This is a genomic window from Lactococcus sp. NH2-7C, from assembly GCF_029953655.1.
Classification (GTDB): Bacteria; Bacillota; Bacilli; order Lactobacillales; family Streptococcaceae; genus Lactococcus; species Lactococcus lactis.
On sequence record NZ_CP124538.1, the window covers coordinates 2,473,841 to 2,531,511 of the forward strand.

55 protein-coding genes (2 of these 55 running past the window's edge) are annotated in these 57,671 nt (G+C 34.0%); 54 read left to right on the forward strand and 1 reads right to left on the reverse strand.

Annotated features, from left to right (window positions below; all coding sequences use genetic code 11):
• The 40 genes from QJV49_RS12335 to QJV49_RS12530 all read left to right on the forward strand — a co-directional run.
• Nucleotides 1-432, forward strand: the 3' portion of a protein-coding gene (locus tag QJV49_RS12335) for a hypothetical protein (RefSeq protein WP_225512209.1). It extends 660 nt beyond the left edge of the window; the window shows 432 of its 1,092 coding nt (coding positions 661-1,092); the start codon falls outside the window, past its left edge; the stop codon is at nt 430-432.
• 53 nt (nt 433-485) lie between these two features.
• Entirely contained in the window at nt 486-1,133 is a 648-nt protein-coding gene (locus tag QJV49_RS12340) for an HAD family hydrolase (protein ID WP_003131420.1), read from the forward strand.
• Nucleotides 1,134-1,286: 153 nt separating this feature from the next.
• Complete coding sequence (gene gyrB / locus QJV49_RS12345) at nt 1,287-3,242, forward strand: DNA topoisomerase (ATP-hydrolyzing) subunit B (RefSeq protein WP_225512208.1); 1,956 nt, start codon at nt 1,287-1,289, stop codon at nt 3,240-3,242.
• Nucleotides 3,243-3,354: 112 nt separating this feature from the next.
• Entirely contained in the window at nt 3,355-3,543 is a 189-nt protein-coding gene (locus QJV49_RS12350) for a hypothetical protein (RefSeq protein WP_225512207.1), read from the forward strand.
• 210 nt (nt 3,544-3,753) lie between these two features.
• Nucleotides 3,754-4,491, forward strand: coding sequence for a class I SAM-dependent methyltransferase (locus tag QJV49_RS12355; RefSeq protein WP_225512206.1), 738 nt, complete (start codon nt 3,754-3,756; stop codon nt 4,489-4,491).
• A 161-nt stretch (nt 4,492-4,652) separates the two neighbouring features.
• Nucleotides 4,653-5,306: a DUF4767 domain-containing protein gene (locus QJV49_RS12360; RefSeq protein WP_225512205.1), complete on the forward strand. Its 654-nt coding sequence runs from the start codon at nt 4,653-4,655 to the stop codon at nt 5,304-5,306.
• A 147-nt stretch (nt 5,307-5,453) separates the two neighbouring features.
• Nucleotides 5,454-5,918, forward strand: a complete 465-nt coding sequence (locus QJV49_RS12365) for a MarR family winged helix-turn-helix transcriptional regulator (protein WP_012897558.1) — start codon at nt 5,454-5,456, stop codon at nt 5,916-5,918.
• On the forward strand, nt 5,911-7,455 hold the full coding sequence (locus QJV49_RS12370) for an MDR family MFS transporter (protein ID WP_225512204.1): 1,545 nt from the start codon (nt 5,911-5,913) through the stop codon (nt 7,453-7,455). Before QJV49_RS12365 ends, QJV49_RS12370 begins: the two co-directional genes overlap by 8 nt.
• Nucleotides 7,455-8,174 carry a DUF4811 domain-containing protein gene (locus tag QJV49_RS12375; RefSeq protein ID WP_225512203.1) on the forward strand — a complete coding sequence of 240 codons (720 nt, stop codon included), beginning with the start codon at nt 7,455-7,457 and terminating at the stop codon, nt 8,172-8,174. The genes QJV49_RS12370 and QJV49_RS12375 overlap by 1 nt, the downstream gene beginning before the upstream one ends.
• A 329-nt stretch (nt 8,175-8,503) precedes the next feature.
• Nucleotides 8,504-9,415 (forward strand): phosphodiester glycosidase family protein, encoded by a 912-nt coding sequence (locus tag QJV49_RS12380; protein ID WP_225512202.1) that lies wholly within the window; start codon nt 8,504-8,506, stop codon nt 9,413-9,415.
• A 55-nt stretch (nt 9,416-9,470) separates the two neighbouring features.
• A complete protein-coding gene (locus QJV49_RS12385; protein WP_225512201.1) occupies nt 9,471-10,910 on the forward strand; it encodes an ATP-binding cassette domain-containing protein in 1,440 nt (479 codons plus the stop codon).
• Between the two features lie 8 nt (nt 10,911-10,918).
• Nucleotides 10,919-11,701 carry an ABC transporter permease gene (locus QJV49_RS12390; RefSeq protein WP_225512200.1) on the forward strand — a complete coding sequence of 261 codons (783 nt, stop codon included), beginning with the start codon at nt 10,919-10,921 and terminating at the stop codon, nt 11,699-11,701.
• Nucleotides 11,702-11,735: 34 nt separating this feature from the next.
• Nucleotides 11,736-13,217, forward strand: coding sequence for a glycosyltransferase family A protein (locus tag QJV49_RS12395; protein WP_225512199.1), 1,482 nt, complete (start codon nt 11,736-11,738; stop codon nt 13,215-13,217).
• A 22-nt stretch (nt 13,218-13,239) separates the two neighbouring features.
• The gene (locus QJV49_RS12400; RefSeq protein WP_225512198.1) at nt 13,240-15,441 is read left to right on the forward strand and encodes a glycosyltransferase family 2 protein; all 2,202 of its coding nucleotides are present in this window, start codon (nt 13,240-13,242) and stop codon (nt 15,439-15,441) included.
• Nucleotides 15,425-16,435 carry a hypothetical protein gene (locus tag QJV49_RS12405; protein ID WP_225512197.1) on the forward strand — a complete coding sequence of 337 codons (1,011 nt, stop codon included), beginning with the start codon at nt 15,425-15,427 and terminating at the stop codon, nt 16,433-16,435. The genes QJV49_RS12400 and QJV49_RS12405 overlap by 17 nt, the downstream gene beginning before the upstream one ends.
• Nucleotides 16,432-17,769, forward strand: coding sequence for an XcbB/CpsF family capsular polysaccharide biosynthesis protein (locus QJV49_RS12410; RefSeq protein ID WP_225512196.1), 1,338 nt, complete (start codon nt 16,432-16,434; stop codon nt 17,767-17,769). Before QJV49_RS12405 ends, QJV49_RS12410 begins: the two co-directional genes overlap by 4 nt.
• Nucleotides 17,770-17,800: 31 nt before the next feature.
• Nucleotides 17,801-20,488, forward strand: coding sequence for a CDP-glycerol glycerophosphotransferase family protein (locus QJV49_RS12415; protein WP_225512195.1), 2,688 nt, complete (start codon nt 17,801-17,803; stop codon nt 20,486-20,488).
• A 22-nt stretch (nt 20,489-20,510) separates the two neighbouring features.
• A complete protein-coding gene (locus QJV49_RS12420; protein ID WP_225512194.1) occupies nt 20,511-21,761 on the forward strand; it encodes a DUF563 domain-containing protein in 1,251 nt (416 codons plus the stop codon).
• Between the two features lie 23 nt (nt 21,762-21,784).
• The gene (locus tag QJV49_RS12425; RefSeq protein ID WP_225512193.1) at nt 21,785-22,897 is read left to right on the forward strand and encodes a DUF6270 domain-containing protein; all 1,113 of its coding nucleotides are present in this window, start codon (nt 21,785-21,787) and stop codon (nt 22,895-22,897) included.
• Nucleotides 22,898-22,919: 22 nt separating this feature from the next.
• Nucleotides 22,920-23,372, forward strand: a complete 453-nt coding sequence (gene tagD, locus QJV49_RS12430; protein ID WP_225512192.1) for a glycerol-3-phosphate cytidylyltransferase — start codon at nt 22,920-22,922, stop codon at nt 23,370-23,372.
• A 100-nt stretch (nt 23,373-23,472) separates the two neighbouring features.
• Nucleotides 23,473-23,814 carry a hypothetical protein gene (locus QJV49_RS12435; protein ID WP_225512191.1) on the forward strand — a complete coding sequence of 114 codons (342 nt, stop codon included), beginning with the start codon at nt 23,473-23,475 and terminating at the stop codon, nt 23,812-23,814.
• 17 nt (nt 23,815-23,831) lie between these two features.
• Nucleotides 23,832-25,019: a CDP-glycerol glycerophosphotransferase family protein gene (locus QJV49_RS12440; RefSeq protein ID WP_225512190.1), complete on the forward strand. Its 1,188-nt coding sequence runs from the start codon at nt 23,832-23,834 to the stop codon at nt 25,017-25,019.
• Nucleotides 25,009-26,127 (forward strand): CDP-glycerol glycerophosphotransferase family protein, encoded by a 1,119-nt coding sequence (locus QJV49_RS12445; RefSeq protein ID WP_225512189.1) that lies wholly within the window; start codon nt 25,009-25,011, stop codon nt 26,125-26,127. The genes QJV49_RS12440 and QJV49_RS12445 overlap by 11 nt, the downstream gene beginning before the upstream one ends.
• Before the next feature lie 21 nt (nt 26,128-26,148).
• On the forward strand, nt 26,149-27,066 hold the full coding sequence (locus QJV49_RS12450) for an LCP family protein (RefSeq protein ID WP_225512188.1): 918 nt from the start codon (nt 26,149-26,151) through the stop codon (nt 27,064-27,066).
• Between the two features lie 187 nt (nt 27,067-27,253).
• Nucleotides 27,254-28,489, forward strand: a complete 1,236-nt coding sequence (locus QJV49_RS12455; RefSeq protein WP_225512187.1) for a phosphopentomutase — start codon at nt 27,254-27,256, stop codon at nt 28,487-28,489.
• Between the two features lie 58 nt (nt 28,490-28,547).
• Complete coding sequence (locus QJV49_RS12460) at nt 28,548-28,817, forward strand: zinc ribbon domain-containing protein (RefSeq protein ID WP_225512186.1); 270 nt, start codon at nt 28,548-28,550, stop codon at nt 28,815-28,817.
• Nucleotides 28,818-28,887: 70 nt separating this feature from the next.
• Nucleotides 28,888-29,592, forward strand: coding sequence for a purine-nucleoside phosphorylase (gene deoD / locus QJV49_RS12465; protein WP_004255010.1), 705 nt, complete (start codon nt 28,888-28,890; stop codon nt 29,590-29,592).
• Between the two features lie 131 nt (nt 29,593-29,723).
• Nucleotides 29,724-30,170 (forward strand): ASCH domain-containing protein, encoded by a 447-nt coding sequence (locus tag QJV49_RS12470; RefSeq protein WP_225512185.1) that lies wholly within the window; start codon nt 29,724-29,726, stop codon nt 30,168-30,170.
• 83 nt (nt 30,171-30,253) lie between these two features.
• Nucleotides 30,254-30,580 (forward strand): heavy metal-binding domain-containing protein, encoded by a 327-nt coding sequence (locus QJV49_RS12475; RefSeq protein ID WP_010905638.1) that lies wholly within the window; start codon nt 30,254-30,256, stop codon nt 30,578-30,580.
• A 154-nt stretch (nt 30,581-30,734) separates the two neighbouring features.
• Nucleotides 30,735-32,402, forward strand: a complete 1,668-nt coding sequence (locus QJV49_RS12480) for a formate--tetrahydrofolate ligase (protein WP_225512184.1) — start codon at nt 30,735-30,737, stop codon at nt 32,400-32,402.
• A 126-nt stretch (nt 32,403-32,528) separates the two neighbouring features.
• Nucleotides 32,529-33,104: a C40 family peptidase gene (locus QJV49_RS12485; RefSeq protein ID WP_241892500.1), complete on the forward strand. Its 576-nt coding sequence runs from the start codon at nt 32,529-32,531 to the stop codon at nt 33,102-33,104.
• A 137-nt stretch (nt 33,105-33,241) separates the two neighbouring features.
• A complete protein-coding gene (locus QJV49_RS12490) occupies nt 33,242-34,087 on the forward strand; it encodes an amino acid ABC transporter substrate-binding protein (protein WP_225512182.1) in 846 nt (281 codons plus the stop codon).
• A 268-nt stretch (nt 34,088-34,355) separates the two neighbouring features.
• Nucleotides 34,356-35,243 carry an amino acid ABC transporter permease gene (locus QJV49_RS12495; RefSeq protein ID WP_225512181.1) on the forward strand — a complete coding sequence of 296 codons (888 nt, stop codon included), beginning with the start codon at nt 34,356-34,358 and terminating at the stop codon, nt 35,241-35,243.
• A gap of 11 nt (nt 35,244-35,254) precedes the next feature.
• Nucleotides 35,255-36,007: an amino acid ABC transporter ATP-binding protein gene (locus tag QJV49_RS12500; RefSeq protein WP_225512180.1), complete on the forward strand. Its 753-nt coding sequence runs from the start codon at nt 35,255-35,257 to the stop codon at nt 36,005-36,007.
• A gap of 1 nt (nt 36,008) precedes the next feature.
• Complete coding sequence (locus QJV49_RS12505) at nt 36,009-36,236, forward strand: DUF4059 family protein (RefSeq protein ID WP_004255037.1); 228 nt, start codon at nt 36,009-36,011, stop codon at nt 36,234-36,236.
• A gap of 191 nt (nt 36,237-36,427) precedes the next feature.
• Nucleotides 36,428-37,354, forward strand: a complete 927-nt coding sequence (gene trxB / locus QJV49_RS12510; RefSeq protein ID WP_225512179.1) for a thioredoxin-disulfide reductase — start codon at nt 36,428-36,430, stop codon at nt 37,352-37,354.
• Nucleotides 37,355-37,496: 142 nt separating this feature from the next.
• Nucleotides 37,497-37,745: a preprotein translocase subunit SecG gene (gene secG / locus QJV49_RS12515; protein ID WP_003130913.1), complete on the forward strand. Its 249-nt coding sequence runs from the start codon at nt 37,497-37,499 to the stop codon at nt 37,743-37,745.
• A gap of 249 nt (nt 37,746-37,994) precedes the next feature.
• The gene (rnr, locus tag QJV49_RS12520; protein ID WP_225512178.1) at nt 37,995-40,448 is read left to right on the forward strand and encodes a ribonuclease R; all 2,454 of its coding nucleotides are present in this window, start codon (nt 37,995-37,997) and stop codon (nt 40,446-40,448) included.
• An 18-nt stretch (nt 40,449-40,466) separates the two neighbouring features.
• On the forward strand, nt 40,467-41,054 hold the full coding sequence (locus tag QJV49_RS12525) for an isochorismatase family protein (protein WP_225512261.1): 588 nt from the start codon (nt 40,467-40,469) through the stop codon (nt 41,052-41,054).
• An 80-nt stretch (nt 41,055-41,134) separates the two neighbouring features.
• Entirely contained in the window at nt 41,135-42,193 is a 1,059-nt protein-coding gene (locus QJV49_RS12530; RefSeq protein ID WP_225512260.1) for an endonuclease/exonuclease/phosphatase family protein, read from the forward strand.
• Nucleotides 42,194-42,218: 25 nt separating this feature from the next.
• Here QJV49_RS12530 and QJV49_RS12535 read toward each other — a convergent pair whose 3' ends face one another.
• Nucleotides 42,219-43,160 (reverse strand): UbiA family prenyltransferase, encoded by a 942-nt coding sequence (locus QJV49_RS12535; protein WP_225512177.1) that lies wholly within the window; start codon nt 43,158-43,160, stop codon nt 42,219-42,221.
• A gap of 153 nt (nt 43,161-43,313) precedes the next feature.
• On the opposite strand from QJV49_RS12535, the gene QJV49_RS12540 reads away from it, so the two are divergent.
• The 14 genes from QJV49_RS12540 to QJV49_RS12605 all read left to right on the forward strand — a co-directional run.
• Nucleotides 43,314-43,577 carry an ACT domain-containing protein gene (locus QJV49_RS12540; RefSeq protein WP_038601352.1) on the forward strand — a complete coding sequence of 88 codons (264 nt, stop codon included), beginning with the start codon at nt 43,314-43,316 and terminating at the stop codon, nt 43,575-43,577.
• Between the two features lie 117 nt (nt 43,578-43,694).
• Nucleotides 43,695-45,032, forward strand: coding sequence for a PFL family protein (locus QJV49_RS12545; protein ID WP_225512176.1), 1,338 nt, complete (start codon nt 43,695-43,697; stop codon nt 45,030-45,032).
• A gap of 99 nt (nt 45,033-45,131) precedes the next feature.
• The gene (locus QJV49_RS12550; RefSeq protein ID WP_225512175.1) at nt 45,132-45,611 is read left to right on the forward strand and encodes a phage tail protein; all 480 of its coding nucleotides are present in this window, start codon (nt 45,132-45,134) and stop codon (nt 45,609-45,611) included.
• Between the two features lie 65 nt (nt 45,612-45,676).
• Complete coding sequence (locus tag QJV49_RS12555; RefSeq protein WP_225512174.1) at nt 45,677-46,372, forward strand: histidine phosphatase family protein; 696 nt, start codon at nt 45,677-45,679, stop codon at nt 46,370-46,372.
• Nucleotides 46,369-47,115 carry a M15 family metallopeptidase gene (locus tag QJV49_RS12560; RefSeq protein WP_225512173.1) on the forward strand — a complete coding sequence of 249 codons (747 nt, stop codon included), beginning with the start codon at nt 46,369-46,371 and terminating at the stop codon, nt 47,113-47,115. The genes QJV49_RS12555 and QJV49_RS12560 overlap by 4 nt, the downstream gene beginning before the upstream one ends.
• Nucleotides 47,116-47,128: 13 nt before the next feature.
• Nucleotides 47,129-47,533, forward strand: a complete 405-nt coding sequence (locus QJV49_RS12565) for a hypothetical protein (protein ID WP_225512172.1) — start codon at nt 47,129-47,131, stop codon at nt 47,531-47,533.
• Nucleotides 47,534-47,754: 221 nt separating this feature from the next.
• Nucleotides 47,755-48,798: a heat-inducible transcriptional repressor HrcA gene (gene hrcA / locus QJV49_RS12570; RefSeq protein ID WP_015426234.1), complete on the forward strand. Its 1,044-nt coding sequence runs from the start codon at nt 47,755-47,757 to the stop codon at nt 48,796-48,798.
• A gap of 29 nt (nt 48,799-48,827) precedes the next feature.
• Nucleotides 48,828-49,367 carry a nucleotide exchange factor GrpE gene (gene grpE / locus QJV49_RS12575; RefSeq protein ID WP_225512171.1) on the forward strand — a complete coding sequence of 180 codons (540 nt, stop codon included), beginning with the start codon at nt 48,828-48,830 and terminating at the stop codon, nt 49,365-49,367.
• Nucleotides 49,368-49,438: 71 nt separating this feature from the next.
• Nucleotides 49,439-51,262, forward strand: coding sequence for a molecular chaperone DnaK (gene dnaK, locus QJV49_RS12580; protein ID WP_225512170.1), 1,824 nt, complete (start codon nt 49,439-49,441; stop codon nt 51,260-51,262).
• A gap of 211 nt (nt 51,263-51,473) precedes the next feature.
• A complete protein-coding gene (locus QJV49_RS12585) occupies nt 51,474-53,237 on the forward strand; it encodes an oleate hydratase (RefSeq protein ID WP_225512169.1) in 1,764 nt (587 codons plus the stop codon).
• Nucleotides 53,238-53,303: 66 nt separating this feature from the next.
• The gene (locus QJV49_RS12590; RefSeq protein WP_225512168.1) at nt 53,304-54,443 is read left to right on the forward strand and encodes a M20 peptidase aminoacylase family protein; all 1,140 of its coding nucleotides are present in this window, start codon (nt 53,304-53,306) and stop codon (nt 54,441-54,443) included.
• A 120-nt stretch (nt 54,444-54,563) separates the two neighbouring features.
• Nucleotides 54,564-55,265, forward strand: coding sequence for a DeoR/GlpR family DNA-binding transcription regulator (locus QJV49_RS12595; protein ID WP_010905655.1), 702 nt, complete (start codon nt 54,564-54,566; stop codon nt 55,263-55,265).
• Nucleotides 55,266-55,347: 82 nt separating this feature from the next.
• The gene (gene pfkB, locus QJV49_RS12600) at nt 55,348-56,265 is read left to right on the forward strand and encodes a 1-phosphofructokinase (RefSeq protein ID WP_225512167.1); all 918 of its coding nucleotides are present in this window, start codon (nt 55,348-55,350) and stop codon (nt 56,263-56,265) included.
• Nucleotides 56,265-57,671: the 5' portion of a fructose-specific PTS transporter subunit EIIC gene (locus QJV49_RS12605; protein WP_225512166.1), read on the forward strand. It continues 498 nt past the right edge of the window; only the first 1,407 of its 1,905 coding nucleotides appear in the window; the start codon lies at nt 56,265-56,267; the stop codon falls past the right edge of the window. Before pfkB ends, QJV49_RS12605 begins: the two co-directional genes overlap by 1 nt.

Genomic DNA, 57,671 nt, shown 5'->3' on the forward strand with positions numbered 1-57,671 from the left:
AAAATTAAAGAAACTTACAGTTTAGTGGATAATGAAATTTATTACGTTGTAGATTCAAAAACGAATAAGGTAGAATTTGCATTTGAAACATATGGGACCAAAAACCGCCAAAAAGCAATTGTTGTGACTGATAGAGTAATGCATGAATCTAGTATTTACTCAGAAGGTGATTTTAAGGATATCGAGAAAGGATATTATGACAATCAATTATTAGCTGGACAGAGCTGTGCAATTGTAGATGCAAAGAATCCAACATGGTGGAAACAAACCTTTGATTTCAGTAGATATGTTAAAAAAAATCAACTTCAAAAAATTACATTAACGAGTATAAAAAAACCACTTTTAAAGAATTATTTAACAGCACAGATGGAACTAACTCAGAATCAATTTAAAGGTAAAAAATTTCCAGTTAAAATTTTGAAAGCAAACTAAAAATATCCATTTCTGACAAAATGTTAGCTACTAAAGTGTGTTATAATATTAACATGGACTACGAAAATTATATCTGGGATTTAGGCGGAACTTTATTGGACAATTATGAAAGTTCTAGTCATGCATTTGCTGCAACGCTTTGGTCAATGGCAGAGCGTGTTGTTTTGCGCACTGATGTATATGATGCGCTAAAAGTTTCAACAGCTTACGCTGTTGAAAAATATGCCAGTGATTTGCCAGGCTTTTTGGAAGAATACAAAAAGCTAGAAGCAGAGGAATTAGAAAAACCAATTCTCTTTTCCGGTGCTAAAAAAGTACTGACAGACCTATCAGTAAAAGGAAATAAGAATTTTATGATTTCACATCGCAATCATCAAGTTCTGACAATTCTGTCAGCAGCTGAAATTGATTCATATTTTACAGAGGTTGTCACGTCTGATAATGGCTTCAAACGAAAACCAGCACCAGAATCAATTAACTATTTGTTAAATAAATATAAACTTAATCCAAAGAAGACAGTGATGATTGGCGATCGTCCTTTAGATATTGAAGCAGGAAATGCTGCTGGGATATCAACAATTTATTTTGATAGCTCAACAGATTCAACTCTGTCAGGACAAGCGATTAACACTGTAAGTGATGGTTCGCTTAATAGCAAGCCAACTCACATTATTCATCAGCTGACAGAGATTATTTTGTAATCTTAAAAAAATGAATTAATGATAAGCAGATTTTTAGTCAAAATTGCTTATTTTTTTTTACAAGTTTGAGTGACAAAATACCATGCACTAGAGCTAAAATCGCTGATTTATGGTATAATAATAGTAAGTTTTTCATAGAAATGAGAGTTAACTTTGAACGAAGAAAATAAAAATTTAGAAATGCTTGCAGACGAATATGACGCCAGTCAAATTCAAGTACTTGAAGGTCTTGAAGCTGTACGTATGCGTCCAGGGATGTATATTGGTTCAACCTCAAAAGAAGGTTTGCACCATTTAGTCTGGGAAATTGTTGACAATTCAATTGATGAAGCACTTGCAGGATTTGCAAGCCATATTGAGGTTTTTATTGAGCCTGATAATTCAATTACTGTTGTTGATGATGGACGTGGAATTCCGGTTGATATTCAAGAAAAAACGGGTCGCCCAGCCGTGGAAACAGTCTTTACAGTGTTGCATGCTGGAGGTAAATTTGGCGGAGGCGGCTATAAAGTTTCTGGTGGATTGCACGGTGTTGGTTCATCTGTTGTTAATGCTTTATCAACAGTACTAGATGTTACTGTTCATAAAGATGGCCAAAAATATTATCAAGAATATCATCGTGGTCTCGTTGGAGATGATTTAAAAATTATTGGTGAAACTGACCGTAGAGGGACAACTGTTCACTTTGTACCAGACCCAGAAATTTTTACAGAAACTGTTGAATTTGATTTTGATAAGCTTGCAACACGTGTTCGTGAGTTAGCCTTTTTGAATCGCGGTCTTCGTATTTCCTTAACAGATAAACGTGAAGGAAATGAAAAAAATGAAGTTCATTTCCATTACGAAGGTGGAATTCAGTCTTATGTTGAATATTTAAATGAAAATAAGACAGTCATTTTTGAACCAGCAATTTTTACTGAAGGTGAAATGGATGGAATTGCTGTTGAAGTAGCAATGCAATATACTGATACTTATCATTCAGTAGTGATGTCCTTTGCTAACAACATCAACACTCACGAAGGTGGAACACATGAGCAAGGTTTTAGAACAGCGCTTACTCGTGTTATTAATAATTACGCAAAACAAAATAAAATTCTTAAAGAAAACGAAGATAATTTAACTGGGGATGATGTCCGCGAAGGATTGACAGCAGTTATTTCGGTTAAGCATCCTAATCCACAATTTGAAGGGCAAACCAAAACAAAACTTGGGAACTCAGAAGTAACAGGAATTGTTAACAAACTTTTTGCGGAAGCTTTGACAACATTTATGTTAGAAAATCCACAAGTTGCTCGTAAAATCGTTGAAAAAGGGATTTTGGCAAGTAAAGCAAGGATTGCAGCAAAACGTGCGCGTGAAGTGACACGTAAAAAATCAGGGCTTGAAATTTCCAACCTTCCCGGTAAATTAGCTGACTGTTCATCAAATAATCCAGAACAAACAGAATTATTCATCGTCGAAGGAGATTCCGCTGGTGGTTCAGCTAAATCAGGACGTAATCGTGAATTCCAAGCAATTTTACCTATTCGTGGTAAGATTTTGAATGTGGAAAAAGCAACGATGGATAAAATTTTGGCCAATGAAGAAATTCGTTCTCTATTCACTGCAATGGGAACTGGTTTTGGAGCAGATTATGATTTGTCAAAAGCACGTTATCACAAACTTGTTATCATGACCGATGCCGATGTCGATGGAGCACATATCCGAACACTTTTATTAACACTTTTCTACCGTTATATGCGTCCGGTTGTTGAAGCAGGCTATGTTTACATTGCTCAACCACCAATTTATGGTATTAAAGTTGGGTCTGAAACAAAAGAATATATTCAACCGGGTGAAAATCAAGAAAAGGATTTACAAGAAGCTTTAGCACGTTGGGCGCAAGGAAGAACAAAACCTACAGTTCAACGATATAAAGGTCTGGGAGAAATGGATGATCATCAACTTTGGGATACAACGATGGATCCTGAGCATCGTTTGATGGCACGTGTATCTGTTGAAGATGCTGCGGAAGCTGACAAAATATTTGATATGCTCATGGGAGACAGAGTAGAGCCTCGTCGTGAATTTATTGAAGACAACGCTCAATATTCAACAATTGATGCTTGATGGCAAATAAATTAAAAAACTCAGATGTCTGAGTTTTTTTGTTTTAATGAGCGGAATGTTAGCGCTTTTTTAAAAAGTGTAATATAATAAAAACAAGAAGGAGGTAGAGATTATGCCTGAAATAAATCCCAAATTAAGCAATGAGCAAATGAAGGAACTTGAAGATGAAGCACTCCGAAATGCAACAGTTGGTACGCAAACAGGAATTCAAGAAACCTTCGAGAAGACTACCAGTAAAGCTGATGAGCTATTTAGTGAAGCTTCAAAGGCACTTAAAGAAGTTGAAGATAAAGAAAAGTAGATTTTCTATTTTTCTTTATTATTATTTATTCCTTCAAACCGAATGACATTTTAAATGACTTATGATAGAATGTGACTATAAAATACATAGAAGATGGCTACCTTAGTTGTGAAAGAAGATTTATGAATAAAGGAATTATTGCTCAAAAAATTGTAGCTTCCATGTAAATATTTATAAAATGACAAACTATATTTACATGGAGAATAAAAAATGAAACAAAATAAATATGATAATGAACGCTTTTTCAAAAATTACGCATCAATGCCAAGATCCAAAGAAGGATTGAAGGCCGCTGGTGAATGGTCTGAATTAGAAAAACTACTCCCAAATTTTCAGGATAAAAAAGTTTTGGATTTAGGTTGTGGATATGGATGGCACTGTAAATATGCAGTTAATCACGGGGCTCAAGAGGTAATTGGAATTGACCTTTCACACAAGATGCTTGAAGTTGCTCTTGATGTTAATAATGATAAAAAAATTACCTATCAACAGTCCGCAATAGAGGATATTAACTTTGCAGCAGATACTTTTGATGTTGTGTTTAGTTCATTGGCTTTTCACTTTATTTCGAATTTTGAAGAGCTAGTTTGCAAAATTTTAAAGTGTCTTAAAAAGAATGGTAAATTTATTTTCTCTGTTGAACATCCTCTCTATACCTCATCAGGTGCACAAGATTGGTGTTATGATGCAGAAGGTAAAATTCTCCATTTTCCAGTTGATAATTATTATTATGAAGGAAAACGTGAAGTCAGTTTCTTAGGTGAGCCAATTATTAAGTATCATCGGACATTGACAAGTTATATAAATTCTTTGTTAAGTTCAGGTTTTGAACTTACTAATATAATTGAACCCAAGCCTCCTATAGAAATGAGAGAGCTTGAAGAAATGAAAAATGAGATGAGACGTCCAATGATGTTGCTTATTTCTGCTAGAAATAAAAAAGAATAACTATCAAACTACTAGAATAACAGTTCCTATTTAAATAAATTAAGAGCTGTTATTTTTATTTTATAAATAATATATAACATGAACTAAAAAGAAGTTCATTTGAGTATATTAGTAGTTTTTTCATTACTTTTGGAGTAAAATGATAGCTAGGAGAAGAAGGAATGAAAAAAGTATATATTGTTGCTATTTTTTTAGTAACAACAATTGGAATGTCGGCCTGTAATTCAAAACAAAGTAATCAGATAGTAAAAGAAAGTTCCAAAAATAGCCAAAGCTCAAAAAGCTCTTTACCAATTCAGAGCGCTTCGAGTACTCCCCAGTCATCAAGTATTATTAAAGAGTCTTCTTTATCAATAGGAAAATCAATCTCCCCCTCAACATCTATGCAAATAAGAAAGTGGAACCCAGAAAAAAATCAACGTCTTTCAGAGTTTATGTCAGCGTGGGGGATAGAAATGGGACAATCTTACAGTCAGTATAATCCTAATCACAATCTTAATTTGTATGGTCTCTCTATTCCTTGGTCAGTTATAGATAATAATTCAACTTGGAAAGCAGCGATAGATAATCAGCCTATTGAATTAAAATGGTCAGAAACTGGCGAAGATACAGGGGGATATCAATTAGTTGATGTCTATTCAGATGTGAATGAGAAAAACTCTGGCGTAAACCATGTTTATCTTTTTGTTATTAAAGCAGGAAATCCTATTGTCTTATATACCGCACAAAATCAAGGGAATGCAAATAATTATTTGTACCTAAAAGAAACAAAAAATAATGAATTAAAAACTGCCTTCGCGCGAATTGTTGAATGATTTTAAAATAAAAAAGCCTATTTCAGAATAGGTTTTTTTCATTTTTTAAAAATTTAAAAGCTAAAATTTTTATTCTTGACAAAAGATAGTGAACGGAATATAATAGTTAACGTCATTAGTAAATATCACCGTTAGGGAGGAGTGAAAATGGATTACAACAAGGCAGCGGAGGTTTTCCTCACAACTGTTATTAAAAGAGGAAAAGCAGAGATGATGCATCGCTTTAATACCTACTCCCAAGGGGAACATTTGGTATTAGGCTATCTTTACAAGGAAGCTGGTAAGCAAATTGTTCCAAGTAAGATTGCAAAATTCACGCATACAAGTACTGCAAGAATTGCGACAATCTTGAATAATCTTGAGAGTAAAAATTTAGTTACCCGTGAGATTTCAAGAACAGACCGTCGAAAAATTTTAGTAGCCATTACTGATAAAGGACGTCATGTTGCAGAAGAGATTCGAGTAGAAGCTTGCTCAAATTTAGCACGCGTTTTTGAAGAAATGGGTGAAGAACGAACAGAAAGTTTCATTGAAAATTTCAAATTATTTTTAGAAATTGGAATGAAGCTAGCTAAAGAAGACAAAGAAAAAGAGGAGGAAAAAAATGCCTGATACATACGAAAAAGATTACCATTTAGATATACATGGTAAACATTACAGCCGAATCGGAATGCTTATATTGATTCTGGTTGGTACATTTGGAGCCATGTTGATGCAAACATCACTTGGGACAGCAATTCCAACATTGATGAATGATTTCAACATCTCCATGTCAACAGCACAACAAGCAACAACATGGTTTTTATTAGCCAATGGGATTATGGTTCCTATTTCAGCATATTTAGCAACAAAATTCCCTACACGTTGGCTTTACGTAACAGCATACGCAATTTTATTTATCGGAATGTTTGTTGCTTACTCGGCTCCAACATCAAGCTGGTGGGTTTTCCTAGCAGGTCGGATTCTGCAAGCTATTGCAGTTGGGATTACAATGCCTTTGATGCAAGTTGCCCTTGTTAACATGTTTCCAGCTAAACAAATGGGGGCAATCATGGGGATTGCCGGAGTTGTTCTTGTCCTTGCGCCAGCCTTAGGTCCAACATTTGCAGGTTGGTTAATTACTCATAAATTTAACCTTATCTTTTGGACATTTGCAGCAAGTTGGAGAACAATTTTCCTTATTCCAATGATTGTTGTCGGAGTTGTTTTCCTTATTTCAATCTTTGCTATGCGTGATGTTATTCCGAACCGTCCAATGAAATTAGACTTCTTGTCAGTTTTACTTTCAGTTGTTGGTTTTGGTGCTTTCCTTTGGGGATTCACTAATGTTGCAACTGACGGATGGGGCAAATTTAATACCGTTATCGCCCCAATTGTTGGAGGGTTGATTATTATCTTCCTCTTTGGTTTACGTCAACTTAAAATGGACGATCCATTCCTTGATATTCGCGTCTTTAAAATTAGACAGTTTACTTTGGTAACTCTTGCACTTGCTTTAAGTACAATGGCAATGATGGGTGTTGAAATGATGCTTCCTCTTTACCTTCAAGATGTTCATGGACTTTCTGCCTTTAATTCAGGTTTGGTTCTCTTACCTGGGTCATTAATGATGGCTGTTGTTGCCCCACTTGCTGGTGGAGTTTATGACCGAATTGGTTCAAAACGTCTTGCGGTGATTGGTTTCCTCGTTTTAGCACTGGGAACTATACCATTTATGTTCTTTACAGCTACGACTCCTGACCACTTTGTTACTCTTCTTTATGGATTACGTATGGTTGGTGTTGGTATGGTAATGATGCCATTAACAACTAGTGCCATGAATGCAGTTCCAGTTAATGAAGTCGCTCAAGCAACAGCTTCAAACAATACAGCGCGTCAAGTCGCGTCATCAGTTGTTGTTGCCCTCCTTTCTTCAGTCGCTCAAAATGTAATTACTAACAATATGCCTGCTTCATCATTAAAATCAACAAATCCATTGCAATTTGCAAATAAAGCAATCGAAGCAATGTTACAAGGTTACCATGCTTCATTCGCAATTGGTCTCGTCTTTGCCATTATTGGTATCGGAGTTGCCCTCTTCTTGAAGAGTGGTCGAATGATTGCTGGTGTCCCTGTTGAAGAACAAGACTTGAAAGGAGAAAATAAATAATGCTAATTATATTATTATTGGTAGTGTTTATGATTGGAACTTTCTTTGGTTTCATGTTTATAAAAAACACAATCGCTCATTGGTTAGTTGGTGGAATTTCCTTTCTCTTATTAGCTGGCTCTGTGGCCATGCTAACTATGCATATCAGAGATAATTGGGGAATGAAAGAAGTAACAACTTCAACTACTCACCAAATTTATACTGCTGGAGATAAATCAGCTCCTTATGGAATGATGATTAAAGCAGAAATCGGGAAAAACACTGATAATTATGTCTTTGTTTACCGAAATAATGAAAAATCGGAAAAAGCCGACACTAATTTTAAACCTGATGAAAAACACATTGCAGAAGCTGTTAAAAAATCAGCTACTTATAAATTAGTGGATGATACAAAAGCAACAGTGACAACTAAAACAACAAGACGTGTTTGGTCATCTGACTTTTATAAATTACTATTTAGTGTAGGTGGTGAACAAAATGAATTAGTTAAACAAAATTCAGTTGTTTCAGTACCTAAAGATACATGGTTAGTTTTGACTCAAGATCAAGTTAAAAAATTGAGTCAAGAAGCTCCAGCAATGCAAAAACAAATGGAAGCTCAACTTAAAGCTGACCCACAAAAAGCAGCTCAACTTGCTACTCTTCAAAAATCAAATCCAACAGAATATGCTAAGATGCAAGTAAAACAAATTAAGCAACTTCTTGGAATTAGTGAATAAATAATAAAAAGACTTCAAAATTGTTTGAGGTCTTTTTATTACATTGGGATTAAGTAAATATAAATAACACAAATAAAGTTACTTTGCGTTATTTTTCTTGACAATAAACGAAACTAATAATATAATTTACAAATAAATGCAACTTAAAATCCATATGTAGTAAAAAAACCTTAAAAAAATAACGAATAATAAAATTATCGCTTGTAAGGTGATGCGTTTTTACATAATATTTTAAATTTTTCTACATATCTTAAATTCAGGGTGATATACTATGAAGGGTTTAGTTCAGCTTTTGGATTAATTTTATTTTGAAGAAGAAAGAGGTAGACATGATTAGGAAAAGTGTAGCAAAGAAAATAGTGATTGTGTCGTTAATCATTGTTTTTCTTATAGCACTTATTGGTTTCGGAAAATATTTTTATGATAAGGCAACTGATATTTCGTCTGTTAATATGAACACAACAGGACAGTTAGTTAAAAGAACAAGCGAACCTAATGGTTATTCATCTCAGCAATCAACAACAAAAAGCTCAAAAGAAATCTCTCAACCAGTAGCTCCAGTGGAAAATACTGGAAATGCCAGCTGGCTTCAGGTAGTTTCTCAAGGAACTGGTGAAAAATTTACGAATTTTTCGAGTGGAAACTTTAAAATTTATAAAGCGCATAGTCCACAAATTTTGAAGACTGCGACTTCGGCTGACAGCCCTGTGTTGAGCATGTCAGAAATTATCAGTAAATATCCAAATAGTCTAATTATGAATGCCTCAGGGTTTAACATGACTACTGGAAAAATTACTGGTTTTCAAATTAATAATGGAAAATTATTTAAAGATTGGAATTCAGATAAAAGAGCTACAAATGCCTTTGTTTTTAATAAAAATGGTTCGTCAGAAATTTATAATTCAACCGCTCCAGCAAGTGAAATTTTGAAAAAGGGTGCCGAAATGAGTTTTAGCTTTGGTTCAATTTTGATAAAGTACGGAAAAAGTTTACCGAGTGACGGGACAGTTAATTGGGAAATTCATTCTTTTATTGGAAACGATAAAGATAATAATATTTATCTCATTATTTCAGATACAAGTACAGGCTATCAGTCAATCATGGAAAAATTTCAAGAACTCCATTTAGAAAATGTCCAAGTAATGGATGGAGGAGGTTCTAGTCAAATGTCCTTAAAAGGACAAATTATCTATCCTAGTCAGGATAATCGTTCAGTTAACGATTATATTGTCTTGAGATAAAAAAGGGGCTAGTTAAATCAGAAACTAGATAATGTAGATGGAGAATTCAGGGGAAATGATAAATAATGATCGTAATAAACTTAAGGTTAAAGCGACTAACTTAACTAAAAGATTTGAAATGCTTGAGACAACAGGAAATAAAATGAAAACTTTATTTGGCTTGAATCGGGATAAAGGACAAGAATTTTGGGCCTTAAGAAATGTTAGTTTTGAAGTTCATGATGGAGAAACAATAGGAATCATTGGACTAAATGGATCTGGTAAATCTACTATTTCAACTTTGATTAGTGGAACAATGACCCCTACAACAGGTTCAATAAGTGTTAATGGAAATGTAAGTATTATTGCTTTAGGGACAGGACTTATCCCTAACCTTACAGGAAGGGAAAACATCCATGTGGTTGGTCTCATGATGGGAATGACTAAGAAAGAGATAGCAGAGAAAATTGATGATATTATCAACTTTTCAGAACTTGGGCCATTTATTGACCAACCATTAAAAACTTATTCTTCAGGGATGAAAGCTAAATTGAGTTTTTCGATTGCTGCTTATCAAGATCCAGATATTCTTATTATCGATGAGGTACTTTCTGTCGGAGATGGAACCTTTGGACAAAAATCAGCAGATAAAATGTTTGAGTTTCGACAACAAGGTAAAACAATATTACTTATTTCACATGACATGTTAGCAATTGAAAAATGGTGTGATAAAGTATTATGGCTACATTATGGAGAAGTTAAAGGATATGGACCTACAGCTGAAATATTACCTCAATATATTAATTTTGTTCAATGGTTTATTCGCCTACCAGCTGAGCAACAAGATGAATATAAAGAAAGAGTCAGGGGTGAACAATTAACTTATTCTACAGAGATTTTAAAAGAGGAACTTGCTGATGAATATAATAAGAATTCAAAGACTTACTCACGAAGAGGTCTGGAGGAACAGTTAGACTTTGTAAAAAATAATAAATTATCAATAGCTTCGAAATTATTTCTTGTTTTACTTGCTTTTATTTGTTTTATTGGTATAGCATTTTACACAAGTAGTGCTACTAGTATTAAAGCATTAGCTGACCCACGTGGTTTTTTTACTCAGAATCTTTTTAAAACCAGTCCCTCTTTTTCAGATAAACTTAATAATGAAATAATCAGTATGAGCATAAGTGCAAAGAAAAGAGAAGAGAAGAAAACTGCTCAAAATATTCATAAATCAACGACAACTGAATCTTCTAAATTGACAAGTGCTGAAAGTAAAGTAAAAAAAGATTCACTTCCCTCAACTGCACAGCAAAAGAGTACAGAACAAATTTCTTCAAGTTCAGAAACTCAAACTTACACCGTTCAAGCAGGCGATACTCTGGGAGAAATCGCAGAAACACATAATACAACAGTTGTGCAAATTCAAGAAAAGAATCCTGGTATAGAGCTTAGCCTAATTAGTCCCGGACAAGTCATCAACCTCCCTGAAAATAAAAGTACAGAAAGTCAATAAGAGAACAGATGAAAGATTTATACCAGTATTTAAAAGAACAGATGAGTAATATGTCGTTAATCTATAATGTATCTAGGTATCAGACAAAAAGTACTCAGTTAGGGAAGTTTTTAGGAGCAACTTGGCAATATCTTGATCCTATTGTACAATTGTGCATCTATTATTTTGTGTTTATTATTATGTTTAAGAGAAAAATTTCTGGTGGGATTCCACCAGCCCCTTGGATGTTTGTTGGTCTAGGAAATTGGTTTTTTTATAGTATTTCTATCCAATCTGGTGCTGCATCAGTCCAATCGCAACTTTCTTTATTTACCCAAGTCAAATTTCCAATCAGTGTTTTACCAACCATAGAGATGTTTAAAAGATTTAATATCCTAATTTGGATGACTTTACTAGGGATTCTCCTTGCAATAAAGCACGGATATTACCCGAGTCTTGAGTATCTTCAATTATTTTATTATTTTTTAGCGCTTTGTTTACTTGTAATGGCTTTAGCTTTATTATTTTCTACAATTGTAGTTGTATTTAGGGATTTTTTACATATTATCAATTATATTTTTAGATTCTTACTTTACGTTTCGGGGGCAGCTCTTGACTTAACTTTAATGGAAGCACTGCCTTTACCTCTTAGACAAGGATTACGATTGGACCCTTTTATCTATGTAATGGAAGGCTTTCGAGATGCCATTTTCAATCGTGGCTGGTTTTGGGAAAAACCATGCTTTAGTCTTTTGGTGCTTTACTTTAGGAGTATTAATTGTTGCAGCACATTTACATATGAAACTTCGTAATCAGTTTATGGATTATGTCTGAAAGAGCAGAATAATGGATAAAAATAAATTACAAAAAGAATTTGAAACCTATAATTATTTAGACAATCAAAAATGGAAAGAAGAAATTCCCAGCTACAAAGTTTTAAAATCTGACACTATATTTAAAGAGGTTAAAGTTTCAGTTGTCATCGCGAATTATAATAATGAACCTTATCTAGAAAAGATGATGAACGCGTTAGTAAATCAGACAATTGGAATTGAAGAACTTCAGATTATTTTTGTAGATGATTGTTCGACGGATAAGTCTAAGGAAGTTATAGAAGTGTATCTGACTAAGTATCCTAATATTGAATTTTACCAATTTGACACAAATACAGGCGGAGCTCATACCCCAAGAAATTTAGGGATTTTAAAGGCACGTGGAAAATATTTGGTTATTTTAGATGCTGATGATTGGTATGAATTGGATGCCTTAAAATCAATGTCAGATTTATTGGATGAGTCTCAAGATAAGATGGTAGTTGGGGGAATTGTTCAGGTTAATGATTATCATGTTTCGGAGAAAAGTATTGCTTATTATGTAGAAGGTAAACAGATCAATCGAGATATTCAGGATTTACCCTACGAATTTTATGAATTTCTAGGACCACAAGGAATTATGGTACTTACAAGTTTAGTAGTAGAAAATCAACTTCATTTCGTCAATCAGCGGGTAGCTGATGATGTCTTGTTTTTCTATCAATGCTTGAGAATATCAAATAAAATTTCACAACTTCCCCAAAAAACAACTTATCTTAATCGAATTTCTGAAAACGATAGTCTAAGTAAAACTATCAATAAAGATTTTATGATTTCATGGTTAAGAGCTTTAGCATTTGTTAAACAAAAATTTCCTAATGATCTTTCAAAAGAGAGATTTTTAGCTCGTCGCTTAGATTGGCTAGTTCTTGATTTTGCATTACGAAGAAATATAGGTTATAAATTTGGGATTGAAAGGTTGAAAGATTTCAAAAATTCTCTAGATAAATATTTGGGAGACCTAACATTTAAGCCTCAAAAGTATTTTAAGGAGGAAGCACGGAAAATCGCTTGGTCTGATTTGCGACAAAGACATTTTTTACATCTTTATTTGTTTGTAAATTGGCATTCACATCGGGAAAGTTTAAAAATAAAGAAAAAAATAAATAATCTTTATTATTTTGTATTTCCTGGAAATCTATTACCTAAAGTACCCATAAATGTAAGAGCTTCTGCTTATAAAATGTATATTGAAAACAATTTTAGTGTTTTTGAGATAGAAGTTTTGACTAATGAAGAAATCAATAACTTTGAATTTCATGCGGTGAATGACCCATTTAAATCTATAAAAGCACAAGAAGTCATAAAAAAGGATAATAAATTCATTGTAAAATTTGCTAAAAAAGAACTAGAAAACTTATCAGAAAATTATGGATTACACGTTATTTCAAATATCTATCATGATCATATTGTTGAAATTTCTAAAGTAACTAATGAAAAGACTAATGTCATTTAATTATTCAGAGAAAGGAGAAAAAGTGGAAGAAAAATTAAAGGAAGAGTTTAAAATTTATAACTTTGATTTAAATGATTATTCATGGAAAGAAAAATTACCTAGTGTCACTGTGGAAAAATCTGAGAGAATTGGGAATCGGCCTAAAATATCAGTTATTATAGCCAACTATAATAATTCTCCATATCTTGAAAGAATGATGAACTCATTAGTTAATCAATCTATAGGGATTGAAAATTTACAAATTCTTTTTGTAGATGATCGATCAACAGATGATTCAGTTGATAAAGTTCGACCATTCATGAAAAAATATCCAAATATTGAGCTGTATATTCTTGATGAAAATACAGGAGGGGCTCATGGTCCACGTAATGTAGGTCTACTTTATGCAAAAGGTGAGTATCTGGTTATTTTAGACGCAGATGATTGGTTTGATCAAAAGGGACTTCAAATTTTTTATCAATCTTTAGAGAAATCTGGAGATGATATGGTATTTGGAGGAGTTGTACGTAGCAAAAACGGGCAGTTAGAATTAATGACAAGGGCTTATAATGCTCAAAAAAGTGAAAATTTGCCAATTTCTGAACTGCCTTATGATTTTTATAACTGGCTTGGACCTCAAGGAAACATGATTCGACATTCTTTGATTAAAGAGCATAACTTACATTTTATTGACCAACGTGTAGCAGATGATGTAAATTTTTTCTATCAAGCTCTCCTCTTTTCCAAAAAAATATCTCAAGTTCCAGAAATTACGACATATGTTAATCGAGATGACGATAATTTGTCGCTCAGTAGGAACATTAATGAAAATTTTTTAATTTCATGGCTTCGCACCCTATCTTATTTGATAGAAACATATAACGATGTCGAGGATATTCAACGATTTATTACGAGACGTTTAGAGTGGATATTAGTTGATTTTACACTTCGTTGGGATACCAATTTTGGACTTAATGTGAACTCTATTCAAAAATTACGAAAATTAATTGATTTTTATTTATCAGATTTAGATTTTGATCCCAATCTATATTTTTGTTTAGATGTTTATCGTTATATTTGGGAATATTTAAAAACAAAGAATGATGAGAAACTTTTAAGATTTGTGGGTTGGCACACGCTTCCTTCAATTGATAAATCTCTTAAAAAAGTTGGTAATTTATACTATTTTATTTCTGAGGAGAAGGACTTACCATGGATCAATCAGCCACTTGTAAAAGGTAGAGAAATAATTACTGATGAAACAGGAATATATTTGAGATTTGATTATTATGTTCCTGAATCTATAAATTATGTTGAATTACGAAATGACGACAATCTTAATCAGGTTTTCCGCAAAAAAGTGATCCATCTATCAGGGGTAACTTATGAATTGCAGATTACACCTGAAGAATTTAAAGGCTTGTCAGCTGGAATACACAGACTTTATATAATATTGAAAAGCCAAATTGAATATTTAGTGGCAATCGATAAATTACAAGCATACTGTACTGACGGGGCTTTGCTGTCAGAGAAGCTTGGCGTTGTCAATTTATACAAGCCATTTTCTAATCATCAGTTCGTATTAGCTTTTAAAGCTCTGCCAGAAAAGTATCTGGGACAGTTTATTCAAATTCAATCAGTTTTAAATACTGAAGGAGTCTATGAATATAGCTTACCAGATGGAGAGATCATTTCGGAAGAAAATTATCAAAATTCAATAATTTTATTTCCCGAAACTCCAAAAATATCAATGAAAGAATTTGCTCTTAAAGCAGGAATTTATAAGCTTAAAAAAGCAATGCTTTTTTATAACACTAAAAATGAACGTCAGCAATTTCTCAAAAAAGGGTGTCTTATTACAGTAACTCACATTTGGTTTACCGATGAAAGAAAAATGATTCTGACCACATCTGCAGGTCAACTTATTTTTGATAAAGAAGCATTGATTTTTGTTGAAGAACCTGTCGAGATTATTGCATTAAAAAATATCTATTCCTATATTGAAGCTGTATTTGAAAAACGAAATAAGAAAAAACATTATCTAAAAGGGACTAAGATAATGGTAAAATCTCTTGTTTTTAATAAAAACTTTAGAGTGAGATTTTTGACCAATGATGGTACTTATATTACAGAGAATCCAGAATTTGTGGCTTTCTCAGAGAATATGGGTGATATAGAAATTAAAAAAATGACGATATTACAAGCGATTCGTCAAAGAAGGAGGAGTCATGAAAAAAATTTTTGATATTTTATATGTTAAAGAATTCAAAATATCTGAATCAAAACTCCAAATTGAATTAGAAAATATTGTGAAAATAGATGACTTGTTTTGGTCAAAAAATTCACTGACTCCTTCTTTTAAGATTGCAGAAAATAGCTTTGAAATTTCAGGGAAAGTAATCACAATTTTTATCAATGATAATGAAATAGAACCATTTATTCGTTATTATCTAATTGCAAAAATAGAGGGGGTTGTATGGCGTTTTTATCAAAGAAATTATGAGGAACATCCAAGGGCACTTCGCTATTATGATTTAGGTATCGGTTCACAGGGGGATCTACATAAAGTGATTTATATTAATGATTTTGGAAATATCGGTTTTAAAATAGTTCCACAAATTATTTTGGATACTTTTGATAGAAGACTTCCAATTAATGTTGAACTTACTGACATCAGTACTGGGTTTTCAAGTCTAACTATTAAAGTGAGTCTTGAGTGGCCAAATGAGTCATGGAAGACAGAGGGAAAAATCATTCCTTTTATTACTGAGCTCAATTCATCAACAGATAATAAAATTTATGCCGTTGAATCTGTTTCTAAAATTAAGGAAAAAGAAGGTGAAATTAATGCTAAATTTAGTGAATTGTCAAACCTTAGAAAAGATAAGGATTATGCTTTTGGCATTGAGATAGGGCTAAAAAATAATCGATACAGTTTATTAACGACTCGAGTAAGCAAAAAACTATTTTATGATTTCTATCCTTTTTTTAGAGGCATTAATCTTATACCAGACGATAATATCGAATTTAAAATTACAAAAAATACGGCAATCACAATATGCCGAAAAATATCATTTGTTCAAGCAGGAACTTCACCAAGTTTTGCTAATGAATTCGAGAGTGTAAAGTTTTTGAGCAGAGTTGAAAGGGAATACCTTGATGAGGCTTATAAAACATTAGAGAATGAATGGATTAAACAGGCGGCATATCATAATTTTTTAGGAAGAGGAAATAAATGACTGAATACTTTGAAGTGGATGCTAAAAAAGATTTGAAGTCAATGGATACTTTTTTGGAGGATTGGGAATATTATGAGTTCCTAAAAAATTTAGCTTTAAATAATAAGTCAATTGTTGGTTACCGTGATCATAAATATACGATTCAAAAAAATACTGAAATTAATCTGGGAATGGAGAAGTACAAAAATATTCATTATAACATTGAAATTCCCATAGAAAATGAACAATATCTTTCCAATAAATTGATTGTATTTTTTATGCCTGCAGATCGAATGATTTCAACGCAAGCTAAACTTCGGATGTTTAGTAATTCACCGTGGAAATCATTAGCAAGCTCTATTGCTAAAAACACTTATATTTTAAGAATTGCGGATAGCAACTTAATTTCAGGATCTTATTACCAAAATACGATTAATTTTCCAAATTATGAAACTAGCATTCAAGAACTGATTCAAAATACTGCTTATAAATATAATATTTCATCTAGAAATATAGTGATGTATGGAAATTCAAGAGGTGGTACAGGGGCTCTTTACCACGGTTTGTTAGGTAACTATAAAGTAGTCGCAATTGATCCAGTTATCGATCGAAGAGCATGGGTAGAGGTAAAAGATGTTCAACATATGTTTGATCTTGTTGATTATAATTTCGCTCCGAAAATTAATAGGCTTTTAGAAGAAACAATTTTAGGTCCCGAAAAAATAAAAATTCTCTGTTCAGATACTGCGTTTATTACTTACCCATTTGTGAAACAATTAAATCTTTCAAAAATAAATCTCTTAAATTTGAACTTAAATATCCCTCATGTGGTGGACCCATTTACAAGTCATGCAGCACTTATTGGGAAGACTGTACCTTTACAACTTTCTTTAATTAATCAATTCCTTTATGAAGAAGATATAAATATCGAAAAAAGTCTTATTTTATTGAATGTTGATGATTGGGATGTTCTGTTACCTTGGACTTCGCCGTATTTCACAATACATTTTAAAGATTATGGAATAGAAGTTATTAGGAATTTAAAGATGGCAGATAATGATAACATTTGGTTGAATTTCATGATTAAGTCAAGAATGATTATCGATAAAAAATATACTATCGAAATAATAACTGATGAATCTACATTATCATTAGAAAATGGATTATTTATTCATTCAGAAAATAAATTTAAACATATTGATTTAAAAAGAAAAGATAATAATGGGGAAGTTGTATGGAAGACCGAATTTACTGCAGACTTTTCTTTTGAATTTTTAGGGTTAAACGCGGAAGCAGTTGCTAGAAATAATTCAATAGTTATACGGTCTATTAAAATATTTTGTGAAGATAAATAATTTTAAGGTTATAAATGATAGAAGGAAAACAATGAATAAAAAATTAGTCAATTGCATTATTCCAGTTTACAATGTTGGACGATATTTAGTGGATGCTGTTGATAGCATTACTCACCAAACGATTGGTTTTGACAATATCAATTTAGTGATTATAAATGATGGAAGCACAGATAACTCGCAAGAAGTGATAGAGAGTTTACGATTTTTGTATCCAAGCATCGTTGTTATTAATCAAGAAAATCAGGGAGTATCTGCTGCACGAAATGCGGGTCTAGATTTTTGTTTTGAAAATTTTTCAGCACCTTATACTTGTTTCATTGATGGAGATGATAAATATGATTCAAACCACTTGGAAACTTTAATCAATTTCTTTAAACAGTATGGAAAAATGGATGAAGAATCCGAAATACTGGATAAACAAGTTATTCCTGATGCGGTATTTATTCCAATTCGTACATTTGAAAAACAAGAAGGACTTCACTATTCTTACAGAGCTGTGGATAGAGGGAAAAGTGGGATTCTTGATATGAGCAAGTCTTTTGCCTTCTTTTCACACGTTAATTCTGGATTATTTGTCTCTCAAGCTTTGGAAGTGGATCGCTTTAATGAGGAAATGACAATCTCTGAAGATGCTGATTTTATTTTGAAAATCATTAATAAAAAACACATTGTAGGCTGGTATAATGAAAATCTTTATTACTATCTTCGTAAAAGATTAGATGAATCAAGTACTATTGATAATGCAGAGAATAATTTTGATTTTTATAATCGAATTTCTTACTATAAGCAAGAATTTGAAGAATTTGTGCAGAAATTAGGGCAAGTTCCTAGAGAAAATCAAGTCAGTCGCTTATATGATTTACACTGGTTTAAATCAAATGAACCAAGTAATAATCAAAATAATTTTGATTTAAATGAAGCCTTAGAAAATGTTAAATATATTTTGCAACATATTGATGATGATTTGCTTGAACAAAAATATATTCCTTATTGGTATCAAATTTATTTTAAGTCTTTAAAATATGGGCAGATACATTTGAGAAATGTTGTTAATGAGATAGAACCACGTTTTCAGATTGCTAATGAAGTGATTGAAAATCTTGATGGGAATGCGCAAATTAATTGGATAAATCAAAGAGAAAAGCAACTTAAAATTAGAGGATTTTATGTTCGACCGACGATGGATGAAGTGAAATTAGTTGCTAAATATAGAGGAGAATTCATTGAAGGAGCTCTCAATAAATCTAAACATGATGACTTGAAATATTATTTAGGGCGGGAAATATTTCCAGCTGTTGTTTTTGAATTTAATATTAATTTGGCTGGGATGCTTAATCAGGAGCTTCAAAGTATTGAGTTTTATTTTAAATATCAAGATAAGTATGCTGCTGCTCATTTAGTACATGGTTGGAACTCAAGGTTTTATTGGAAGAATGATTTCTTTATTGGAGAAGAAGCTATCATTAAAAAATCATGGTCTAGTCACGCGCTTGTAGTTGAAAAATTGACCAAATATAGTTTGAACAGTACCGTCCTTAGTCGAAAGAAAAACTATAAAGATGATTTTTTATTTGAACGTTATGTTGATTATTTTGAAAGTTATCGAAGCAAAAGAATTTGGCTTTTTATAGATCGTCCAACAACAATCGGGGATAATGCAGAAGCTTTATTTAGATATTGCGCAAATAGAGAAGATGGTATTGAAAAATTTATGATTATTCCTGATGAAACTTATTATCAAAGCTTTGAAGGAGTAAGTCCTAATATCGTCATTTATGGTTCGTTTGAATATAAATTTTTACTAATGTTTGCTGAAAAAGTGATTTCATCAACAACTTTTTGGGAATGGGTAAATATTGACACTAATATTCCTAAATATGAATTTAAATTAATTGTTCAGGCGCTTTCAAATGCTCAAGAAGTTTTTTTGCAACATGGAATTATCAGAAAAACTTCATTTTCAGATTGGTATTTAAATAACTCAAGTAAAAACTTTAACTTTATGGTCACTTCTACAGAAAAAGAGTATGAATTGATGCGCTCGGATGACACTGGATTTAAGCAAGAACAAGTTCGGCTGACAGGATTACCAAGATTTGACCTGTTGAAGAATAACGCAGAAAATATAATAACTTTTTTACCTACTTGGCGAATTCAATATTCTAAGGATGACGGGTCTTATGATAAGTACTTTAAGGAGTCTGATTTCTTTAGGTCAATCAATGAATTTTTAAATGATGAAAAGTTACTTGAATTACTTCGAAAAAATAATTTTCGCTTTATTTTTAAAGCTCATCCAAAGTTCTTTGTGCAAATAGAAGATTTTGATGTTCCAGAAGAAATAGAAATTGTAAGTACAGAGCTTTCTTATAATGAAATTTATGAAAAATCAGCAATTCTAATTACTGATTATTCCTCAGCTGTTGTGGATTTTGCATATTTGAAAAAACCTATTATTTACTATCATTCTATAATAGAGGAAGATGAGGAAGATCCAGAATATTTCTCATATGAAAAAGATGGTTTTGGTGAGGTTTGTGTCACTATGGAATCGGTTATTAATAAAGTTCAAAATTATATTGATAATAATTGTCTAATGGAAGAAAAATATATCAAAAGAGTTGATAATTTCTTTAAATATACAGATAAAAAAAATTCCGAGCGAGTGTATGAGGAAATTATGAGTCTTCCCATACCTAATAAGAATAAGATTATCTAAAACTTCGAAATAAGGAGATAAGATGAGTTATAAATTAACAAGCTGTAAGGTTTTTGCTGACAATTATGAAAGTTGGGCGGGAAGAAGTACTCATGATTGGTTTATCCAAGATGAAACAAAAGTTCAAGTTCTATCGAATGGTATAATTTTACCGGTGAAGTCAGATTCTAATTTTTCTGCTTGGTCAGGCGGGGTAATGGATAATTCAGGTAATTTTATTGCCGGGCACATTAGAACTAGACGCAAATCTGATGAAACAGGTCAAGTGGATAAGAGTTACCACATATCAGATGAATTAAAAGTCATAGAAGAAAGAGTGGTCTACTGCGGAGTGGCTCATCCACATTTTGGACATTTTCTTACAGAGTCGCTTGGAAGATTGTGGTGGTTTTTAGAAAATCCTGATTCCAGTACTAAATATGCTTTTATTGCTCCAAATGATGAAATTAAATATCTTGATTTTTTAATTATGTTAGGTTTGAAAAAAGAACAAATCATTTTAATTAAGGAACCAACGAGTTTTAGTGAAGTTATAATCCCAGAACAATCGACGATTGCTTATGATGGTTTCAAAGATAAGGCGATGAAAATTTATGATGCAATCCGTGATAGTGTTGAACCAAAGACTTTTGACAAGGTCTATTTAACAAGGACAGCGCTACCTAAGAATTTTTCTGATGGAATCACGGTAAATGAGGATTATTTTGAAGCTTTTTATCGTTCTCAAGGCTATGAAATCATCTCACCAGAAAAGTATTCAATTAGAGAGCAAGTGGCAATTATGGCGGGAGCAAAAGAAGTTGCTTGTGTCTATGGTACAGCTGGGCATCTTATTTTATTTAGCCATGATCATGTTAAAATCACAGTATTGAATCGTTTCTCAGAAGGTTTTGCTATTCAATTCTGGATGAATCAGGCTAGACGAGCAAACTCTGTTTGGGTGGATGTATCTATGAATTTTCTTCCCCATACTCACTTTCTTTCTTGTTATTTGTTGCTTCCAACGGTGCAATGGGAAGAATATCTGAAAGATGACGGTGTTAAACTTCCTTGGGATAGTTTACTTAATTTGAAAGAGTCGGTCTTTGAATATATCGAGGAATGGACAAGGTTAGTTGCCTTATTTGCAAAAAAGCATCCCAAATTCTTAGAAACAAGGTATAGCTCATTTACTTTTTCAAATTTTGTAGAGGTATTTTCTAAACTCATAAGAGAGCCGATAAATAGTGAAACTAAAAAATCATTGGAAAATATATTTAAGAAAAATAAATGAATTGAGTTAGAGAGGGGTAGAGCATGAAAAACCGAGTGGCGATTATTGGGTCAGACTTATCAAAAGAACTTTTTGATAAAAGTAAATCTAATTTTGAAGTTGTACTTTATCGAAAAAATATTTCACTTATTTCACTTATGGCAAAAGCAGTTGATTACAATTTTAATCAATTAGACAAGGGAATAAGTTTCGAAAAAGCTGAACAAATATTGAATGAATTGGACAAGGAAACTTTAAGCAGTCTAATTGTTGCGCAGCCAGACCTTTTATTATTAGATTTTTATAGTGATGTTTTTCATGGAGTAGTGGAGACGCAAGATCAAAGCTTCTTGACAAATTCCTTTGAAAATATGGCAGAAGTTTATTCTTTTTCTAATATTAAAGTAAAAAGGGTTTTGAATTCCAATCATTCGGTTCAAGAATTTATCAATTATTCTTCTCTTTGGTGTAAGGCTTTTAACCTCTTTATTGAATTTGTGAAAAAATATTTACCAAATACAGTCATTTTGATTAATACGGTTGAATTTTTCAAAGAATTAGGTTTTAAGAGTAATATGAGCCAAGTATGGGAGAGGTTTAATGAATATGCGCAAAAAAAAGGAATCCCAATAATCAATCATAATTCAACAGAAATTTCTCAATACCTAAGGAAAGAGGAAGCTGAGATTTCGGAAGCTTCTCTCAAGTATAATCTAATCAGAAACGCAAGTTTTAGTGAGGGAAAGAAGTATTGGCGTGATGACTCTAATGAATATTTTGCAGAAAATGGCATATTAGAAATCGAAAGAACAAGTATGGAGGGATTTACTATCCTTCATAGTTCTCCCCTTCAGATTTCAAATAGTGATCAAAGAGCTCAGAAATTAGAAATTTCGATGGAAGTTTGGGTTGAAAATTTATTTAGTCTTCATTTGAATGATGCCTTTTTCTATGTTTGGACTTATGATAATAAGGTGAGTAGAGAGATTCAAGAAGTTAAGATTTATTCTTCAAAGTTAGAAAATCTTAGTTCAGGGAAGTGGAAGCATATAAAAATTGAATTAAATTGTAAAGGAAGATATTTAGAGTTAGGCCCACACATGGTTGGAGCGGGACATTTTCGATATCGAAATTTGTCATTAACACTGAAAAAGTAAATTTAAAAAAAGAGAACTTTAAATGGATAAAGAAAAAGTAGTTTTAGTTGCTGGAACGTTTGATATCCTACATGAGAGTCATGTTGATATGCTAAGAAATGCTAAAAATCTTGGAAGTAAGTTAATTGTGATGTTGTCAACGGATGAATTTAATGCTGACAAGGGAAAGAAAGCTTTTCAAGACTATGATACGAGAAAATATGTTTTAGAATCCATTCGTTATGTGGATTTGGTTGTACCAGAGCAGTCTTGGAATGATAAAAGTCTTTATATTGATATGTTCGATGTTGATATTTTTGCTATGGGAGATGATTGGAAAGGAAAATTTGATTTTCTTAAAGAAGAATTCCCTAATTTAAAAATTATGTATTTTCCACGTGGGAAAGTTTCCTCTTCAAATATTAAGCGGGAGATTGGTAAACTTTATTCAAGCGATGATATAAGCTTCTCAAAAGAAAAGGAAAGTGAACATTAGTATAAACTTAATGAATGATATAACTCTCATTTTTTCTAAGCTTGGTTTTTTATTCAGCCCGCTAAATCTACTTAAAATATTCCAGAAATTTGAAAAAATAATGAAAAAACCAAAACTTGATTATGCTAAATCAAAAAATAGTGTAGATTTATTTCTGAAAATAGATGATGATATTTTTAAATTTGATAAGAATAAATTTATTAAATTTACAGCTTTACCGAAAGAAGCAAATCTAGTCATAATTTCAAAAACTGCTTATCTTAATTGTCTTAAACTACTTGGTAGTTCAATGGATACTGAACTTAATCAATTTTTGAAAATAGTCAGTAAAGAGAAAGATTTAAAGAAATTCCCAAAAATGATTGAAGAAATCTCAGGGTCATTCTCAACAAATCTATCTATGAAAGAATTAATTGTAATTATTCGAAAGCAAATGATGTGAAAAGGAAAGGAGGAGAAATGGTTAGTTTAGTATTGAAAGTTAGATTAATATTATTTAGAATGACACTTTCTGTTTTACTTTTTCTTTTAGCTAAAATTGTAAAAGGCGATGATAAGCTAATTATTTTTTCATCCTTTAATGGAAAAGCTTATTCGGATAATCCACGCTATCTTTTCGAATATTTGGTAGAGGATGAAGCTTTTGCTGATTTTCAATTTATTTGGGCTTTTAAGAGTAAACAAAAAATTGAAGGAGTTAGAGTTGTTAAGTTTAATTCTTTCGCTTATTATTATTATCTTTCAAAAGCAAAATATTGGGTCTTTAATTCCAAAATGGCTCCTTATTATTATAAAAGGAGAGAACAAATTTATTTACAAACTTGGCACGGAACGCCATTAAAGCGTTTGGGACACGATCTTTTTGATAATGGTAAGACTTATTATCGGAGTCATTTATCCCATCAACAAATGCTTAAAAGTTATGATGATGATTCTCGACATTGGGATTATTTAATTTCGCCAAGTGAATTTTCTAGTCATGCTTTTGCGAGTGCTTTTAAGATAAAGCAAGAACAAATATTAGAAATGGGTTATCCTCGAGTGGATTATTTGGTAAATTTTAATCCTGAAGAAATTTTAAAATTAAAAAAGGCTTATAGTTTACCATTGGATAAGAAAATTATTTTATATGCGCCAACTTGGCGAGATAATTCTTTTGATGTGAAGGGATATAAATTCGAATTAATTGTTGATTTTCATAAATGGAAGAAAATTTTAGGTCAGAATACAATAATATTATTTAAACCTCATTACTTAATTTCTAATGTTTATCAGGTTCCGAATGATTTGACTGATTTTGTTTATTTGATGGAGGCAAATTCGGATATTAATGATGCTTATTTGATGAGTGATAGTTTAATTACTGATTATTCTTCTGTGTTTTTTGATTATGCCAATTTAAATCGACCAATCTATTTTTATATGTATGATTTTGAATACTATGAGCAAAAGTTAAGAGGATTTTATTTAAATATTCCAAATGACTTACCTAATGATGTCATTACAAAAGAAGATGATTTATTAGTGAAAATTAATAATGAAGATTTTGATTATGAACGTTTGAGAAAGTTTAATCAAAAATTTAACTTATGGAATGACGGGAAAGCTTGTTCTAAAGTTGTTAAGAGGATTTTTAATGAAAACTAAATCAATTATTTTAACAATTATTCTCAGTATTTTTTATCCCTTTTCCTTGATTCCTGGGGTTAGGAGGAAACGAATTACTTTCATTTCGTTAGAACACGATAATTTATCAAAGGATTTTAAGTTGATTTATAATCGGTTGGCTGGGAAAAAGAAATATGAATTACGAACAGTTCTATTTAAATTTGATTCTTCTTTCTGGGGAAACATCAAGTATGGCTATACTTGTATTCGTCAATTATTTTTAATTCAAAGTTCACATTTAGTGATTATTGACTACAATAATTTTGTAGTTTCCAAATTTCCGCATCGTCATAGGGTTAAGGTCTTGCAACTTTGGCATGCAACAGGGGCTTTGAAAAAATTTGGGAATGATGTGGAGCGAGATTATAAGGTTAAAAATTATGATTATACAATAGTCAATTCAAATTTTTTAAAACCAATTTTTGCGCGTGCTTTTAATCTTTCGGAGTCGCAGGTCATGGTGACTGGAATTCCTAATAATGATAAAATTTTTGATCCAATTTTTGTAGAGAAAACGAAACAAAGACTTTTAGAAAAATATCCAATTCTAAAAAATAAAAAGGTTATAACTTATGCTCCAACTTTTAGAGGAAGAATTAGTACGCATTTTCGAGAAGCTTTGATTGATTTGGAAAAAGTTCATCAAAAGCTCGGGGAAGATTACTTAATTATTTATAAAAGTCATCCATTGATTTCAGATTCAAAATATGAAAATAATGAACGAGTTTTATTTATTCAGGATGAGTTGATTTCATCACTGTTTTGCGTTACAGATATTTTGGTGACGGATTACTCGGCGATTGCAATTGATTGGATGGTTTTTGATAAGCCAATTATTGCTTATAGCCCTGATTTGATTAATTATTCGCATAAACCTGGTTTTACTTTTGACTATGAAGAGGAGTTTCCGAGCTCTGTTACTAAAAATGAACAAGAGTTGGTTGAGGCAATCAAATTTGTCAGTAAAAATGAAGAAAGTGATCATCCGAAACGAAAAAAATTTACTGACAAAATGTATAAGTTTAATGACGGAAAATCAACTGAACGAGTCTTAGATTTGATTGAATCGATTATGAGAAGCTTTTAGTGATTGGATAAGGAGAAAAAGATGACAAAATCAGAAACGTCTTATGATGAACCATTTAAAAGAGGGCATAAAAAGAAAAAAAGAAAAATTTTCCGAATTTTCCTCATTGCGCTTTTTGTATTGATAGTACTTTTAGGGGCAGTTGGTGGTAAAGTTTATTTTGATTTAAAGTCAGCGATAAATAAAGCTTATATTAGTCCACCAACCGAAATGACGAGTGTTTCACTAAAAAGAAAAGATTCCTTTACCACAGTTGTCCTTGGAGTAAGTGAAATCAATGGAAAAGAAGTTTTGGTCTCGGCGGATATGGCAGCAACTAACCCTCGCTTGCAACAAACAACAGTTATCAATATTTCAACAAGCGCATTACTTCCCAATCATCAATCTTTAGAGACTCTTTATAATTCTGGTGGTTCAGCAGGAGTCATTCAAGAAATCGAAGAGATTTTTCAGGTCAAAACGAATAAGTTTGTGAAAATCGATTTTGACCAAATTGGTAAAATGGTTGAGGCAATCGGGGGCATTTCACTTCAAAATCCAGCTGCTTTTAACGCTCAAGATTACAATTTTCCTCAAGGGACAATTACTTTAAATAATTCAACAGAGGTAAAGGCTTATCTTACTTTACTAAATGAGTCAGATAGTAAAAAACTCCTTGCAAGACAACAAGAACTTGTGATGGCGACAATGACGAAACTTAAAAATCCGCAAGTTATTATCGGACATTTTTCTCAAATTTTGGCTACTTTTCCTAAAGTTTTTAGAATGAGTTTTAGTTTTGGAAATTTCAAAGCTTTATTAGTAAATTATCATGGGGCTACAAGGATTAGTAAAATCAATATCCATAGTGACAAAGTGGAGGGACAGTCAGGAGTGACGACAATTTCACAAGCTAATCTTGATTTGGCGAAAATACAATTTCAAGAAAGTTTAAAATAAAAGAATAAAAAATCATTAGATAAAATTTCTAATGATTTTTTTAGGACAATTATTTCTCATAAAAAGCAGATTTTAGAAAGAAAATTGTATTTTTTTAACAGCTTTGACTGCCCTTTTTGGAAGAGTTTATGTATAATAGAATTAGTTAGTTTTGCTATTGATATAGCAGCAGAAATGGAGAGATATAATGCCTAAAAAATTTGGTCGTATTCATCTTGTTGTAATGGACTCTGTCGGAATTGGTGCTGCACCAGATGCTGACAAATTCTTTAATCATGACGTTGAAACGCATGAAGCAATTAATGATGTGAACTCAGACACGATTGGTCATATTTCAGAAATTCGTGGGCTTGATGTGCCAAACCTTCAAAAATTGGGTTGGGGAAATATCCCGCGTGAAAGTCCGCTCAAAACGGTTCCAAAAGCTGATAAACCAGCAGCATATGTCACTAAACTAGAAGAAATTTCAAAAGGTAAGGATACAATGACTGGTCACTGGGAAATTATGGGCTTGAATATTCAAACGCCATTCCCAACTTATCCAGAAGGTTACCCAGAGGATTTACTTGAAAAAATTGAAGAATTTTCTGGCCGTAAAATCATTCGTGAAGCAAATAAACCTTATTCTGGTACAGCAGTTATCGAAGATTTTGGCCCTCGCCAATTGGAAACCGGTGAGTTGATTATTTATACTTCAGCAGACCCTGTTTTGCAAATTGCGGCACATGAAGATGTCATTTCTCGTGAAGAACTTTATAAAATTTGTGAATATGTTCGTTCAATTACCCTTGAAGGATCTGGAATCATGATTGGCCGAATCATCGCTCGTCCTTATGTTGGAGAAGCTGGAAACTTTGAACGGACTGATGGACGTCGTGACTACGCTTTGTCACCATTTGCTGAAACAGTTTTGGAAAAACTTTATAAGGCTGGAATTGATACTTATTCAGTTGGGAAAATTTCAGATATTTTCAACACAGTAGGTGTGAAATATGATATGGGGCATAATCATAACGATATGGACGGGGTTGACCGTCTGCTTAAAGCCATGACTAAAGCTGAGTTTACCGAAGGATTTTCTTTCACAAACTTAGTTGACTTCGATGCTAAATATGGACATCGTCGCGATGTTGAAGGTTACGGAAAAGCAATTGAAGACTTTGATGGTCGTTTGCCAGAAATCATTGATGCAATGAAAGAAGATGATTTGTTGATGATTACTGCTGACCACGGAAATGACCCTTCATACGTAGGGACTGACCATACTCGTGAATATATTCCGCTCGTGATTTTCTCTAAATCATTGAAAGAACCTAAAGTTTTGCCAGTAGGACATTTTGCTGATATTTCAGCAACTGTTGCTGAAAACTTCTCTGTTAAGAAGGCTCAAACTGGAGAATCATTCTTGGATGCTTTGGTTTAATAGGGAAAATTTCTGTCAGTAAATTTTACTGACAGACTTTAGAAAGAAATATTTATTTATGGCTAAGAAAGCATTTTGTCAATCTTGTGGAATGCCAATTGCTGATGATTCTTATAAGGGAACTGAAGCAAATGGGGAATTTTCAACAGACTATTGTATCTATTGCTATATGCAAGGACGTTTTGTCCAACCTGAACTTACTTTTGATGAAATGGTTGAAATTGGGCGAAAAGGTTTAGATAATAATCCAATGCCCAAAATGCAAAAATGGCTTTTCAAAAAGCTTTATCCAATGCAACTCAAAGGTTTGAAACGCTGGAAAAATTAAGTTCTTAACTTACTGATAGAAACTCTGTCAGTAAATTTGATAATTATATTAAAAGAAAAGGAAATTAAAAATGCCAACACCACATATCGAAGCTCAAAAAGGCGAAATCGCAGATAAAATTCTCTTACCAGGAGATCCACTTCGCGCAAAATTTATCGCAGAAAACTTCCTTGAAGATGCTGTGCAATTTAACCAAGTTCGCGGAATGCTCGGCTTTACTGGAACTTACAAGGGTCATCGTGTTTCTGTAATGGGAACAGGAATGGGAATTCCTTCAATTTCTATCTATGCTAATGAATTAATTACAGAATACGGTGTAAAAAGATTAATTCGTGTTGGGACTGCTGGTTCTGTGAATGAAGATGTTCATATTCGCGACCTTGTCATTGGGCAAGCAGCTGCAACAACTTCAGCGATTATCCGTAATGATTTCCCTGATTTTGATTTCCCACAAATTGCTGATTTTGATTTGCTTGATAAAGCATATCATATTGCAAAAGACCTTGGAATTACGACACACGTTGGAAATATTCTCAGCTCTGATTTGTTCTACGGTGGACCAGATGCAGTTAAAGTTGGAAAACTTGGTGTGAAGGCTGTTGAAATGGAAGCTGCTGGCCTTTATTATCTTGGGGCAAAATATAAAGTTCAAACTTTGGGAATTATGACAATTTCTGACCATATTTTGACTGGAGAATCAACAACTTCTGAAGAGCGTCAATTGACTTTCACAGATATGATGAAAGTTGGTTTGGAAACTTTGATTTCCGAATAATTAGTTAAAGTTCTGTCTTAATGACAGGACTTTTTTATTTATAAAAATTCATTTAATCCTCTGTACTTAAAAAAATTTGATATTATGGAATAAGGTGGGAATTAAGCTTTCCCTCAAACAAAGGAGAAAAGATGACTTACGAAGATTTTATTAAAGAAGCAGGATTGGCAAGAGAAAATTTTAGGTGGGCTTGGGCATTTTGTAATGAAGTTGATGGTCCAATAACTGAGCCAGAATTGGCTGACAAACTTTTAGATTTGGTCTTAGAGGGAAAGAAAAGTGCGACGGCAAGTGCTGTAGCTGAGTATGGTGAAGATGAACCATTACCTTCAGTTGATGGAAAATTTGATATTTTACTAGATGGAAAAGGTCAACCAAGAGCTGCAATTACAACTTCTAAAGTTTATGTGCGAAATTTTTTTGATGTCAGCGCTGAGCATGCTTTTAAAGAAGGAGAAGGGGATCAAAGTTTAGACTACTGGCGGAAAGTTCATCAAGACTTTTGGAGTGATTTAAAAGTATATAGTCCTGATATGGAAGTTCTTTGCGAAGAATTTGAGGTTCTTTACCAAAACTAAAAGTAGTAAATAAAAATTGTTGACTATTTTTTAAGTCATGCTATAATTATTTTAAAATTATGTTTTATGAAAAGAGGGATAAGATGGAAGAAATACTTATTGTAACTACAAATGAAGTGGCTGGTTATCGAATTACCGAAGTCTACGGTGAAGTTTTCGGATTAACAACGCGTTCAAGAAATTTGTTTTCAAGTGCCGGTCAACAAATGAAAACAGTTGTGGGTGGCGAAATAAATGGTTATACAAAACTTCAACATGAAACCCGTGAAACTTCGATTGATCGTATGAGAGAGGAAGCAAAAGCCAAAGGAGCAAATGCAATTGTTGCCATGCGTTTTGATTCATCGACTTTCCAAAATATTGATTCAGTCGCTGCTTATGGAACAGCTGTTAAAATTGAAAAAATTTAAAGACTGGCGAGAGCTAGTTTTTTATTTCCGAACAATTTTTAGTTACGCCTGCCAAAAGAAATACTGTTAAGGGAAAATTCCTTCATTTTTTGTTAGAATAATATTAAAATTAATATAATTAAACTCAAATATGAGAAGCCTTTAGAGGAGAATTATGAAAACGGATATTGAAATTGCTCAAGCTGCTGACATTCAACCTATTACCAAAATTGCTGAAAAGATTGGACTATCATTTGATGATATCGAACTTTATGGTAAATATAAAGCTAAAATTCCTTTAGAGGTTTTAGATAAGTTTGACCAACAGTCTGAAGGAAAACTTGTTTTGGTGACATCAATCAATCCCACACCTGCTGGAGAAGGAAAATCGACAGTTACTGTTGGTTTGGCTGATGCATTTGCAAGACAAGGTAAAAATGTAATGGTGGCCTTACGTGAACCTTCTTTAGGGCCTGTTATGGGAATTAAGGGTGGAGCTGCTGGTGGTGGTTTTGCACAGGTATTGCCAATGGAAGATATTAATCTTCATTTTACAGGTGATATTCATGCGATTACAACTGCCAATAATGCTATTTCGGCATTTCTTGATAATTCGCTTCATCAAGGAAATCCGTTAAATATTGACCCAAGAAGAATCATTTGGAAACGTGTTGTTGATTTGAATGACCGTGCCCTTCGTCATGTTACTGTTGGACTTGGCGGCCCCTTAAATGGTGTACCCCGTGAAGATGGTTTTGATATTACAGTAGCCAGTGAAATTATGGCGGTTTTATGTTTGGCGACTTCAATCAGCGATTTGAAAGAACGTTTAGGAAAAATCGTTCTAGCTCATTCTTATGATCGGAAGCCTGTAACCCTTGGTGATTTAGGGGGTCAAGGGGCTATTGCAATGCTCTTGAAAGACGCAATGAAACCAAACCTTGTTCAGACAATTGAGGGAACGCCAGCTTTGATTCACGGTGGGCCTTTTGCCAATATTGCGCATGGTTGTAATTCTGTTTTGGCAACAAAAACAGCCTTAAAATTATCTGATATTGTCATTACAGAAGCTGGGTTTGGAGCAGATCTTGGTGGTGAGAAATTTTTGGATATCAAAACTCGTCAGCTCGGGAAACAACCAGATGCGGTAGTAATTGTGGCTACACTTCGTGCGCTTAAAATGCATGGTGGCCTTGATAAAAAAGAATTGACCAAGGAAAACGTAGAGGCCCTTAAAAAAGGCTTTGCTAATTTAGAACGTCATATTAAAAATATGCAGAGTTACGGTCTTCCAGTGATTGTGGCAATTAATGAGTTTGCATCGGATACTAAATCTGAAATTTCAGCATTAAAAGAGCTAACAGAAGCATTGGGTGTTCCAGTTTCATTGACCCAAGTCTTTGCTAAAGGTGGTGAAGGTGGTTTAGATTTGGCCGAAAAACTGTCAGGAATGTTACAAGAAAAATCTGATTTTAGCTATCTTTATGACCTAAAAGAGCCATTATCGGCTAAAATTGACAAAGTTGTGACAGAAATTTATGGCGGTTCCAAAGTCAATTATTCACCAAAAGCTAAGCGTCAGATGAGAGAAATTGAAGAAAATGGTTGGAATGATTTGCCAGTATGCATGGCTAAAACTCAATATTCATTTTCAGACCAACCAAATCTTTTAGCAGCACCAAAAGGCTTTGAAGTTACAGTTCGCGAGCTACTTCCAAAAATTGGAGCTGGATTTATCGTTGCTCTTTTGGGAGATGTGATGACAATGCCAGGGCTTCCTAAAAATCCAGCAGCTTTAAAAATGGATGTTACTGATGATGGAAAAATCTCAGGATTATTTTAGAAATGAGTTTAAGTGATTTTGTTACATAAAGATTAAATGTAAAATTTTTCGGTAACAAATTTACAAAAAATTAAAAGCTTGTAAAACCGCTTGTCAGGCGGTTTTTTTGTGTTATACTTGCTAACAATGTTGAAAAAAATAATTATTTCTGCAGCACTTCTTACAAGCTTTAGTGCTGCCCTGATTGCGAATCCTGCAAAAGCAGATTCAGTATTTGATGATAATAAGGCACAAAGTTCACTGACAGATTTGTCGGCAGCAACGAATTCACTTGATGTTTTGACAAAAACAATGAATGATACTGTTAGTGCTGTTTCAAAAGTAGAAAAAACACAAAGTGCGGCTAAAGAAGTTCAGTCACGAGCTGACAAACTTGTCAGTACAGCCAAAAAATATATAGGTGTTCCCTACGTTTGGGGTGGAACGACACCAGCTGGCTTTGATTGTTCAGGATTTACAAGTTACGTCTATAGAGAAGCTTTAGGTAAAGAAATTGGTCGTACAACTTGGGACCAAATTGCAAGTGGAAAACAAATCGGACTTGACCAAGCCAAAGTTGGAGATTTGATTATCTTTTATGGTGGAGACCATGTGGGAATTTATCTTGGAAACGGTCAAGTGATTCATGCACCACAACCTGGTGAGTCAGTTAAAATCAGCTCAGTTACTGATATGTCGGCTGATTTTGCATTAGAGTATTAAATATAATAGAAGGAAATAGCATTTATTGCTATTTTTTTGTTATTCTTATAGCTAAATCTGGCTATAAGTTTTTTTTATGGCAAAGTAGTTAAGTTCGTGTTAAGATAGGTCTATCAAATTTTTAAAGGGGAACTTTTATGAGAACATCACTAAAGGTCACATTTGCCGCTCTTTCACTTATCGCTGCTGGAACTTTGGTTGCATGCTCATCAGGTTCAAAAGATTCATCAGATAAAGCAACATCTGTTGTGATTGCGACAGATGGGGCAACAAAGCCATTTACTTATTCAGACAGTCAAGGAAATTTAACGGGTTACGATATTGAGGTGGCTCGCGCTGTTTTCAAGAAATTGCCACAATATAAAGTGAAATTTCAAGTGACAGACTTTTCTGGTATTGCACCAGGGATTGATTCTGGTCGTTATCAAATGGGAGCTAATGATTTTGGTTGGGAAAAAAGCAGAGCTGAAAAATATTATTTCTCATCACCACTTTCAAAATCAAACAATGCAGTTCTTGTGAAATCTGGGACTTATAAAACTTTGGCAGATTTGGCTGGGAAATCGACAATTGGTAATCCAGCATCAAATTATACAAAGTCAATTCAAGATTGGAACAAAGCCAATCCAGATAAAGAAATTAAAATTAGCTACTCAGCAGATTCTACTTCAATTAATACAAGATTCACGCAAGTAGAATCAGGAAAAATTGATTTCATGCTTTATGATAAGATTTCTTTAGAGTCTGCAGTTAAAGAGCAAGGTTTTGACAATCTAAAAATTGAAGATATCAGTATGGATACTGGTGATGCTCAACATGACGGTTATGAATATTTCCTCTTTGGCAAAGATTCGCAAGGTAAAAAACTTCAAAAAGATGTGAATGGAGTTTTGGCGAAAATGCAGGCTGATGGTAGTTTGGCGAAAATTTCCAAGAAATATCTTGGTGGAGATTTTGTGCCAAAAGCAGAAATGTTTAAGTAGATTTTACTGACAAGAAATTTAGCCTAATATCAAAGAGCTGTCGGTAAAATATTTGTCTTCTGGCAAATCAAAGCTTACTGACAGTTCACTTCGTAAAAAATAGAAGAAAAAAAGACCAAAATTTTGTATAATAGTAGAAGTGATGGTCAGGTAAAAAATCGAACTTATAAGTAAAAGTAAAAATACTAAATGATAAGTTTAATAAATCTGAAAAAACTCTGTCACTTTTTTACTGACAGAGTTTTCCCTATTAGAAAAAATAAAAAATATGAAAAAAAATAAAAAAATAATTCTTGGAATTGTCTTACTTTTGGCTATAATTATCTTGCCAGCGCTTCCCTTTCTCCTGATAAAGGGTCAGTATAATTTTCATGACTTTTGGGCCATGTTTTTCACAAAGATTTTTAGTTGGTCAGCATTTATAGATGCTTTTTTACCAATTATAAAAATGATTCCATCATCTCTTGAAATGACAATAATTGCCATGGTCTTTGGTTTGCTTTTAGGACTCATTCTTGCTCTGGTTCGCATTAATAAAATTCCAATTTTGAATCAATTGCGGGCTTTGTTTGTTAGTTTTATTCGTGGAACCCCTATTTTGGTGCAATTATACCTTTCATATACAGGGATTCCGTTGATTTTAAAAGCAATCAATATGAATTATGGAACGAATTTTAATGTCAATACAATTCCAGCCATGCTTTTTGTCATTGTTGCTTTTGCACTCAACGAAGGGGCTTATAATTCGGAAACAATTCGTGCTGCAGTTCAATCCGTTGATAAAGGACAAATCGAAGCAGCCAAATCACTCGGAATGACAAATTTTCAAGTTTTTATGCGTGTGACTTTACCTGAAGCAGCAACCGTTGCAACAGCTCCTTTAGGAAACGCTCTGATTGGACTTTTGAAATCAACTTCACTTGCCTTCGTTGCTGGTGTGGTAGAAATGACAGCTCGTGCTCAAATTATTGGGGGATCAACCTTCCGTTTATTTGAAACTTATTTAGCCCTAGCTTTAGTTTACTGGCCAATTTGTATTATTTTTGAACTCTTAATTCGTGGATTAGAGCGTAAATTAGACGTAAGAATGCCAAATGATAAGCGTAAAAATCGTGCACAAATTTCATTGAGCAAAAATCCATTTAACCAAGCCTAAGGAGGACGATAATGATTAAAATTACAAATATAAGTAAAACATTTTCGGGTAATCAAGTTCTCAACGACATTAGCTTGGAAATTGAAGAAGGAGATGTTATTGCCCTTATTGGAGCTTCTGGTGCTGGGAAATCAACCTTTCTCCGTGCTTTAAATGATCTTGAAAGACCAGATAGTGGTCAAATTGAAATTGATGATTTAAAGATTGATTATTCGACAATCACAAAGCAAGAAGTACTTGAGCTTCGCAGGAAGACAGGAATGGTTTTTCAACAGTTTAATCTTTTTGAACGTCGGACTGCCCTTGAAAATGTAATGGAAGGATTGATTCAGGTTAAAAAATTGTCTAAGACGCAAGCAAAAGAGATTGCTGAAGCTGAACTAGATAAGGTTGGTCTAACTGACCGGAAAGATTACTATCCAAAATTTTTATCAGGTGGTCAAAAACAAAGGGTTGGAATCGCTCGTGCTTTAGCGATGCAACCGAAACTTTTACTTTTAGATGAACCGACATCTGCCCTTGACCCTGAATTAGTTGGTGAAGTTCAAGAAGTAATTTTAAATGCAGCTCAAAATAAGCAAACAATGGTGCTTGTCAGTCATGAAATGGACTTTGTTTATAATGTAGCAACAAAAGTGCTTTTTCTTGAACAAGGGAAAATCATTGAAGCAGGAACTCCTCAAGAAGTTTTCTACTCACCAAAAAATCCTCGTACACGAGAGTTTTTATCACGTCATGTCAAGAATTTAGAGGTTAATAACTAAAATGATGATTTTACAGTTTTATTTAAAAGGTCTATTAATTTCAGCTATCTTTGTTTTATTGGTAGGTGGATTATATGCTTTCACTTACCTTGTGCGAAATACTAAAAAACCGTGGACTGAAAGAAGAAATCGAATTTTTGATTTAATCTTAGTTGGTATTTTAACAACGCCTATCCTGAGTTTTGCTGTTTTAGGAGTACTAGTAATACTAAGAATTCGTGGACTTTGATTTTTATTTATGCTTTAAATAAATCCAATTAATGGAAAAATATCGTTTGACAATGTAAAATGGTGCTATAAGATTTTAGATATTAAAAAAAGAGTTTTTAGAACTAATAAAAAAGGCTCAAGTTTGCTGAAATGCAACTTGAGTTTATGAATTTAAGGGGAGTTCTTTAGCTCTTAGAAAAGGGATTAAAAATGACAGAAAAGAAATATGATGTTGTCATCATTGGTTCAGGCCCTGCGGGAATGACTGCAGCAATGTATACTGCGCGTTCTGAAATGAAAACTTTGCTTTTAGAACGTGGTGTTCCTGGCGGTCAAATGAATAACACAGCTGAGATTGAAAATTATCCTGGCTATGAAACAATCATGGGTCCTGAACTTTCAATGAAAATGGCTGAACCTTTAGAAGGCTTAGGTGTAGAAAATGCTTATGGTTTTGTGACGGCTATTGAAGATCATGGGGATTACAAAAAAATTATCACAGAAGATGGTGAGTTTGTCACTAAATCAATTATTATTGCGACAGGGGCTAACCATCGTAAGCTTGAAATTCCGGGTGAGGAAGAGTATGGTGCTCGCGGAGTTTCCTACTGTGCCGTTTGTGATGGTGCCTTCTTTAGAAACCAAGAAATTTTAGTTATTGGTGGTGGTGATTCTGCTGTTGAAGAAGCACTTTACTTGACTCGCTTTGGTCAATCAGTAACAATTATGCATCGTCGTGATAAATTGCGTGCGCAAGAAATTATCCAAGAAAGAGCTTTCAAGGAAGAAAAAATCAACTTTATTTGGGATTCTGTTCCTATGGAAATTAAAGGGGATGATAAAAAAATTCAATCCGTTGTTTATAAAAATGTTAAAACGGGTGAAGTAACTGAAAAAGCTTTTGGTGGAATCTTCATTTATGTGGGCCTTGACCCAGTTGCTGAATTCGCTGCTAATCTTGGAATTACTGATGAAGCAGGTTGGATTATTACTGACGATCACATGAGAACAAGTCTACCTGGTATTTTTGCAGTAGGTGATGTTCGTCAAAAAGATTTCCGTCAGATCACTACAGCTATTGGTGATGGAGCGCAAGCAGCTCAAGAAGCTTATAAATTTGTAGCTGAACTTGATTAAAATAAAAAAATTACTGACAAAATCGTCAGTAATTTTTTATTAAAGGATTCGGAATGACTTTTAATCGAAAATATGGTAAACTGTAAGTAACGCAATTTTGAAAAAGGAGATTAGGTATATCGCCTAAGTAATTTATAAGACTATGGAAAAAGTAATTTATGACATTTTGCTTGTTGCAATGCTTGTAGTTTCAGCATTTATTATTGTAGCGATTTTCATGCAACCTTCAAAACAAGATGGAGCAGCAGATGCTTTTTCGGGTGGAACAGGTGAATTGTTTGAACGTCGTAAAGCGCGCGGTTTTGAGGCAGTGATGCAGCGTTTTACAGCAATCATGATTGGCTTATGGCTAGTTATTGGATTTGCTCTTGTTGTTTTATCAACACGTTAAAATTGCGGGCTGAAAACAGTCCGTATTTTATTTTCTTATAAATGTTTTTCTAATTGCGTCAAATGTTTAATTGTCCAAATTGTCAGTGGTAGAATTGATTCTATCAGTCGAAAATGTCTGATAAAATGATTAATACCACTGATAATCTCTTAAAATATTAGCTAAAAAATCAAGTTAATATTTGAAACAAAAAAAGAAAGGGGCTTTTTGTCCAATTTTTGTGGTCAAAAAGTTCATTGAGAGAATATAATGAGTATTAGAGAAGTAATCATGGACTATCTTGAGAATAGTTCAAAAAAAGCACTGTCAGTAGAAGAATTGTCAGTTGCGTTACATATGAATAAGGCTAAAGATTACAAAGTATTTGTCAAAACTTTAGCCTCACTAGAAGCTGAGCATTTGCTTAATTTCACTGCAAAAGGTAAAGTTGAACTAGCCGAAAAAGAAGAGGCAAAAGTTGTCATCAGCGGAATTTTCCGGGCCAATGCAGCTGGCTTTGGTTTTGTCAGTATTGATGCTGAAGAACCAGATGTTTTTGTCGCAAGAGGTCAAACGGCTTTCGCCCTTGATGGTGACGAAGTTTTTATTGAAATTGATAAAAATGCCAATGCGCTCAAAGGAACTTCTGCTGAAGGGCATGTTGTCGAAATCATTCGCCATGACGTCCATCAGGTTGTTGGAACTTTTGTAGCTTTGAATGATGATGAAAAAGAGCAAACAGGACTGATTGGTTTTGTTAAATCTCGGAATAAAAAAATTCCTTATCGTGTTTATTTAGGAAATGAAGGATTAATTCCTGAAAATAAAGCGATTGTTCGTGTTGAAATCACCCATTATCCAGATAAGGAATTTCCACAGACAATGCAAGGATTAGTCACTGAAATTATTGGTCAAGCAGATGATCAAGGGATTGATGTTTTGGAAGTTTTAGCTTCAATGGATATTGTTTCTGAATTTCCAAAAGAAGTTTTAGAACAAGCCGAAGCTGTTCCAGAAGAAGTCCCAGAAAATGAAATTGTGGGACGGGTTGATTATCGTAATGAAATCACTTTTACAATTGATGGAGCAGACGCTAAAGACCTTGATGATGCTGTGCATGCTAAACGTTTGGGAAATGGAAACTATGAATTAGGAGTACATATCGCGGATGTTTCACACTACGTCACTGAAAATTCACCATTAGATAAAGAAGCTTACGAACGTGGAACTTCTGTTTATGTGACAGATCGTGTGGTTCCAATGCTGCCAGAACGTCTCTCTAATGGGATTTGTTCATTGAATCCTCGAATCAATCGTTTAACACAGTCCTGTGTCATGGAAATTAGTCCTGAAGGTCGAGTAATCAACTATCAAATTTCTCAATCAATTATTAAAACGACAGAAAGAATGACTTATGATGCCGTTAATCAAATGATTGCAGGAGATGAAGCAGCGCTTGAAAAATACGCTAAAATTGCAGATTCTGTAAAAATAATGGTTGAACTTCACCATATTTTAGAAGCCATGCGTAAAAGACGTGGGGCTATTGATTTTGATTCAGTAGAAGCTAAAATCATTGTCAATGAAAAAGGATTGCCAATTGAAATTAGAAAACGGACACGTGGCATTGCTGAGCGAATGATTGAATCATTCATGCTTGAAGCGAATGAAACAGTTGCGACACATTTTGAAGCGCATGGTCTGCCTTTTATCTATCGGATTCACGAACAGCCAAAAGCTGACAGATTGCAACGTTTTATTGATTTTGCGGCAACTTTTGGAATGCAGATTGAAGGAACTTCAAATGGCATTGACCAGAAGGTTTTACAAGCTTTCATGAAGAAAATTAAAGGTCAGCCTGGCGAAATGGTCTTGTCAACTATGTTGTTACGGAGTATGCAACAAGCTCGTTATTCAGAAAACAATGAGGGTCACTTTGGTTTAGCTGCGGAAAATTATACGCACTTTACTTCACCAATTCGTCGTTATCCCGATTTGTTGGTTCATCGATTGATTCGTGAAATTGGTGAGGGAAAAACACCAGCTAATATTTTACAAAAATGGGAAGATAAAATTCCTGAAATTGCAGAACATTCTAGTCATCGTGAACGTCGGGCGGTTGATGCTGAACGTGAAGTTGAAAAAATGAAAAAGGCTGAATTCATGGAAGATCAAGTGGGTGAAGAATTTGAAGGGATTATTGCCTCAGTTACCCGTTTTGGAATGTTTATTGAACTTGAAAATACGATTGAAGGTTTAGTTCATATTTCAACCCTTAAAGGTGATTATTTTAATTATCAAGAACGAATGTTGGCGCTTATTGGCGAACGAAGTGGACTTACCTTTAAAATTGGTCAGCCTATTAAAATAAAAGTTGTCAAAGCTGATAGAATGACTGGGGAGATTGATTTTGAATATCTACCTTCAGAATTAGATTTGATTGATAAAGCAGCAAAAGCGAAGAAAAAACCTGAACATAAGGGTCGCAAAAAATCAAATCAATCTCTTAAGGTTAAATCAGTAGCGCCAAAATCTACTGACAAATCTGCTAATAAATCAAAAAATGGCAGAAGAGCTGACGAGAAATCTGAATTTGATAAAAAGAAAAAGAAATCTGCCAAGAAACCATTTTACAGTAAAGCTGCTAAGGGCAAATTTACTGACAAAAAAGATAATGGCAAAAAATTTACTGACGGAAGAAAAAAGCCACATAAAAGAGGCTAAAATTTGAGAGAAAAAAATATGACAACTTTGAATTTAGAAAAAACAGCCTTGGTTATTATTGACCTACAAAAAGGAATTGCAGGTCGTGAGGGATTTGCTCCTTATTCGGCACAAGAGGTTTTAGCCAAAAATAAAGAACTTGTAACTAGTTTAAAAAATACAGGCGCTTTAATTGTTTTTGTTCACGTCAAAAACTACGGTGGCGAAACTTTAAAACCAAAAACTGACAATCCAGCTGTTGCACAAGGACAAATTCCGGCAGATTTTGCTGATTTTGTCATGTCTGAAGCTTATGATAAAGAATATAATAATGTCATTCATGTCGCTAAACATAACTGGGGCGCATTTTACGGCACGGATTTAGATGTCCAATTACGTCGTCGTGGAATTGATGAAATCCTCTTGACTGGAATTGCTACAACGATCGGTTGTGATACTACGGCCCGTGAAGCTTTCCAGCATGGTTATCAAGTTATTGCTATTGAAGATGCAATGACAGATTTTAATGGACAACGCCATCAAGGAATTGTTGAGGGAATTTTCCCTCGTCTTGGACGAGTTCGCTCAACACAAGAAGTTTTAAAAATGATTGAAGAAAGTAAATAAATTTAGGTTAAATTATTTTACTGACAGACTGTTTAGGAGCGGCTGTCAGTAAATTTTCCTAGGATTATTTAGTGAATAATATGAAAAATCGCTTAAAGTTAATTGGAAAAATTATTGTCAGCATTATTTTAGTATTTGCTCTGATTATTGGCTCTTATGTCATCTATGTTTATGCACAATATCATCGTCTTCCTAATGATATTAAGCAGACAATTAAAAATCCTCAGACCCAGCAAGTTGAGCTGGGGAAAACCTATAAAATGATGACTTTTAATATCGGTTATGGATCTTACCCTCCTTCTTTCAATTTTTTCATGGATGGTGGGGATGATGTGCGAGCTTATAGTAAATCTGCTGTCAAATCTGCAATTCAAGAAGATATCAGACTTATTAATAAAGAGAAGCCAGACTTTGGAAATATTCAAGAAATTGATTGGCAAGGAGATCGCAGCCAACAAGTAAATGAACCTCAAATGGCTCGTGCTGGCCTTCCCGATTATACCAGTGTTCTGACACAGAATTACGATTCAGCCTATCTTTTTTATCCGGTGACCAAGCCAATTGGAAAAGCTAAATCTGGAATTATGACTTATTCTAAATATGAAATTGAAAGTTCAACAAGATATAAGTTACCTATCGAAACTAATTTTAATAAATTTTTTGATTTAGACCGAGCTTTTTCTGTCAGTATTTTTCCAATTAAGAATTCAGATAAAAAATTCGTCATCTTTAATACACATCTGTCAGCATTTATCACTGACCAAAAAATTCAAAAACAACAATTATTGACTTTATTTGATGAGATGAAAAAGTATGTTTCTAAAGGAGATTTTGTCATTTGTGGGGCTGATTATAACCATGCCCTAGCTGGTAAAGCTCATCCAGAATTAACGTGGATGAAGGAATTTCCTACAGAAAATTTGACAAACGGAATGCGAGTGGTCGCACCAACCAATGCACCAACTGTTCGTTCACTTGATTATGCCTATGACAAGAAAAATCCCAAAAATACATTTGGAATTATTGACGGATTTCTTGTTTCAAATAATATAAAAGACTTAAAAATACAAACCATTGATAACCAATTCAAATCATCGGACCACCAACCGGTTGTCATGAATTTCTCTTTGGAAAAGTAAAAAAAGCGCTAAGCGCTTTTTTATTTTACTTAAAAATAATTCCCAATAACAACGTAAGGGCAAGAGAAGCATTAAATAACATCAGATTGTCAATTTGAAGGTGGAAAGTCTCTGATTTACTTTGTTTGGCTCTAAACTTTTTAATATTAGGAATAACTTTCAAGGCAATGACGCTCATTAACAATGACCAGATTGGTAAAATTCCCAAAACAATGGCAAGTAAAATACAAAGTCCGGCAAATAAATAAAGTCCAGTAAATACTTTTAAACTGAGTGGAATCTTTAGATAATAAGGTAAAGTATAACGCTCATTACGAATGTCCTGTTCTAAATCGCAAATATTATCAGAAAACATAATATTAAAATTTTGGACGAAACACATTAGACCGACTAAAAGGATTGGTAAAAGAATCTTAAAGTCCCAAGTCCATGTCATGAGCCAATTTCTGTCAAAATTAATGAAAAAATAGCCTTTGTCATAAGAATTAATATAGACAGCAAGGAAAAAGCCAAAGAACCCTTCGCAAAGGCCCGCTAAAATTTCGCCCAAAGGAAAACGAGAAAAAGCGAAAGGACCATAAGTATAGAAAATCGCAATTAAAAAACAAAGTCCACCAATTGGTAAAATTGCAAGATTAGTCAAGAAAAGAACGATTAGTCCAACGACTATATCAATTGCTAAAAGTACCAAACAAATGTTTAAAGCAAGTTTAGGATTAATCGATTTAGCAACGATAATATTCCATTTTTTATATTCAGGATCAAGTGCTTTTTGATAATCCATCAGATTATTCCAAGCCGAAACAAAAAGATTAATGCTTGCTAAACCAATAAAAAATAAAAGCGTAGGCCAAAAATGAAAACTTCCAAAGTACCAAAAGGCAAAAAGACAGCCAGCAATCGGTGATAATAATGCTGCGGGCAAGGTTTGAATTCGTGTAAAATTAAAAAAAGTTTTTAAAGTCATGATAAGCTGATTGTAGCAAAAACTAGCCAATAAATCATGAATAATTTTGACTGACAGAGCTGTCAGCAAAACTTTATTTTACTGACAAGAAAATTGACTGAAAATTTAAATAAAAATGTTATAATAGTATAAAAATTTGAATGGAGAAACAAAATGCGCGCAGTTGTAACAGTAGTAGGAGCAGATAAAATTGGGATAGTTGCTGGAGTCACAGCAACATTGGCAGAACTTGAAGCAAATATCATTGAAATTTCACAAACCTTGATGAGTGGAGCTTTTACCATGATGATGGTAGTTGAAACACAAAATAGTGATTTTTTAGCCTTTCAAGCAGAACTTTCAAGAAAAGGTGAAGCCTTGGGTGTCAATATTCATGTTCAAAATGAAGCAATTTTTAACGCTATGCACAAATTATAATTTACTGACAGAAAAAAATTAACCAATAAATGACTTTTATTTAAAAGTATTTTTACTGACAGCGCGAAAAAATATTTCTGTCAGTAATATTTTAATCAAAACTAAGGAAATCAAATAATGGACATCCAAAATATCAAAGAAACAATTGCGATGATTGAAGAACAAAATTTCGATATTCGCACAATTACAATGGGAATCAGTCTTCTTGATTGTATCGATGCTGATATTAATAAAGCAGCCGAAAAAATTTATCAAAAAATTGTCAATAAAGCAGGAAAACTTGTTGAAGTAGGTAACGAGATTGGACATGAACTCGGTATTAAAATTGTCAATAAACGTGTTTCTGTAACACCCATTGCAATTATCGGAGCAGCAACAGCTGCTGATGATTACACACCACTTGCTCTTGCGATGGACCGTGCAGCAAAGGAGATTGGTATTGACTTTATTGGTGGCTATTCTGCTCTTGTACAAAAAGGCTATCAAAAAGGTGATGAAATTTTGATTAAATCAATGCCTAAAGCTCTAGCAGCAACTGAGCGTGTCTGTGCTTCGGTAAATGTTGGTTCAACTAAAACAGGTATTAATATGACAGCAGTTCGAGATATGGGTGAAACCATCAAAATCATGTCTAAAGGTGATAAATGGCTCAATGCTAAACTTGTTGTCTTTGCAAACGCGGTTGAAGACAATCCGTTTATGGCAGGAGCATTTCATGGAGTTGGAGAAGCAGATACGATTATCAATGTCGGGGTTTCAGGACCTGGTGTAGTTAAACGTGCTCTTGAAAAAGTCCGTGGTGAATCTTTTGATATTTTAGCCGAAACCATTAAAAAGACAGCTTTTAAAATTACAAGAATAGGTCAACTTGTTGGTCAAATGGCTTCAGAAAGACTTAATGTTGAATTTGGAATAGTTGATTTATCACTTGCCCCTACACCAGCAATTGGTGATTCGGTTGCACGCGTTTTGGAAGAAATGGGACTTGAAACTGTTGGGACTCATGGAACAACAGCCGCTCTTGCAATGCTTAACGACGCCGTGAAAAAAGGAGGAGTTATGGCAGCTGAACGTGTTGGTGGGCTTTCAGGAGCTTTTATCCCAGTTTCAGAGGACGAAGGGATGATTGCCGCCGTAAATTCTGGAGCTTTGAATATTGAAAAATTAGAGGCCATGACCTGTGTTTGTTCGGTTGGGTTAGATATGATTGCTATTCCTGAAGAAACACCGGCGTCTACCATTGCAGCAATGATTGCTGATGAAGCCGCTATCGGGGTGATTAATCAAAAAACGACAGCGGTACGGATTATTCCAATGGGCAAAGAAGGTGAACAAATTGAATTTGGTGGACTTTTCGGTGTAGCCCCAGTTATGCGAGTAAACAAAGCATCGTCAGCAGATTTCATTGCTCGTGGTGGCCAAATTCCAGCGCCAATTCATTCATTTAAAAACTAAAAATAGTTTTAAAAATCAGCTTCTAAACATTTTCGAAAAATGATGAGCGCTTCCAAAAATGATATAATGGAAGAGGTAAAAAAATGCGGAGGTTACGATATGGCTTACAAAGTGAATTTCACAGACGTAGAACCAGTTGGTTTGGAAACGTCACCGGTAGCGGAGGCTTTAGCTGGTTTACGAGCTAATGAGGCACGTTATTTTTGGAATAAGTATAAATTTGACTATCTCACATATCCAGCTCATGAAAAAGCCAAAGAAGTTGCTTTGTTTGAGAAAATTTTACTCGAAGAACGTAATTTAAAATTTTCAGCAAAAATACTTGAAGTTGCTATCTATGAAAATGATGAACTCTATTGGCCTGAATTCTATTACGAAGATGGTATGGTTTTAAATCTACTCTATGAAAAAGTTGGACAAGAGGGTAAAAAACCAAAACGGGCAGTTGGAATAAAGTTGTCAGTGGGTATGGAAGTTCCGAAAGAACTGGAGGGGAAATTCAAATTTGCACGCCAACGTTCAAAACTCGCAGGTGAGATAAGAGGTTCCTACTTTACAATCAAACAGGAATGGCTGTAATTTTCTAATAGATAGAAATATCTTATCGTAATTTTTTGATAGAATCATTAAAAAGGGGGGGAGAAATGGTAAATATTTATTTAGTTCGACATGGAAAGACAATGTTTAATACAATTGGCAGAGCTCAAGGTTGGTCTGATACACCTTTAACTGCGGCAGGAGAACAAGGAATTATTGAACTTGGTCTAGGCTTCAAAGAAAAAGGCATTAAATTTGACCGAGCTTACTCATCTGATTCTGGCCGTACAATTCAGACAATGGGCTTTATCTTGGCTAATTCTGATAATGAAGGAATTCCATACACGTATGACAAAAGAATTCGTGAGTGGTGTTTTGGCTCATTTGATGGGGGTTATGACGGAGAACTTTTTGATGGAGTGTTACCAAGGATATTTACCCAAACAGGAAATACTTCTACTGATGAATTCCCTCCTGATGAAGTAATTGCTAATGCAATTTTTGAAGTTGATACGGCTGGCTGGGCTGAACCATGGGAAAAACTTTCAGGACGTATCATGGATGGCTTTACAGATATTGCCAAGGAATCTGAAGCAAAAGGGGCTAAAAATATTGTTATTGTCAGCCATGGAATGACCATTGGAACTTTTGTAAAACTCGCTCACCCAGAACTCCCTCGTCCACATGGTCTTGATAATGGTTCTGTCACTCATTTAAGTTTTGAGGATGGAAAATTCACCATTGGAAAAGTCGGAGACATGTCTTATCGAGAAATAGGGAGTGAAAAGTTAGCTAAAAAATGAAAAGAAGAATAACATTTAGTGTAATCGTGCTTGTTCTTTTGATCATTGGAGCTTTGGGATTTATTTTAATCACCAATAATAAATCAAATTCAACAAACAATTCAGCAAAAAAAACAAGTATTTCTTCATCCAAAGAGGCGGCAAAGAAAAAGGATTTACCTGACGCTAAACAATCAGATTGGGATTTAGTATTGGTGAGTCGAAAATCACCTAAAGATGAAATGAACCCAACACTGGCAACCGTAAATGGGATTCAAGTTGATCAAAGGATAGCATCAGCGGTTCAACAATTTTTAGCAGCAGCCCAACAAATATCACCAGCTGAACATTTAATCTCAGGTTATCGGTCAGTCTCATATCAAGAAGGGCTTTATCAATCTTATGTCCAAGCAGAAATGAATGGTCAAGGAACAGTAAATTCAAGTGGAAATCCAATTTCAGAAGAAGAAGCGATAAAAAATGTGCAAACTTATTCTCAGCCACCAAGAAGTTCAGAGCATCAAACAGGATTAGCGATTGATATGAGTAATATTGATAGCCTGAATGAGAGTCAATATGCAAAACAAGTTGCAGCAATTGCTCCCAAATATGGATTTGTTCTTCGTTTTCCAGAAGGAAAAAGTTCAGAGACAGGAATTGATTATGAAGATTGGCATTTTAGATATGTCGGCCTAGAAAATGCTAAATATATGACCGAACATAATCTTACTTTAGAAGAATATCTAAAACTACTACCAGCATAAAGGAAATAAAATCATGCTAAACCGAACTAGACTTCTACTATATGTTAATGTTGCTCTATTTATTTATAGTGCATCGGAAATGATTAAAGTTCTCCTTGTCCATAATAATTTCTTTAGCCAATTTTTTAATAACTTATCAATTAACATAAAAACATTAACAGATAAAATTTCGTCAACAATTACGACTTGGCAAAGTTTAATCTATTTATTGATTTTTGCTTTATTAATATTTCTATTGTTGAAATTTTGGCGTTTTACTTTTATACTTTTAGAAATTATTTCGGCACTTTTGATTATAGATTATGCTTTACTTTTCATTCAACATGAAGTAAAGTATGAAAGCCTCTTTATCATTGCTGTAATGGTGATTACAGTCATGAATATTTGGCAAATATCCAAAGATTCCAATCTTTTATAAGTGAAATTAGCACTCTAATAAAAAGAGTGCTAATTTTTATGCCTTTTTTCTTGACAAGGTATAGACAAAGGGTTATAATAAACTTGTTAGCACTTAGAGATGAAGAGTGCTAAAACAGAAAAAAGCTTGTAGATACTAAACAGAAGTCAAAGGCTCAAGAAATTTTTGAACTTGCGAAAGAAGTTTTGCCGAACTTCTTATCTGTGGAGAAAGGAGTAGTCATGATTACAGAACGTCAAAGACAAATTTTAAATTTGATTGTTTCTCTTTATGCCAAAGAGCATACGCCAATCGGTTCAAAGTCGCTCCTTGATAGTATTCAAGCTTCTAGCGCTACAATCCGAAACGACATGAAAGTTTTGGAAAAACTAGGCTTGATTCAAAAAGAACACACCTCAAGTGGACGTGTTCCAAGTGTTTCAGGTTATAAGTATTTTGTAGAAAATGTCATCCAGTTAGATGAATTTAGTCAAAATGACTTATTTAAAGTGATGAAAGCTTTTGACGGTGATTTTTATCGCCTATCTGACTTGTTTAAAACAGCAGCTAAAAGTTTATCAGAACTCACTGGTTTGACAAGTTTTGTTCTCAATGCTCCCCAACGTGACCAACAATTAGTTTCATTTGAAATGGTCATGCTGGATAGCCATTCAGTACTTTCAGTTATAACTTTAGGGACTGGTGAAGTAAGAACAAATCAATTTATTCTTCCAAAATCGATGACTGAAGCTGATTTAGCAGTCTTTAGTAATCTAGTTAAAGAGCGTCTGGTTGGTAAAAAAGTGATTGATATTCACTATACTTTACGAACAGAGATTCCACAGATTGTTCAGCGTTATTTCAAAGTTACGAGTGAAGTTCTCCAACTCTTTGAATCAATTTTTGATGATTTGTTCAAAGAACGGCTGACCGTCGCTGGGCGTAAAAATATCTTTGATTATGCAACTGACAATCTTGCAGAATTATACAAACTCTTTAGCGATGATGAACGGATGCTTCATGAAATTCGCGAAATCACTAATAACGATGAGATGCGGGCTGTTAAATTTGACAATGACGAAAAATACATGAAAAATTTAACGATTATTTCTCAAAAATTTGTTATTCCATATCGCGGTTTTGGTACTCTGACAGTCGTTGGACCTGTAGAAATGGATTATCAAAGGACGTTATCAGTTCTTGACTTAGTTGCTAAAGTTTTAACTATGAAGCTGAGTGACTATTATCGTTACCTTGATGGTAACCATTATGAAATTAGTAAATGATAAAAAAGTTATTTAAAAAAGGAGGGCCTATGTCCGAAGAAACTAAAGAAGAAATCAAAAATGAAAAAGTTGATGAAGAAGTGACTGAGGAGTTAACAGAGGAAGCACTTGAGGATATTGTTGAAGAAGAAATCAACGAACTTGATGAAGCACAAAAGTTAGCGGCTGAGTGGGAAAATAAATTCCTTCGCGTTTCTGCAGAAATGCAAAACGTACAACGTCGTGGAAATGAAGAACGTTTGCAACTTATCAAATATCGCTCACAAGATTTAGCAAAAAAAATCTTATCTTCACTAGACAATCTTGAACGTGCACTTGCTGTTGAAGGATTGACAGATGATGTTAAAAAAGGCCTTGAAATGGTCCAAGAAAGTTTGATTTCAGCGCTTAAAGAAGAAGGTGTAGAGGAAGTTTCTTATGAAAGCTTTGACCATAATCTGCACATGGCTGTTCAAACGGTCCCAGCTGATGACGAACATCCAGCTGACAGCATCGTGCAAGTTTTCCAAAAAGGTTACCAACTTCACGAACGTTTACTTCGTCCAGCAATGGTTGTCGTAGCACAGTAAATTAAAAAATAAATTGACCGCAATGTCTTTAAACTATTCATAAGTAATAAGAAATAAAGGAGATTTAAAATATGTCTAAAATTATCGGTATTGACCTTGGTACAACAAACTCAGCAGTAGCAGTTCTTGAAGGAACTGAATCAAAAATTATTCCAAATCCAGAAGGAAATCGTACAACACCTTCAGTTGTAGCCTTCAAAAATGGTGAAATCATTGTTGGTGACGCTGCAAAACGTCAAGCAGTGACCAATCCAGAAACAATTATTTCTATTAAATCAAAAATGGGAACATCTGAAAAAGTTTCTGCAAATGGTAAAGAATATACACCACAAGAAATTTCAGCAATGATTCTTCAAAACTTGAAAGCTACAGCAGAAGCTTATCTTGGAGAAAAAGTAGAAAAAGCAGTTATCACTGTACCTGCATACTTTAATGACGCTCAACGTCAAGCAACTAAAGATGCTGGTAAAATTGCTGGTCTTGAAGTAGAACGTATCGTTAACGAACCAACAGCAGCAGCTCTTGCTTATGGTCTTGATAAAACAGATAAAGATGAAAAGATTCTTGTATTTGACCTTGGTGGTGGTACATTTGACGTTTCAATTCTTGAACTTGGTGATGGCGTATTTGATGTTCTTGCAACTGCTGGTAACAACAAACTCGGTGGTGATGATTTTGACCAAAAAATCATTGACTGGATGGTTGCCGAATTCAAGAAAGAAAACGGAATTGACCTTGCCCAAGATAAAATGGCATTGCAACGTTTGAAAGATGCAGCCGAAAAAGCGAAAAAAGACCTTTCAGGTGTAACAACTACTCAAATCAGCTTACCGTTCATCACAGCGGGTGCTGCTGGACCTCTTCACTTGGAAATGGCTTTGACTCGTGCTAAATTTGATGAATTGACACATGATCTTGTTGAAGCTACACGTCAACCAGTTCGCCAAGCCCTTTCTGATGCTGGTTTGTCAACTTCTGATATTGACGAAGTTCTCTTGGTTGGTGGTTCAACTCGTATCCCTGCAGTTGTTGAACTTGTTCGTCACGAAACAAACAAAGAACCAAATAAATCAGTAAACCCTGATGAAGTTGTTGCTATGGGTGCAGCAATCCAAGGTGGTGTTATTACTGGTGATGTTAAAGATGTTGTCCTTCTTGACGTTACTCCACTTTCACTTGGTATTGAAACAATGGGTGGTGTCTTCACAAAATTGATTGACCGTAATACAACTATCCCAACTTCTAAATCACAAGTCTTCTCAACTGCTGCTGACAATCAACCTGCTGTAGATATTCATGTACTTCAAGGTGAACGTCCAATGGCAGCTGATAACAAAACTTTGGGCCGTTTCCAATTAACAGATATCCCTGCAGCACCACGTGGTGTTCCACAAATCGAAGTAACATTTGATATTGATAAAAATGGTATTGTTTCTGTTAAAGCTAAAGATCTTGGTACACAAAAAGAACAAACAATCGTTATCAAATCAAACTCAGGTCTTTCTGATGAAGAAATTGATAAAATGATGAAAGATGCTGAAGCAAATGCTGACGCTGATGCAAAACGTAAAGAAGAAGTTGATACACGTAATGAAGCTGATGCTTTAGTTTTCCAAACTGAAAAAACTTTGAAAGACCTTGAAGGAAAGGTAGAAGAAGCTGAAGTTAAAAAAGCTGAAGACGCTAAAGAAGAACTCAAAAAAGCGCTTGAAGGTGAAGATATTGATGATATCAAAGCCAAATCAGAAGCACTTTCTGAAATCGCTCAAAACCTCGCTGTAAAACTTTATGAACAAGCAAATGCAGCTCAAGGTGAAGCTGGACAAGCAACTGATGCTCAAGAAGCTCCAAAAGATGATAATACATTTGATGGTGACTTTGAAGAAAGCAAATAATAATTTATAAAAGTACTGATTCCTTTGTCAGTGCTTTTTTTTGTAAAAATGGACAAAATAGACATGTTGTCTAAAAACGGTTTCATATTCTTGCAATCATTTTCTTCTTGTACTATGATGAAATTAGTAAGAGATTGGAGGAGAATTAGAAGTAAAGAGACTAAAAAATTAGTCAAACTGATGTTGTTTAGATTAGAGGAGGTTAATTATTATGCGTTATACAAATGGAAATTATGAAGCTTTCGTCCACCCAAGAAAACCAGAAAATGTTGATCAAAAATCAGCATATATTATTGGGGCAGGTCTTGCAGGACTTGCAACAGCAGTATTTTTAATTCGTGACGGTCAAATGTCAGGGAACCGTATTCACATTTTAGAAGAACTCCCCTTGTCAGGAGGTTCATTGGACGGATCATTTATTCCACATGATGGTTTCGTTGTTCGTGGTGGACGTGAAATGGAAAATCATTTTGAATGCCTTTGGGATTTATTCCGAACAATTCCGTCATTAGAAGTGGACGATGCGTCCGTTTTGGATGAATTTTATCGAATTGACCGTGATGATCCAAATTCATCTAACTGTCGTATTATCCATAATCGTGGTGAACGGGTTAATGATGATGGAAAATTTACTCTAAGTCCAAAAGCTCAAGAAGAAATAATCAAATTATTCATGACTAAAGAAGAACTACTTGTAGGTAAAACAATAGAAGATTGCTTTACTGATGAGTTCTTCGAATCAAATTTTTGGCTTTATTGGTGTTCAATGTTTGCTTTTGAAAAATGGCATTCAGCTATTGAAATGCGTCGTTACATTATGCGTTTCATCCACCATATTGAAGGGCTACCTGATTTTTCGGCCTTAAAATTCACAAAATATAATCAATATGAATCACTAGTAAAACCATTAATTTCATACTTAAAAGATCATGGAGTTGATTTTAAATATGGAGCACAGGTTGAAAATGTTGAAGTTGACTTTTCAAATGGCAAAAAGGTAGCAAAAACTATTGTATTTGCTGACAAAAAAATAAAAGAATTGACAGAAAATGACTTAGTTTTTGTCACAAATGGTTCAATTACAGAAAGTTCAACTCAAGGTTCACCAACTCAAGCCGCTCCGAAAACCAGTGAACTTGGAGGCTCTTGGAAACTTTGGCAAAATTTAGCTAAACAATCAGAAGAATTTGGACATCCGGATGTTTTCTGTAAGAATATTCCAAAAGAAGCTTGGGTTGTATCAGCAACTGTTACTTGGAAAAATTTAAAGATTCAACCTTATTTTGAAAAATTAACACATCGTCAATTGCGTTCAGGAAAAGTGGTTACAGGAGGAATTATTACTGTTAAAGATTCAAATTGGCTCCTTTCATTTACAACTCACCGCCAACCTCACTTTAAAGAACAAAATGACCAAGAAACAGTAACTTGGGTTTATGGTCTTCTTTCAAATACACCTGGAAACTATATCAAAAAACCAATTGAAGACTGTACAGGTGAAGAAATTACTCAAGAATTACTTTATCATTTAGGAATGCCAGAAGAAGAAATCGAAGCATTTGTTAAAGAAAATACTAATACAATCCCAGTATATATGCCTTTCATTACTTCTTATTTCATGCTTCGTGAACCAGGGGATCGGCCTCTTGTAGTACCTGAACAATCAGTCAATTTAGCGTTTTTAGGAAATTTTGCGGAAACTGAGCGTGATACAGTCTTTACAACCGAGTATTCAGTTAGAACTGCGATGGAAGCCGTTTATCAATTATTGAATGTTGATCGTGGTGTTCCGGAAGTTTATGCTTCGGCTTATGATTTACGAACTTTAGCAAGTTCAGCCTACTATCTATCAGATAAGCAAAAATTAGAAGATTTAGAGCTCTCATTTATTAAAAAACAAGCGCTCAAAGTTGTACTTAAGAAAATCAAAGGAACATATATTGAAGAACTTCTAGAAGATGCGGGTCTGATTTAAAAATTAAATGAAGTCACAAGAAATAGCGAAGGAGCAACCTTCGCTATTTTTGATACAATTATTCTTATGATTGAAGAAAATTTATACCAAGAGCTTGTTGAAATTAGACATTATCTTCATGCTCATCCCGAAATATCGGAAAAAGAAGTTGAAACGACAAAATTTATTCGACAAAAGTTATCAGATTGGCAAATTGAAATAATGGATAGTCAGCTTAAAACAGGACTTGTTGCAAAAATTGGCACAGGAAAACCGATTATTGCGCTAAGAGCAGATATTGACGCCTTACCTATTCTAGAAGAAACAGGATTAGAATTTTCATCTGTAAACAAAGGAGCAATGCATGCTTGTGGTCATGACTTACATATGACTAGTCTTTTAGGGGCTGCTAAAATTCTAAAAGAGAAGGAAAGTCAACTTAGTGGGACAATCAAACTCATATTTCAACCTGCCGAAGAAATTGGCGAAGGAGCCAAAGAAATTCTAAAAACAGGATTAGTTTCAGATGTTCAAGCTTTTATTGGCTACCATAATATGCCTACTTTGTCAGCTGGAGTAATTGGCTTACGTGAGGGTGGAGTAATGGCAGCCGTTGAACGTTTTGAAATTTTAATAAAAGGTCAAGGAAGTCATGCGGCATATCCGCAAGAAGGTCAAGATTTGATTTTAGCTAGTGCTGCGATTGTTCAAAATCTACAACAGATTGTTTCTAGAAATATTTCACCACTGAGAGCTGCTGTTGTATCTGTCACACACATTGAAGCCGGAAATACTTGGAATGTTCTACCAAACAATGCCCGCTTAGAAGGGACAATAAGAACTTTTGACAATGAAGTACGTTCTTTAACAAAGAGAAGATTCAGCCAAATTATCGAAGCCATTGCAAAAGCTTATGATGTTGAACTAGAGATTAAATGGTTAATGGAAGCGGACCTTACGTTCAACGATTTCGAGTTGACAGATGTTATCAGGAAAAGAACCGAGCGATGGCATGATAAAGTGGTATATCCAGAGCCATCAAGTGCGGGGGAGGACTTTGCTAATTATCAAAAGCAAGCTCCAAGTGTCTTTGCTTTTATAGGTTCAAATGAACAAGGGGCCTCTGGACTTCATTTTGCTGATATGGTCGTTCAAGATGAAACTCTAAAAGTTGCTGTTGACTACTATTTGGAAAGCGCTCATCAATTACTTGAACACTTTAAATAAAAACTATTATTAGATAGTTTTTTATTTTTGAGTTTTTTTGGAAGAAAATGATAGTTAATGATTGATTTTGAAAGATAAAGGTGTTATAATGATTTTTGTAAACGAATTCAGGAGATGGAAATGTTAGCAAATGAAAGAAAAAGACGGATTGTTGACTATCTAAAATTAAAAAGAAGAGCAACGATTGAAGAACTTCTTACGTTAATGGATTGCTCTATATCGACGCTTAGGCGAGATTTGAATGAATTGGAAAAAGAAAAATCTTTAAGACGAGTTCATGGTGGTGCAGAACTTACACAAGACTTATCGGAAGAATTAAGTATTTCCGAAAAAACTTCCAAAAACATTCAAGAAAAAGAAGAAATCGCTCAAAAAGCATTATCGAAAATTAAAGATGGGGATATTATTTTTTTAGATGCTGGGACTACAACTGGTATCTTAGCTGAACTTATCAATCAATCTCATCTTTATTTAACAATTGTAACCAACTCTGTCAGTCATTTGGCGAAATTAACAGATGACCGATTAATCGTCTATCTGCTCGGTGGACGAGTTAAAAAGGTAACAGATGCAATAATTGGTAGTCAGGCTTTAGAACAACTTTCTGCTTATCAATTCAATAGTGCTTTTGTTGGGGCTAACGGCTTTGACAATGAACACGGAGCAATGACACCAGACCATGAAGAAGCAGCAATAAAAGGACTAGCAGTCAAACAAAGTCAGAATGCTTTCATATTAGCCGACTCTTCTAAATTAGGACAAATGAGTTTTGTCAAATTTGCTAATTCTGAAGAAGTTGAATTAATTACCGAGAATAATTAGCGTTTGTTTTAAATGAATAGGGTGAAAAAATTTCACTAAAAGTTAGTATTTGTAAACCTACGTCTTAAATTAAAGGAGAACTATGATTTATACAGTAACACTCAACCCAGCACTTGACTACTTCATGAATTATGAAGAGTTAGCACTTGGTGAGGTGAATCGAACAGGAAAAACACAGATTTCAGCAGGTGGTAAAGGAATTATGGAAAGTCGCATGCTAAGTCTTATAGGTGCCAAAAGCAAGGCACTAGGTTTTCTAGGTGGATTTTCTGGTCAATATATTAAAGATTTCTTAAAAGATAATCAGGTTGAATCGGATTTCACAGAAATAGAAGATTTGACAAGAATTAATGTCAAGCTGAAAAGTCAGGAAAACGAAACAAGTCTTGATGCTGCTGGACCAAAACTTAAAGAAAGTGAAATTAATCATTTTCTTGAAAAATTTGATCATTTGAAAGAAGATGATATTGTTGTCTTTGCAGGTACAATCCCTAAAAGTCTTGGTGAAGATTTCTATGAGCATTTGATTGCTAAAGTCCAAAAGCAAAAAGCAACTTTTGTCATGGATGTTGATGGTCAAAAATTACTTGATTCGCTTCCTGCTCATCCCCTACTCATTAAACCAAACCGAGAAGAACTAGAAGCAATCTTTGAAACAAACTTAAAAAATAATGAGCAAATCATTCCTTATGGCCAAAAACTTTTAGAAATGGGTGCTCAAAATGTTATCGTATCAATGGCTGGTGATGGAGCACTCCTCTTTACAAATGAGAAAGTTTATTTTGCTCAAGGAATTAAAGGAGAGTTAAAAAATTCTATTGGTGCTGGTGATTCGACTGTTGCAGGATTTTTAGCTGAATATAGTCAGTCTAAAGACCCGCTCTTAGCGTTTAGACAAGCAATCGCTTGTGGAACTTCAAAGGCATTCTCAGATGATATGCCAAGCCGAGCATTTTTGGAAGAAATTTATAAAAAAGTTAATATTTCAGAGGTGAAATGATGGAAATAAAAGATTTACTTAAAACAGAGGTTATGATTCTTGACCTCCAAGCAACTAGCAAAGAAGCGGTTATTGATGAAATGGTCAATAAACTAGTTTCTGAAGGTTATGTCAATGATTTCGCAACTTTTAAAGCAGGAATTATGGCCCGTGAGGCACAGACTTCAACCGGACTTGGTGACGGAATTGCAATGCCTCACAGTAAAAATACAGCGGTCAATGAGCCGGTCGTTCTTTTTGCAAAATCAAAAGTTGGTGTTGACTACGCCGCATTAGATGGACAGCCTGTCAATCTTTTCTTCATGATAGCAGCACCAGACGGTGCTAATGATACTCACTTAGAAGCTTTAGCACAACTTTCCACTTATCTTCTTAAAGACGGTTTCCAAGATCGTTTGAGAAAAGTTGAGTACCCAAGAGAAGTCATTCAACTCTTTTCTGAAAAACAAGAAGAAATTAAGACTGTTGAAAATGCAGAGCATTATATTGTAGCTGTAACGGCTTGTACAACAGGTATTGCTCATACTTATATGGCTGAAGAAGCGCTAAAAAAACAAGCCTTGGAAATGGGCGTTGGAATAAAAGTTGAAACCAATGGTGCGCGTGGAATTGATAATAAATTAACTTCAGCTGATATCCAAAAAGCAGATGCTGTTATTGTAGCTGCGGATAAGAAAGTTGAAATGAATCGTTTTGCTGGTAAAGAAATGGTTCAAGTTCCAGTTGCACATGCCATTCGAGATACTGAAGAATTAATTAATCGTGCGCTTTCAGGAAAAGCACCAATCTATGAAGCAGATGGAACAGATGAAGCAAAAGAAGAATCAACTGGTGGTTTAGGAAAAGCATTCTATAAACACTTAATGGGTGGGGTTTCTGCAATGCTTCCATTCGTTGTTGGTGGTGGTATACTTATCGCTCTTGCTTTCTTAATTGACCAAGCGATGGGAGTTCCTCAAAGTCAATTGGCTAACCTAGGAGTTTATCATCCTTTGGCAGCTTACTTTAAAAATGTTGGTGGTGCAGCTTTTGCCTTTATGTTACCAGTCCTAGCTGGTTTCATTGCCAACTCCATTGCTGATAAACCTGGTTTAGTTGCTGGTTTTGTCGCTGGTTCTATGGCATCTTCTGGTCTTGCATTTGGCCATTTAGATCCTGCTAAAATGATTCCGTCCGGTTTCTTAGGAGCCCTAGTTGGTGGTTTCCTTGCCGGTGGAGTCATTATCCTGTTACGAAAAGCTTTTGCAAAACTTCCTCGTTCACTTGATGGGATTAAAGCTATATTAATTTATCCATTAGTTGGAACGTTTATCACAGGTTTCCTAATGCTCTTTGTCAATATCCCAATGGCTGCAATTAATACTGGACTTTCTAACTTTTTGGCGAGTCTATCAGGAGCATCTGCG

What these genes read in the sequence shown, in the direction of transcription:
- QJV49_RS12555 (WP_225512174.1), top strand. Translation starts at nt 45,677, where the DNA reads ATGGTAAATATTTATTTAGTTCGACATGGAAAGACAATGTTTAATACA.
- QJV49_RS12360 (WP_225512205.1), top strand. Translation starts at nt 4,653, where the DNA reads ATGAAAAAAGTATATATTGTTGCTATTTTTTTAGTAACAACAATTGGA.
- QJV49_RS12385 (WP_225512201.1), top strand. Translation starts at nt 9,471, where the DNA reads ATGATAAATAATGATCGTAATAAACTTAAGGTTAAAGCGACTAACTTA.
- QJV49_RS12425 (WP_225512193.1), top strand. Translation starts at nt 21,785, where the DNA reads ATGAAAAACCGAGTGGCGATTATTGGGTCAGACTTATCAAAAGAACTT.
- QJV49_RS12455 (WP_225512187.1), top strand. Translation starts at nt 27,254, where the DNA reads ATGCCTAAAAAATTTGGTCGTATTCATCTTGTTGTAATGGACTCTGTC.
- QJV49_RS12435 (WP_225512191.1), top strand. Translation starts at nt 23,473, where the DNA reads ATGAAAAAACCAAAACTTGATTATGCTAAATCAAAAAATAGTGTAGAT.
- hrcA (WP_015426234.1), top strand. Translation starts at nt 47,755, where the DNA reads ATGATTACAGAACGTCAAAGACAAATTTTAAATTTGATTGTTTCTCTT.
- QJV49_RS12370 (WP_225512204.1), top strand. Translation starts at nt 5,911, where the DNA reads ATGCCTGATACATACGAAAAAGATTACCATTTAGATATACATGGTAAA.
- grpE (WP_225512171.1), top strand. Translation starts at nt 48,828, where the DNA reads ATGTCCGAAGAAACTAAAGAAGAAATCAAAAATGAAAAAGTTGATGAA.
- QJV49_RS12540 (WP_038601352.1), top strand. Translation starts at nt 43,314, where the DNA reads ATGCGCGCAGTTGTAACAGTAGTAGGAGCAGATAAAATTGGGATAGTT.
- trxB (WP_225512179.1), top strand. Translation starts at nt 36,428, where the DNA reads ATGACAGAAAAGAAATATGATGTTGTCATCATTGGTTCAGGCCCTGCG.
- QJV49_RS12415 (WP_225512195.1), top strand. Translation starts at nt 17,801, where the DNA reads ATGAATAAAAAATTAGTCAATTGCATTATTCCAGTTTACAATGTTGGA.
- QJV49_RS12535 (WP_225512177.1), bottom strand. Translation starts at nt 43,160, where the DNA reads ATGACTTTAAAAACTTTTTTTAATTTTACACGAATTCAAACCTTGCCC.
- QJV49_RS12405 (WP_225512197.1), top strand. Translation starts at nt 15,425, where the DNA reads ATGAAAAAAATTTTTGATATTTTATATGTTAAAGAATTCAAAATATCT.
- QJV49_RS12505 (WP_004255037.1), top strand. Translation starts at nt 36,009, where the DNA reads ATGATGATTTTACAGTTTTATTTAAAAGGTCTATTAATTTCAGCTATC.
- QJV49_RS12340 (WP_003131420.1), top strand. Translation starts at nt 486, where the DNA reads ATGGACTACGAAAATTATATCTGGGATTTAGGCGGAACTTTATTGGAC.
- QJV49_RS12585 (WP_225512169.1), top strand. Translation starts at nt 51,474, where the DNA reads ATGCGTTATACAAATGGAAATTATGAAGCTTTCGTCCACCCAAGAAAA.
- QJV49_RS12375 (WP_225512203.1), top strand. Translation starts at nt 7,455, where the DNA reads ATGCTAATTATATTATTATTGGTAGTGTTTATGATTGGAACTTTCTTT.
- QJV49_RS12450 (WP_225512188.1), top strand. Translation starts at nt 26,149, where the DNA reads ATGACAAAATCAGAAACGTCTTATGATGAACCATTTAAAAGAGGGCAT.
- pfkB (WP_225512167.1), top strand. Translation starts at nt 55,348, where the DNA reads ATGATTTATACAGTAACACTCAACCCAGCACTTGACTACTTCATGAAT.
- QJV49_RS12380 (WP_225512202.1), top strand. Translation starts at nt 8,504, where the DNA reads ATGATTAGGAAAAGTGTAGCAAAGAAAATAGTGATTGTGTCGTTAATC.
- QJV49_RS12420 (WP_225512194.1), top strand. Translation starts at nt 20,511, where the DNA reads ATGAGTTATAAATTAACAAGCTGTAAGGTTTTTGCTGACAATTATGAA.
- QJV49_RS12565 (WP_225512172.1), top strand. Translation starts at nt 47,129, where the DNA reads ATGCTAAACCGAACTAGACTTCTACTATATGTTAATGTTGCTCTATTT.
- QJV49_RS12500 (WP_225512180.1), top strand. Translation starts at nt 35,255, where the DNA reads ATGATTAAAATTACAAATATAAGTAAAACATTTTCGGGTAATCAAGTT.
- QJV49_RS12550 (WP_225512175.1), top strand. Translation starts at nt 45,132, where the DNA reads ATGGCTTACAAAGTGAATTTCACAGACGTAGAACCAGTTGGTTTGGAA.
- QJV49_RS12560 (WP_225512173.1), top strand. Translation starts at nt 46,369, where the DNA reads ATGAAAAGAAGAATAACATTTAGTGTAATCGTGCTTGTTCTTTTGATC.
- QJV49_RS12590 (WP_225512168.1), top strand. Translation starts at nt 53,304, where the DNA reads ATGATTGAAGAAAATTTATACCAAGAGCTTGTTGAAATTAGACATTAT.
- QJV49_RS12595 (WP_010905655.1), top strand. Translation starts at nt 54,564, where the DNA reads ATGTTAGCAAATGAAAGAAAAAGACGGATTGTTGACTATCTAAAATTA.
- deoD (WP_004255010.1), top strand. Translation starts at nt 28,888, where the DNA reads ATGCCAACACCACATATCGAAGCTCAAAAAGGCGAAATCGCAGATAAA.
- QJV49_RS12475 (WP_010905638.1), top strand. Translation starts at nt 30,254, where the DNA reads ATGGAAGAAATACTTATTGTAACTACAAATGAAGTGGCTGGTTATCGA.
- dnaK (WP_225512170.1), top strand. Translation starts at nt 49,439, where the DNA reads ATGTCTAAAATTATCGGTATTGACCTTGGTACAACAAACTCAGCAGTA.
- QJV49_RS12355 (WP_225512206.1), top strand. Translation starts at nt 3,754, where the DNA reads ATGAAACAAAATAAATATGATAATGAACGCTTTTTCAAAAATTACGCA.
- tagD (WP_225512192.1), top strand. Translation starts at nt 22,920, where the DNA reads ATGGATAAAGAAAAAGTAGTTTTAGTTGCTGGAACGTTTGATATCCTA.
- QJV49_RS12410 (WP_225512196.1), top strand. Translation starts at nt 16,432, where the DNA reads ATGACTGAATACTTTGAAGTGGATGCTAAAAAAGATTTGAAGTCAATG.
- QJV49_RS12390 (WP_225512200.1), top strand. Translation starts at nt 10,919, where the DNA reads ATGAAAGATTTATACCAGTATTTAAAAGAACAGATGAGTAATATGTCG.
- QJV49_RS12470 (WP_225512185.1), top strand. Translation starts at nt 29,724, where the DNA reads ATGACTTACGAAGATTTTATTAAAGAAGCAGGATTGGCAAGAGAAAAT.
- QJV49_RS12485 (WP_241892500.1), top strand. Translation starts at nt 32,529, where the DNA reads ATGTTGAAAAAAATAATTATTTCTGCAGCACTTCTTACAAGCTTTAGT.
- QJV49_RS12490 (WP_225512182.1), top strand. Translation starts at nt 33,242, where the DNA reads ATGAGAACATCACTAAAGGTCACATTTGCCGCTCTTTCACTTATCGCT.
- QJV49_RS12350 (WP_225512207.1), top strand. Translation starts at nt 3,355, where the DNA reads ATGCCTGAAATAAATCCCAAATTAAGCAATGAGCAAATGAAGGAACTT.
- QJV49_RS12530 (WP_225512260.1), top strand. Translation starts at nt 41,135, where the DNA reads ATGAAAAATCGCTTAAAGTTAATTGGAAAAATTATTGTCAGCATTATT.
- QJV49_RS12480 (WP_225512184.1), top strand. Translation starts at nt 30,735, where the DNA reads ATGAAAACGGATATTGAAATTGCTCAAGCTGCTGACATTCAACCTATT.
- secG (WP_003130913.1), top strand. Translation starts at nt 37,497, where the DNA reads ATGGAAAAAGTAATTTATGACATTTTGCTTGTTGCAATGCTTGTAGTT.
- QJV49_RS12525 (WP_225512261.1), top strand. Translation starts at nt 40,467, where the DNA reads ATGACAACTTTGAATTTAGAAAAAACAGCCTTGGTTATTATTGACCTA.
- QJV49_RS12445 (WP_225512189.1), top strand. Translation starts at nt 25,009, where the DNA reads ATGAAAACTAAATCAATTATTTTAACAATTATTCTCAGTATTTTTTAT.
- QJV49_RS12395 (WP_225512199.1), top strand. Translation starts at nt 11,736, where the DNA reads ATGGATAAAAATAAATTACAAAAAGAATTTGAAACCTATAATTATTTA.
- QJV49_RS12365 (WP_012897558.1), top strand. Translation starts at nt 5,454, where the DNA reads ATGGATTACAACAAGGCAGCGGAGGTTTTCCTCACAACTGTTATTAAA.
- QJV49_RS12460 (WP_225512186.1), top strand. Translation starts at nt 28,548, where the DNA reads ATGGCTAAGAAAGCATTTTGTCAATCTTGTGGAATGCCAATTGCTGAT.
- QJV49_RS12545 (WP_225512176.1), top strand. Translation starts at nt 43,695, where the DNA reads ATGGACATCCAAAATATCAAAGAAACAATTGCGATGATTGAAGAACAA.
- QJV49_RS12495 (WP_225512181.1), top strand. Translation starts at nt 34,356, where the DNA reads ATGAAAAAAAATAAAAAAATAATTCTTGGAATTGTCTTACTTTTGGCT.
- rnr (WP_225512178.1), top strand. Translation starts at nt 37,995, where the DNA reads ATGAGTATTAGAGAAGTAATCATGGACTATCTTGAGAATAGTTCAAAA.
- QJV49_RS12440 (WP_225512190.1), top strand. Translation starts at nt 23,832, where the DNA reads ATGGTTAGTTTAGTATTGAAAGTTAGATTAATATTATTTAGAATGACA.